Genomic DNA, 57,252 nt, shown 5'->3' with positions numbered 1-57,252 from the left:
ATCCCTGGCCGAGGGCGCCGGCAAGGCGGAGGGGCCGGAACGCTCCCGCCTGTCGGGCCTCGCCGCCGACCTGCTCGACGGGATCAGCGTCGGCGGGCTGGAGATCAGCGGCATCACCGTCGCGGCGCCGGGCGGCGGCCCCAAGCAGGGCCCGATCCAGGCGAGCCTTGCCCGCCTGACTTACGGCACCGAGGACGGCGCAGGCCAGGTGAAGGCCGAGGGCTTGGCGGTCGACGCCCCGGCCGGCCGCGTCGCCCTGAAAGGGCTGACCCTCTCCGGCTTGTCGCTCAAGCCGGTGCTGGAGGGTCTGCGCCGCGCCGCCGCCGGCCCCATCGACCAGGCCGAGCTGCGCCGCTACGCCCCGGCCCTCGGCCGCGTGACCCTGGAGAATCTCGACGTCGACCTGCCGGCGCAGGCCTCGGCCCAGGATCCGCTGACCATGTCGGGACCTCTGCGCTTCGCCGTGCGGAGCGCCGCCCTCGCCATGAGCGACCCGCGCGACGGCGTGCCGACCGCCTCGCGCCTCGCCTTCGACGGCTTCACCTGCGCGGTCCCGCCCGGTACCGCGGCGCCGGTCCTCGCCGACCTCGCCGGGCTCGGCTACACCGCCCTCGACCTCTCCGGCACCGTCGATGCCCGCTGGGACGAAGCCGCCCGGGAAGTGACGCTCCGGGACGTGACGCTCACGGGCAAGGACATGGGCACCGCCCGGATCACCGGCACGATCGGCGGGATCGGCAAGGAGGTGTTCGACCCCGAGCCGATGGTCTCCTCCCTGGCGCTGCTGGGCGCCAGCGCCAAGTCGCTCGCGCTCACGCTCGAGAACGGCGGGCTCTTCCAGCGCTTCGTCGACCAGCAGGCCAAGGCCCAGAGCCTCAAGCCCGAGGAGTTGCAGCGCGAATACGGCACCGCCGCGATGCTCGGGATCCCGGCGGTCCTCGGCAATTCACCCTCCGCCAAGGCGCTGGGCCAGGCGGTGTCCCGCTTCGTCGTCAAGCCCGGCCGGCTCTCGGTCAGCGCCGCCGCCAAGGATCCTGCCGGCCTCGGGCTGATGGATTTCAGCACCGCCCCGAGCCCCGGCAAGATCTTCGACCGCCTGACGGTGAAGGCCACGGCGGAGTAAGGCCAGAATGTCGGGAGCCTGGTTTTCCGGGCCTGCCTCGACGATGCGAGGCGGAGCGGTCGGCGGGTCGGGTGTGATCGGCTGCAACCGATGACCGTCCCGATCTCTCGCCCGTAATATGTCACGCAATCAGGCTGCAACGCCCGGCTCGTAAACGCCCTCCCATCGACGGTCCGACACGGTCGAGACGAAGGACAAACGATGCTGAGCGTCATTCGATTTCTGGCCACGGCCGTCATCCTGGCCGGCTGGGCCCCGCTGTCGCCTGCCGGATCGGCCCATATCGTCCCGATCGATCTGACGGGCGGCACCACGGGCGAGGCGCCGGCTTCGGAGAATACCTGCCCGCTGCGGGCGTGGCCGTATATCGGCTGAGCACCGATCGACGGACGGATGGGTGTCCAGGGGCAAAACAGCGCGAGCCTCTCCTCTCAAGCGTAGGAGAGGAGAGGCTCGCGGCCGATCTTCAAACGAGTGTCGTCGGACAACCCTGCGTCAGGCGGGGGAGAGAGCGGCCCCCTCCCCCACATCGTGACGTCAATACGCGTTCTCGGTCTTGAACAGCGCCAGCGGGGTCATCGCCAGGATCTGCAGGTCGAAGAACACCGACCAGTTCTCGATGTAGTACAGGTCGTGCTCGACGCGGCGCTGGATCTTCTCGTTGGTGTCGGTCTCGCCGCGCCAGCCGTTGATCTGGGCCCAGCCGGTCATCCCGGGCTTCACCTTGTGGCGGGCGAAGTAGCCGTCGACGACCTGATCGTAGAGGGTGTTGGCGGCCTTGGCCTGCAGGGCGTGCGGGCGCGGCCCGACCAGGGACAGGTCGCCCTTCACCACGTTGATGAGCTGGGGCAGCTCGTCGAGCGAGCTCTTGCGGATGAACCGGCCGACCGGGGTCACCCGGGGATCGCCCTTGGTGACGATCTTGTTCGCCGCATGGTCGCACTGGTCGGTGTACATCGAGCGGAACTTGTAGACCTCGATCACCTCGTTGTTGAAGCCGTGGCGCTTCTGCCGGAAGAAGACCGGGCCCGGTGAGGTGAGCTTCACGGCGAGCGCGACCGCCAGCATCACCGGCGAGAGCATGAGCAGCAGCACGGCGCCGACCACGCGGTCGAACACGCCCTTCACCACCACGTCCCAGTCGGCGATCGGGCGGTCGAACACGTCGAGCACCGGCACCGAGCCGAGATAGGAGTAGCTGCGCGGGCGCAACCGCAGCTTCGAGGCATGGGCCGAGAGGCGGATATCGACCGGCAGCACCCAGAGCTTGGCCAGCATCTGCAGGATGCGCGCCTCGGCCGAGATCGGCAGGGTGAACACGATCAGGTCGACCTTGGTGCGGCGGGCGAAGGTGACGAGGTCGCTGACGGTGCCGAGCTTGGGGTAGCCGGCGACCACGTCGGCCGAGCGGCCGTCGCTGCGGTCGTCGAACAGGCCCACGACCTTGAGGCCGGAATCGCCCTGCGCCTCGATCGCCCGGATCAGCGCCTCGGCCGGCTCGCCCCCGCCCACGATGGCGACGCGCCGGTCGAAGCGACCGCGGCGCATCTGCGCGCTCACCACCAGCGACAGGACCAGCCGCTCGGCCACCAGCAGCGCCAGCCCGCCGCCATAGACGGTGCCGAGCCACAGCCGCGAGTAGTTGTCGCCGAGCTTGGCGAAGAACAAAGCGGTCGCGGCGAGCAGCATCACCAGCGACCAGCCGAGCACGACCCGGGCGCCGACGCTGAAGAAGGCCCGGAACGCGCGGATGCCGTAGGCGCCGAGCGCCTGCAGCACCAGCACGTTGAGGGCGGCGAGCCCGAGGATCGCCGCGACGTAGCCGAGATGCAGCGGCACCACGCCGGCCAGCAGCCAGCGCTGGGCGCACAGGCCCGCGAGCGCCACGAGGACGAATTCGAGGGCGCGGACGCAGCCGGTGAAGACCACCGGCGAGACGACCGGATCCGGCCGCACCGGCGCCACCGTCTCGGCGGGCGGCACGGCCTCGCGCTCCAGGGTCGGGCGGCCCAGCGATCCGGCTTGGTCGGCTGCCACGGTCTTGAGGATATCGCGGACGTCGAACGCACTCATGGCACGGTTCCGGTCTCGGTCACGACGGGGAAAACCCCGCATCGGCCGGGGGTTAGGAGCGCGATCCTGCCGGGAAGCCCTGACGGAAGGCTTAAGGCGACCGCGTCGGGTTTGTTGAAAATCGGCGGGATCGGGAAGCGGGGTGCGGCGTCGGCCGGGCTCAGCGCCGGACCCGCGCGGCGGCGTAGCCGGCAAGCCCGTCCTCGGCCATCCGGTCCATCGAGAAGCGGCAGCGGACGAAGGCGCTGAGCGCCGCCGCCTCGCCGGAGCGCTGCTCGGGGTCCTGGTCGACCTTGCGCAGGATCGCCTCTCCGAGGGCGGCGACGTCGCGCGGCGGCACCAGGGCCGGCGCGGCGGGCCCGAAGATCTCCGGGATGCCGCCGACATCGGTCGAGACCAGGGGCTGAGCGGCCGCCGCCGCCTCGAGGATCACATAGGGCAGCGACTCGGCGAGCGAGGGCACCACCATCACGGTGGCGCGGCTCAGAGCCGCGCGGATCGGCTGCGGCGGCTCGAACTGCACGTCCTCGGCGAGGCCGAGGGCGGCGACGCGGTTGCGCAGGGCGACCTCGTCCGGCCCCGAGCCGACCACCAGCAGGGTCAGCCGCCGCCCGTGCTCCCGGCGCAGGCGCGCCACCGCCTCGAACAGCACCGGCACGCCCTTCGCCTCGCGCAACTCGCCGATATAGACGAGGTCGAACGGGTCCGGGCTCGCGTCGATCGGGGCGAACTCGGCGGCCGAGATGCCGTTGTGCACCACCCGCACCAGTCGATCGGTCGGGCCGACATAGGCCCGGTAACGCCCGGCGATATAGTCGCTCTCGAACAGGAAGACGTCGGTGCGGCGGGTGAGCAGGCCTTCCGCCACCATGTAGAGGCGGTGGAGCGGCGTCCCCGGGCGATAGTTGAAGCTGCCGCCATGCGGCGTGTAGGCCCGCACCGGCCCCACCCCGCTCCCGATCGGCACTAGGCGGGCGAACAGGCCGCCCTTGGAGCCGTGCCCGTGCAGCACCGTGGGTCGCGCGCGGCGCACGAGGCCGGAGAGCGCCGCCAGGGCGGCGAGATCGCGCGGATGCGGGTTGCGGTGCATGGGCAGCCGGGTGATGCCGAGAGACAGGTGCGGCGTCAGCTCGGCGAGCACCGCATCCGCCCGGGCGCCCCCGGTGCTCGCATCGCAGAACAGCCCGACCGCGTGGCCAGCCTGCGCCTGCAGCCGCGCGACGTCGAGGACGTGGCGGAACAGGCCGCCGACCGGAGCCCGAAAGACGTGCAGGATCCGCTCCCGCGGGGCGGTGGCGGGCGAGGGCTGCGGCGCGGCCTCCGGCGGCGCGGGATCGGCGGCGAGGCGGAGTTGGGAGGCGGCCACGGGCATGTCCTCGAGACGGAAGGCGGCGCCGCGGCGCGCGGCTGCCGACATCTCGCCTCAGGCCCGTCGCCGCGAGGTTAAGCGGCCGAAGCGAAGACCAGTCCGGACTGCGATGAGTGCGGGCGTGGTTAACCGCCGGTCAGCGCAAGTCGAAGACCGTGCGAGCACCGTCAGGTTTCAGAACCACCGCTCCTTGACGACGATCGTGTCGCCGGGGCGGACCGGATAGGTCATCGGCACGATGCCGGAGACGAGGCCGGTCGGTCCCTCGCGGGTGAGCACGGCGTAGTCGCGGGCGGCGCGGGGGCCGAAGCCCGCCGCGATCGCCACAGCGGTCTCGACCGTCATGCCGCTCACGTAGGGGTACTGGCCCGAGGTGGTGACCTCGCCCAGGATGAAGAACGGCCGGTAGACCTCGACCTCCACCGTGACGTGGGGCTCGCGCACGTAGCCGTCGCGCAGACGGGCCTCGATGGCGCGGGCGGCCTGGGCGGTCGAGCCGCCGGCGACCTTGATCGGGCCGATCAGCGGCATGGCGATGCGTCCGGCCCCGTCCACCGCGTAGATGTTCGAGAGGTTGTCCTGCCCGAAGACGATCACCCGGAGACGGTCGCCGGCGGCGAGCGAGTAGGCCGCCCCGATCGATCCCGTGCCCGTCTCGTCGAGGAGCGCCGTGCGGTACTCGGGCCGCAGGCAGCCGCCGAGCGCGAGCGTGGTCGCCAGACCTGTGAGAAGGGCGCGTCGGTTCATCGCTTCCGGCCAGTTCAAGTCGTCTCGGTGATCTTGTCCCCAGGCCTAGTGGACCGTGGTTAATGAACTCTCACCCGTCGCCGGACGGCGATCGTCGAGGAGGATTTGGGTCTTAACCGCGCGGCAACCTTAATCGAGTGTGCTGACGGCAGGGCCCGGTCCGGGCCAGTCCCGCCTCCTATCGACGGTCCGCAATGCCCCGCGTCTTTCCTTTCGCCGAGCGGTCGCATGCCCGCCTGCCCGACCGTCTGGCCGGCCGGGGCCGCAAGGATTCCAAGACCCCCGGCTCCACCTCCAAGAGCCCGGAGGCGACAAAGGACGCGAAGACCGCTCGTGACGACGTCCCCGATGCGATGGCCTGGGAGCGCAGGAGCGAGGACGGCCTGACCCTCGGCGATGTCGGCCGTTTGCTGCGGCGGCGCTGGCTCGTCATCCTGCTGCCGACCGTGGTTGCGTTCGGGCTCGCCGTCACCTTCGTGCAGGTCGTGACCCCGCGCTACACGGCGGAGGCCAAGCTCCTGCTCGAGAGCCGCGACAGCGCGCTCACGCGGCTGCAGCAGGACCGGGGCGAGCTGCCCCAGCCGATCGACGAGCAGGCGGTGGCGAGCCAGGTCCAGGTGGTGATGTCGCGCGACATCGCCCGCGAGGCGATCAAGAGCCTCGGCCTCGTCGGCAATGCCGAGTTCGACCCGATGGTCAACGGCGTCGGTGGTCTCCAGCAGGTGCTGGTGATGCTCGGCCTCGCCCAGAACCCCCTCGACCGTGAGCCGGTCGACCGGGTGATGGAGAAGTACTTCGAGCGGCTGCTGGTCTATCCGGCCGGCAAGTCGCGCATCCTGACGATCGAGTTCCGCTCGAAGGATCCCGAACTGGCCGCGAAGGCCGCCAACACCATCTCGGACCTCTACCTCTCCTCGCTCGCCGCCGCGAAGGTCGATACCGCCCGCTATGCCTCGACCTGGCTCGGCACGAATATCGAGACCCTGCGCAGCCGCGTCGCGGAGGCCGAGGCGAAGGTCGAGGCGTTCCGGGCCCGCAACGGGCTGATCGGCAGCGGCGGCACCACCAACCAGCCGCTCGCGGCCCAGCAGCTCGCCGAGATCTCGACCCAGCTGACCCAGGCCCGCGCCGCCCAGGCCGATGCCGGCGCCAAGGCCAAGCTGATCCGTGAGATGCTGAAGGACGGCCGCGGCTTCGAGATCCCGGACGTCGCCAACAACGAGCTGATCCGCCGCCTGGTCGAGCAGCGCATCGGCCTGAGGGCGCAGCTCGCCCTCGAGGCCCGCACCCTGCTGCCGCAGCACCCGCGGATGAAGGAGCTGCGCGCCCAGCTCGAGGGCCTGGAGACGCAGATCCGCGCCGCCGCCGACCGGGCGGTGCGGACGCTCGAGAACGATGCCCGCATCGCCGGCAGCCGGGTCGAGAGCCTGCAGGCGGCAGTGGACGCGCAGCGCTCCATCGTCGCCAAGGCGAATGGCGACGAGGTCGAGCTGCGCGCCCTGGAGCGTGAGGCGAAGGCCCAGCGCGAGCAGCTCGAATCCTATCTCGGCCGCTTCCGCGAGGCCGCGGCCCGCGACGCGGCGAGCGCCGCCCCGGCCGATGCCCGCGTGGTCTCCCGCGCGGTGGTGCCCGACCTGCCGTCCTTCCCCAAGAAGTTGCCGATCGTCATCTTCGCCACGGTGATCGCCCTCCTGTTCGCCATCGGCAGCGTCGTCGCCAAGGCGCTGCTCGCCGGCGATCCCCCCGGGCGCGGGCGCGGCCGTCCCTCCAGTCGCCCGCCTCTTCGCCGGCCGGAGACCGAGCCGGTGCCGGAGGCGCCCGTCGCGGTGGCGCCCGTCCACCCCCCGGCCACGCCCGCGGCAGCCTCCGCCACCCGTCCGCCCGAGCCGGAGGTGGCTGCAGCGCCCGTGCCGGTCTTGTCCGCCGCGCAGGTCTTGCCCACCGAGCAGGTTTTGCCCGCCGAGCGTTTCCTGGCTGCCGAGCAATTCTTGACCGCTGAGGCACGCCCGGTCGCCGAGCCGGCTCCGTCCCCGGTCGTGCCGCCTGCGGAGCCGGCCCCGCCCGTGGCGGCGGCCGCCCCCGCCGACCGCGTGGCGCCGACAGCGCCGCGTCCGTCGGTCGATCCGGTGCTACCAGCTGCGACGGTTCCGCCCGTCGAGGCGGCCTCCGTCCCACCCGCGCCCGGCGCGACGGCCCCGCTGCCCTTCGAGGCCCGCTACGACCTCGACGTGCTGGTGGCGCGGCTCGACGCGATCGAGACAGCGGGAGGCGGCCGGCGCGTGCTCCTCGTCGGCACCGGCGGCGAGACCGATCTCGGCGGCCTCGCCCGCAGCCTCGGCTGCGCCGCGTCCTTGCACGGCCGTGCACTCCTGGTGCGCCTCGATGGGTCGCAGGATGCCCGTCCGGGCCTCCTCGACCTCGTCGCCGGGCGCGCCGACTTCACCACCGTGATCCAGCCCGATGCGAGCCCGCGCCTGAACCTCATCGGCCGCGGCCGCGGCGAGGCCGAGACCCTGGTCGCCGGACGCGACGCGCTCGGGCTCACCTTCGATGCCCTCGGCGAGGCCTATGACTGGGTGATCGCCTGCCTCGGCGACGGCTTCTCCGCCGGGACCTGGCCAATGGTGAGCGCGATCTCGGCCTGGATGGATGCGGTGGTGATCGCCTCGAACGCCGAGGCCGACGACCCGCGCCTCGTCGGCCTATTCGACACCGCGGAGGCCGCCGGCGTGCCGGAGGTGATCGTGGTCCAGGACCGGGCGCCAGCGGGGGTGCCGGTGCCGTCCTACCCGCTGCGCCGGTCGGCCTGAGCGGGCGTGCGGTCCCCGGGCGGCACATGCCGGGCTGGGGCCACCCGCGGAGGAGAGGCATGGGTCCTCTCCTCCGCGGGCAGACGGGATCCCGCGCGGCCCGATCCGCGCCTCGGCAGCCGGATGCGCCGATCGGCGCCGGTGTCCTTGCCATCGGAAAAATGCATAAGGTGGAGCGACGGCCCCTTTTTCGGCTTCCCGCAACCTGAGCGGGCGGCCCCGAGACCCCGCCATGCGCCTCCTCCTCGCCACCGCCCTCCTCGCCCTCGCCGCCGGCTCCGCCGCGGCGCAGACCGAGACTCCTGCCCCGCTCGGCTCCGCGCCCGCGGGCGTCACCGCGCCGGAGGCGGTGCCCGCGCCCCCCGCGGCCGGCCGGCGCCAGCCCCGCCGGGTCGATGGCGCGGGTCCTGCCGTGGCCAAGCCGGCGGTCGCGAAGGCCGACGGGGCGGAAACCCTCCGCAAGGCCCAGGCCGCCACCGCGGCCCGCGACAAGGCCTGGGACGTGCGGATGAAGCGCACCCTCGGGTCGATCTGCCACGGCTGCTGAGCCGGTCGGGGCTCCCGACGCGGAGGCGTGCCGATGATCCGCTTCGAGGGCGCGGCCAAGACCTATCCCGGGCAGACCGAGCCCGCGCTCGACGCGTTCGATCTCGCGGTCGAGGCCGGCACGACCTGCGTGCTGATCGGCCCGTCGGGCTGCGGCAAGTCGACCGCCCTGCAGTTGGTCAACCGCCTGGTGGTGCCGAGCGCCGGCCGGGTCCTGGTCGAGGGCCGGGACGTCGCCGGACTCGACCCAATCGGGTTGCGCCGCCGCATCGGCTACGTGCTCCAGGGTGTCGGGCTGTTCCCGCACCGCACGGTCGCGCAGAACGTCGCGACCGTGCCGGGTCTCCTCGGCTGGACGCGGGCGCGGATCACGGAGCGGGTCGACGCGATGCTCGACCTCGTCGGCCTCGAACCCGGCCAGTATCGCGACCGGCGGCCGGACGCGCTCTCGGGGGGGCAGCGCCAGCGCGTGGGCGTCGCCCGGGCGCTCGCCGCCGACCCGCCGGTACTGCTGATGGACGAGCCCTTCGGCGCCGTCGACCCGGTGGCGCGCACCCGCCTGCAGGACGAGGTCCGGGGGATCCTGGGCCGGCTGCAGAAGACCGTGCTGATGGTCACCCACGACATCGACGAGGCGGTGCGGATGGGCGACACGGTCGCGCTGATGCGGGACGGACGCCTCGTCCAGGTCGCGCCGCCGGCAGCGCTGCTCGCCGCTCCGGCCGACGCCTTCGCGGCGGAGTTCGTCGGCGGAGACCGGCTGCTGCGCCGTCTCTCCCTGCTGCCGGCCCGCGACCACGCCGAGCCGGGCCCCGCGGGCGACGCACCGCGCCTGTCGCCCGACGCCTCGCTCAAGGACGCTCTGGCCTTGATGCTGGCGAGCGGGCGGGAGCGTGTCGGCCTCGCCGGGGGCTCGGTGACGCTCGCGGCCCTGCGCGCCGCCGCCGAGGGCGGTCCTTCGGCGTGAAACTTTATCTGCGGCCTCCGATGGTGTAGGCGCGGCGATCCGTTCCGCCCGTCCGCGGCGCGCGCCCTCTTCCACGGGCGCGACGCCGCCACCGAGGTCGCCCCCGATGTCCACCCGCCTCGCCGACACCTTCGCCCGCTGCCGCGCGGAAGAGCGCGCCGCCCTCGTGACCTACGTGATGGCCGGCGATCCCGATGCCGAGACCTCGCTCCAGGTGCTGCGCGCCCTGCCCGAGGCCGGGGCCGACATCGTCGAGTTCGGCCTGCCCTTCACCGACCCGATGGCGGACGGGCCGGCGATCCAGGCGGCGGGGCTGCGGGCGCTGAAAGGCGGGCAGACCCTCGCCGGCACCCTGGATCTGGTGCGCCGGTTCCGGGAGGAGAACACCGGCACGCCGGTGATCCTGATGGGCTACTACAACCCGATCTACATCTACGGCGTCGCCCGCTTCCTCGACGAGGCCAAGGCGGCGGGGATCGACGGGCTGATCGTGGTCGACCTGCCGCCGGAGGAGGACGACGAGCTCTGCCTGCCGACGATTCAAGCCGGCCTCGCCTTCATCCGCCTCGCCACCCCGACCACCGACGAGGCGCGGCTGCCGGCGGTGCTCGCGAACACCGCGGGCTTCGTCTACTACGTGTCGATCACCGGCATCACCGGCACCGCGACCCCGGATTTCGGCGTGGTGGCCGGCGCGGTCGAGCGGATCCGCCGCCACACCGACCTGCCGGTGGTGGTCGGCTTCGGCGTGAAGACCGGCGATCACGCCGCCGCCATCGCCCGCTCCGCCGACGGCGTGGTGGTGGGCTCGGCGATCGTCGCCGCGCTGGCCGGCACGCTCGACGGCGAGGGCCGGGCTCGAGCAGGCTCGGTCGAGGCGGTGACGACCCTCGTGCGCGAGCTTGCCGCCGGCGTGCGCGATGGTCGCGCGGGCTGACGCCGACACACCATATAAGCCGACACGAACCCGACGACCGAGGAGCGATCATGGTCGAGGCGATGAACTGGATCTCCGAGGTCGTGCGCCCGAAGATCAAGACGCTGTTCAAGCGCGAGACGCCGGAGAATCTCTGGGTGAAGTGCCCGGAGACCGGCCAGATGGTGTTCCACAAGGAGGTGGAAGCCAATGGCTGGGTGATTCCGGGCTCGGAGCACCATCTGCGCATCACCGCGCAGCAGCGCCTGAAGCTCATGTTCGACCAGGGCACCTGGCTCGACGTACCGCTGCCCGAGGTGGCGGCCGATCCCCTGAAGTTCCGCGACGAGAAGCGCTACGCCGACCGGCTCAAGGATGCCCGCGCCAAGACCGGGATGACCGACGCGTTCAAGGTCGGCTTCGGGCGCGTCTCGGGCCTGCCGATGACGCTGGCGGTGCAGGATTTCGGCTTCATGGGCGGCTCGCTCGGCATGGCCGCCGGCGAAGCCTTCGTGCGCGGTGCCGAGACGGCGCTCGAGAAGCGCACGCCCTACGTGCTGTTCGCCGCCTCCGGCGGGGCGCGGATGCAGGAGGGCATCCTGTCGCTGATGCAGATGCCCCGCACGACGGTGGCGGTGCGCCGGCTCAACACGGCCCGCCTGCCCTACATCGTGGTGCTGACGAACCCGACCACCGGCGGCGTCACCGCCTCCTACGCGATGCTCGGCGATGTGCACCTCGCCGAGCCGGGAGCGCTCATCGGGTTTGCCGGTCCGAGGGTGATCGAGCAGACCATCCGCGAGAAGCTGCCCGACGGCTTCCAGCGCGCCGAGTACCTGAAGGAGCACGGCATGGTCGACCAGGTCGTGCATCGGCGCGACCTGAAGGGCACGGTCGCGCGCCTGTGCGGGCTCTTGATGCAGGTGCCGGTCGAGTCCCCTGCGGCGCAGGTCGAGGCCAGGGCGGAGGCGAAGCCCGAGGCCAAGCCTGAAGCGAAGTCCGAGGGCAAGCCCGTGCCGGCGTGAGGCGCCGCGCGGGCCCGTCCCGCTTCGCCGGACTCGTCGACCTGATCCCGACGTCGTCGGGATTGCGGGCCCGCCCCGCCTCTGATCCTCTCTCGCGACCCGCCGCCGGACCGGCGGCGAGCGAGGTCTTGAGTCCCCCGCGAGACCACCGATGGAATCCTCCGACGCCCTGATGGCGCGCTTCCTCGCCCTGCATCCGCGCACCATCGACCTGTCTCTCGGCCGCATCGAACGCCTGCTCGCGGCCCTGGGCCACCCGGAGCGGCGCCTGCCGCCGGTGATCCACGTGGCGGGGACGAACGGCAAGGGCTCGACCATCGCCACCATGCGGGCGATCCTGGAGGCCGGCGGCCTCTCGGCCCATGTCTACACCTCGCCCCACCTCGTGCGCTTCCACGAGCGCATCCGCCTCGGTGCCGTCGGCGGCGGGCGCTTCGTGCCGGAGGACCGGCTGGCCGAGGCCTTCGCCCGCTGCGAGGCGGTGAATGCCGGCGCGCCGATCACGGTGTTCGAGATCACCACCGCGGCGGCCCTGCTGCTGTTCTCCGAGGCGCCCGCCGACGTGCTGCTGCTGGAAGTGGGCCTCGGGGGGCGGGTCGACGCCACCAACGTCATCGACCGGCCGGCCTGCGCCGTGGTGACGCCGATCGGCCGCGACCATGCCGAGTATCTCGGCGACACCGTCGAGGCGGTGGCCGGCGAGAAAGCCGGCATCTTCAAGCGCGGCTGCCCGGCGGTGATCGCCCCGCAGGACTACGCCCAGGCCGATGCGGTGCTCTGCGCCCGGGCCGAGGCGGTCGGCGCCGGGCCGATCCTCGTCGGCAACCAGGATTTCTCCGCTCACGAGGAGCGCGGCCGGCTGGTCTACCAGGACGAGGACGGGCTCCTCGACCTGCCGCGGCCGCGGCTCGCCGGTCGTCACCAGATCGTCAATGCCGGCACGGCGATCGCGGCCCTGCGCGCCGCGGGCTTCGGCGACATCGGCACCGAGGCTTTCGAGGCGGGCTTGTCCGCCATCGAGTGGCCGGGCCGGCTGCAGCGCCTGCGCCGCGGCCGGCTCGCCGGGCTCGTGCCGCCGGGCTCGGAGCTCTGGCTCGACGGCGGCCACAACATCGACGGCGGGCGCATCCTCGCGGCCGCGATGGCGGACCTGCAGGAGCGCGGCGACGCGCCGCTCGTCCTCGTCTCCGGCCTGCTCGGCACCAAGGACGCGGAGGGGTTCCTGGCCAATTTCACCGGCCTCGCCCGCTTCCTGGTGGCCGTGCCTCTCACGGGACAGATGGCAGCCCGGCCGGCCGAGGAGATCGCGGAGATCGCCGGGCGGGTGCGATTGAGCGCCGCGACGGCGCCGAGCCTCGAGGCGGCCCTGGTCTCCCTGGGCGACCGGGCCTGGGAGCGTCCGCCGCGGGTGCTGATCTGCGGCTCGCTCTACCTCGCCGGGGCGGCGCTCTCCGCCAACGGCACCCCGCCGACTTGACGTTCCTCACGCCCGCGGCTCGGCGGGTGCGACGAAGCGAAGCGTTGCGGTGTGGTGAATGGCGCGGGACGGCGCATCCGTTACATGAGGGGGAAACGCGGGATGGTTTGCCGGCAGACTTGACATTTCCCCCCTTCCGCAACCGGTCCGTGTCGTTGCCGCACCGATGTGGCTGAACTGCTACATCGTGGGACCGGGAAATGGTCTAGCTTGGCCTCGATCGGGGAACCTGCTGGGGACCATCATGAAGAAACTCCTGAGTGCTTTCGCTGCCTTCACCGCGCTGACCGCCGCCGCTTCGGCCGCGGACCTGCCGCGCCGCGTTGCTCCGCCGCCGGTCTTCACGCCGGTGCCGGTCTTCACCTGGACGGGCTTCTACGCCGGTTTCAACGCTGGCTACGGCTTCAACACCGCTGACACCCGCGCCCCGACCGTCGTCGGCGTGCCGGCCGGCACCACCCTCGGCAACACCGTGTTCGTGAACGCCGCCGGCGCTCCGACCTCCGGCGTGCTCGCCTTCGCCAACCGCAACAGCAACGACGGCTTCGTCGGCGGCGGCCAGATCGGCTACAACTACCAGTTCACCCCGGGCTCGGGCGTGGTCGTCGGCATCGAGGCCGACGCCCAGTACGTCGACTTCGGCCGTGACCGCAACCGCTTCGCCTTCGCCACCGCGCCGGGCGGCGGCATCGCCCCCGGCACCCTGGTGTTCAACCCGAACGGCATCTCGGGCCTGGACTTCTTCGGCACCGTGCGCGGCCGCCTCGGCTACGCCTGGGACCGCACCCTCGTCTACGCCACCGGCGGTTTCGCCTACGGCTCGGGCGGCGGCCGCGACTTCGGCCTGCCGAACAGCTCGCGCGACGAGTTCCAGACCGGCTGGACCGTTGGCGGCGGCGTCGAGTACGCTCTGCCCACCGACTCGTTCCTGAACTTCTTCCGGTCGTCGGCCGTGACCCTGAAGGTCGAAGGTCTGTACGTGAACCTGGATCAGGGCAACCGCAACAACGGCGTGTTCGCGCAGACCACCAACGGCACGCAGTACTCGGTGTTCTCGCCGGGCGTGGTGTCGGTCGGCCCGGCCAACCTGTACCGTCGCGAGACCGAGTTCGCGGTCGTCCGCGCCGGCCTGAACTACAAGTTCGGCTCCTACTAAGACCCGATCGTCCGTCCTCCCGACGGAGCGGAGCCCGGCCTCACGGCCGGGCTCTTCGCGTTTGGACACACGGATCGCGCGTCGACGACGCGGTGACGACCGCCACGGCGAGGGGGGTTCCTCCTCGTTGAAGCTTGGCCGCAGCTCCGGCACGCTGCCGAATCATGGCTCCCCACGTCTCCCGTGCCGGGGCGCCCGGCCGGAGACCAGCACCATGCGCGACACGCGCCTCAACGCCCTCGCGGAGGCAGCCCGCCGCCTTCGGGCCGGTGATCTCGGCGGAGCCTGGGCGGCCCTGCCGCAGGGTCTGCGCGACATCCCGCGGAATGTGCCACGGAGCTTGGCCCGGCAGGCCGATGACGGCCTGGCGTGGCTGCGCGACCGGCTGCTGGGCCCCCATTCCGGAGCGGCGCCCTCCCCCGGGCGCTTCCTGTCCGAGAGTTTCGCGGGTCCGCCGGGGCGGCGCGCCTACCGCCTCTACGTGCCGGGCGGCTATCGCGGCCGGCCGGTGCCGCTGGTGGTGATGCTCCACGGCTGTACCCAGTCGCCGGAGGATTTCGCCGCCGGGACCGGCATGAACGCCCTCGCGGAGGCAGAGACCTTTCTCGTCGCCTACCCGGCCCAGACGCGGAGCGCCAATCACGCCCGCTGCTGGAACTGGTTCAACCCCGCCGACCAGGGCCGCGACCGCGGCGAGACCGGCGTGATCGCCGGCATCACCCGCGCCGTCACGGCGGCCTACGCGGTCGATCCGCGGCGAGTGTACGTCGCCGGGCTCTCGGCCGGGGGCGCCGCGGCGGCCAACGTCGCGACGGCCTATCCGGACCTCTACGCGGCTCTCGGCGTGCATTCGGGTCTCTGCGCCGGGGCGGCCCGCGATCTGCCGGGCGCGCTCGCGGCGATGCGCGACGGCGCCACCGGGGACGCGGCCGCGATCCCCACCATCGTGTTCCACGGCGACCGCGACACCACCGTGAACCCGAAGAACGGCGCGGCGCTCATCGCCGCCACCGGCGGGCGCCTGATCCGGCGCGAGGGGGCACAAGCCCCGAACGGCCGCGCCTTCGAGTGGAGCGTCTACGCCGATCCCGCCGGCCGCCCGGCCTTCGAGCACTGGGTGATCCACGGCTCCGGCCACGCCTGGTCCGGCGGCAGCCAGGCCGGCAGCTACACGGATCCGCAGGGGCCCGATGCCACGCGCGAGATGTGGCGGTTCTTCCGGGCGCATCCGCGCCGGAACTGAGGACGGGGGGCATGCGGGAGGAGAGGCACCGGGCGCGCCAGCACCGGTCCGGCCTGTCGGGGCTCGAGGCGGTCTCGATCTCGTCCGACCGTGCCTTCCCGCGACACGCGCACGACCATTACGGCATCGGCGTCATCCTGCCCGGCGGGCACCGTTCGTGGAGCGGCATCGGCGCCGTCGAGGCGTTCCCCGGCGACCTCATCAGCGTCAATCCGGGAGAGATCCACGACGGCCTCCCGGTTCGGGCGCAGAGCCGGGCCTGGCAGATGCTCTCCCTCGATCCACCGCTTCTCACGACCTGATCCGGGACGCGATGCCCGGAGACGTCGAGATCACCCGTCCGGCCTTGAGCGATCCGCTCCTGGCCGGGCGGTTCGTCCGGCTCTTCACGGGTATCGCTGCGGCCCGGCCGGAGCCCATCTCGGTCGAGCAGGCGTTGGTCGCGCTCCTTGTCCCCCTCCTGTCGCGTTACGGCAGCCGCCCGGCCCGGCGGTGCGGCCCGCCGCCCTTCGTCGCCCGGGCGCTGCGGCGGCTGGAGGACGCCCCCGGCGAGGCGGTGACCCTGGCGGAGCTGGCCGGGATGTCGGGCGTCAGCCGCTTCCAGCTCCTGCGGGGCTTCTCCCGCGCCATCGGCACGACGCCGCACGCCTATCTGGTGCAGCGGCGCGTCGGCTGCTCGCCGCATGCCGCAAGCCCGCCGAGGTGGCCGCCTGCCCTTCCCCGATGCGGCCTTCGATCACGCCTTAGTCTGCTTCGTGCTGGAGCATCTGCCCGAGCCGGCGGCGGCCCTCGCGGCCCTGGCGGAGCTGGGCCGGGTGGCGCGGCCGGGCGGGAGCCTGACGGTAATCGAGGGCGATCACGGCTCGGTCCTGCTTCATCCGAACAATCCACGGGCGCGGGCCGCCATCGCCTGCCAGGTGCCTTTGCAGCGCGCGGCCGGGGGCGATCCGGAGATCGGCCGCCGCCTCGGGCCGCTCCTGCGGCAGGCGGGCCTCGCAGGAGTGCGGGTCTCGGCGCGGCTCCTTCATGCCGACGGGTCCCGGCCGGCCCTCGGGGACGGCTTCGTTCGCCGGACCTTCGCGGCGATGGTCGCGGGCATCCGGGACGAGGCGATCGGGGCGGGCTTGACGGACGAGGCCGCGCTCGATGCCGGCCTCGACGCCCTGCGGCGCCGGACAGCACCTTCTGCTACACGTTCTTCAAGGCCACCGCCGACGTGCCGGCGGGGATGACCCCTCACCGGTAGTCGTTCGGGTCGAGCCCGTGGCGGGCGATCTTGTCGTAGAGGGTCTTGCGCGGGGTGCCGAGGGCTTCGGCCGCCGCCCGCACGTCGCCGCCGGCCATGATCAGCTCGTCGCGGATCAGGCTGCGCTCGTGACGGTCCATCTGCTCGGCCAGCGTCGCCGCCTTCGCGGGCTCCGCCTGCGCGGGGCCGGCGGGAGTGAGCCCCAGGGCGCAGCGCTCGGCGAAATGGCCGAGCTCGCGCACGTTGCCGGGCCAGTCGTGCCGGCTCAGGTGCTCGCGGATCGCCGGCGTCACCGGCGGCGGCGCGCGGTTGAAGCGGGCGGCGGCCTTGCGCAGGAAATGCTCGAACAGGAGCGCCACGTCCTCGCGCCGCTCGCGCAAGGGCGGGATCGCCACCGAGACGACGTTCAGGCGGTAATAGAGATCGTCGCGGAAGGTCCCTTGCGCGGCGGCCTGGCCGAGATCGATCTTGGTGGCGGCTACCACCCGCATGTCGACGGGCTGGATCGCGTTGGTGCCGAGGGGCTCCACCACCCGCTCCTGCAGCACGCGCAGGAGCTTGACCTGGATGGTGAGGGCCATGCTCTCGATCTCGTCGAGGAACAGCGTGCCGCCATCGGCGTGGGCGATGCGCCCGACCCGCTTCTTGAGCGCCCCCGTGAAGGCGCCGGCCTCGTGGCCGAACAGCTCGCTCTCCACCACCGTGTCCGGCAGGGCGCCGCAATTCATCGCCACGAAGTTGCCCTTCGCCCGGCGGCTCCAGCGGTGGAGCGCGCTCGCCACCACCTCCTTGCCGGAGCCCGTCTCGCCAAGCACCAGGACGTCGACATCGGCCTCAGCCACCTCGCGCACGAACTGGCGCAGGCGGGTGATGCCCGGCGAGACGCCGAGGAAGGCCGGGTCCTCCGCCACCGCGGCGTCGAGGCGGGCGCGCAACGAGCGGTTCTCCTGCACCAGCGCCCGGCGCTCGAGCGCCCGGCGCACCGAGGCGACCAGGGTCTCGGCCGGATAGGGCTTGGCCAGGAAGTCGTAGGCGCCCGAGCGCATCGCCCGCACCGCCATGGTGATGTCGCCGTGGCCGGTGATCAGGATCACCGGCAGTTCGGGGTCGGCCTCCTGGATGGCGGCGAACAGGCCGAGCCCGTCGAGCCCCGGCAGGCGCACGTCGGTGACGACGACGCCGGGGGGCTCGGCCAGGATCGCCCGCAGGGCCGATTCGGCGTCGGCATGGGTCTCGACGGTGAAGCCCGCGAGGTCGAGGCTCTGGCCGTTGGCCCGGCGCACCTCCTCCTCGTCGTCGACGAAAATCACGCGTTGGGACGGCGCGCTCATGCGGCGGCTCCGGGGACTGCATCGGCTCCCTGCGCCGCTGCGGGCGCCAGCGGCAGCTCGACCCGGAACAGGGCGCCGCCCTCGGGCGAGGCGCCGGCCGAGAGTGTGCCGCCGTAATCCTCGACGATGCCGCGCGAGATCGCCAGGCCGAGGCCGAGACCGCTGGCCTTGGTGGTGAAGAACGCGTCGAACACCTGGGCGCCCCCCTCGGGCAGCCCGCCGCCATTGTCGCCCACCTCCAGCACCGCGCGCTCTCCCATGACCCGCACCGTCATGGCGATGCGTGGCTCGTTCACGCCCGCGACGGCGTCGAGGGCGTTCTGCACCAGGTTGACCACGACCTGCTCCAGCCGCGGCCCGTCCCCTAGGACATAAGGCGAGGGTTCGGGCAGTGCGAGGGCGAGGTCGATGCCGTCGAGCCGCCCCTCCACCACCTCGAGGCTCGCCCGCACCACGCCCGCGAGCGCCACGGGGTCGCGCCGCCCCGAGGCCTTGCGGGCGAAGCCCTTGAGCTGACGGGTCAGGCCGGCGATGCGCTCAGTCAGGCGGCCGACGGCAGCGAGGTTCTCGGTCGCCTCGGGGAATCGCTCGCGCTGGATCAGGATGCCGGCATTGTCGGCGTAGGAGCGGATCGCGGCGAGCGGCTGGTTGATCTCGTGCGCCATGCTGGCGGCGAACTGGCCGAGGGCCGCCAGGCGGCCGGCATGGGCGAGTTCGCGCCCGAGGCGCTGGCGCTCGGCTTCCGCCCGCTGCCGCTCGGCGATCTCGGCCTTGAGCTGGCGGTTGGCCTCGGTGAGCGCCTGCGTCCGCGCCCGCACCCGCTCCTCCAGCTCGGTGCGCCGGGCCGCCGCCTCGGCGAGGCTCGCCCGCAGGCGCCGCCGCCGCCCGACGATCTCGGCGAGGCCGAGGCAGGCGAGGCCGACCGCGAGGCCGGCGATGACCTGGGCCTGGATCCGCTCGCGCGCCACCGCCACGCCGACCCGGGTCAGGGTGTGGAGCTGCCAGGTCGTGCCCGGGATGGCGGCGTCGAGGGGGAGCGCCAGCCGCGCCGGCTCCGCCCCGTTGCCGACCCGCCGCAGGGTTCCGTCCCCTGCCGGGTGGAGCGGCAGGGGCTTGAGGGGCGCGTCACCGAATTCGAGCCGCTCGCGGATCAGCCGACGCTCCTCCTCCGGCACCGGCCGCAGGGTGCCGAAGCGCCAGGCCGGCTCGCTCGCCACGAGCACGATGCCGCGGGGATCGGTGACCATCACGGCCTCGCCGCCCTTCTCGCTGCCCTTGCGCCAGGCGGCCTCGATGCCGTCGAACTCGACCTTGACGACCACCACCCCGGTCCGTCCTCCGGGGCCAGCGACCCGGCGGCTGAGATAGAGGCCGGGCCGGCCGCTGACGGTGCCGAGCGCGAATTGCCGCCCCGCCCCCTCGTCGAGCGCCTGCTGGAAATAGGGTCGGAAGGCGTACATCGCCCCGACGAAGCTGCCCGGCTCGCCGGCATTGCTCGCCGCGACCGCGGTGCCGTCCTGGCGGATGACGTAGATGACGGCCGCCCCCGAAGCCCGGGCGATCTCGGCGAGGCGATCGTTGACCCGGGCCAGCAGCGCCGGGTCCGGCGAGGGTCCGACCACCGCGGTGATCTCCGGGTCGCTGGCCAGCGCCAGCGGCAGCGAGCCCTGCTTCTGCATCTCGGTACGGAAGGCGGCGACATGGAGCGCCAGCGTCGCCGAGGCCGAGCGCCGGAGGTCGGCGAGCGCCGCCCGCTCGGCGTAGCGGCCGGCGAGGAGGGCCGCGGCCAGAACCAGTGCGAGGCTCAGGAGCCAGGGCAGGGCCGGGGAGCGCGGCCACGCGCGCCAGCCGGTCACGGCCGCCCCGTAGGGCTGCGGGACCCGGTCCGGGCGGTTGCGGATTTCCGGAACGGATCCCGCCCCGCGTTGCGGCGCGCCGGAAGGCCCTCCGGGGCCGGCTCCTCCTGTGTCATGAAAACCCTTTTATTTTTCTACACTTAACAAAAAATTTCGATTTTCCGCCGGCTGGCACGCCGGTTGCCATTGTGTGTCCGTCCGCGGCCTGCCGGTGCGCGGCAGGCCTGCACCAGATCGAACCCCGCCGAGAGGCCAAAACCAAGAGCGTCCCGCGGTCCGCCGCGAAATGCCACCCCGCAACGAGCCATTATAGGGAGAACGTCCGATGGCTACGATCCCGCCCCCGCTGACCGCGCCGCACGCGCCGCCGGCCCCGAAGCCGATCTACAAGACCCTCTATTTCCAGGTCCTGGTCGCGGTCGCGATCGGCATCACGCTTGGCCACTTCTACCCGGCGCTCGGCGCCGACATGAAGCCGCTCGGCGACGCCTTCATCAAGCTCGTCAAGATGATCATCGCCCCGGTGATCTTCCTCACCGTGGTCTCCGGCATCGCCGGCATGACCAACCTCGAGAAGGTCGGCCGGGTCGGCGGCAAGGCGCTGATCTACTTCCTCACCTTCTCGACGCTGGCACTGATCGTCGGCCTGATCATCGCGAACCTCGTCCAGCCGGGCGCGGGGATGCACATCGATCCGAAGTCGCTCGATCCCAAGCAGATCGCGATGTACGCCGAGAAGGCGAAGACGCAGACGATCACCGACTTCCTGATGAACATCATCCCGTCGACGGCGGTGGGGGCGTTCTCGGGCGGCGAGATCCTGCAGGTTCTGTTCTTCTCGGTGCTGTTCGGCTTCGGCCTCGCCTTCCTGGGCGAGCGCGGCAAGCCGGTGCTCGACTTCATCAAGATCCTGTCCGAGGCGATCTTCGGCGTCGTCCACATCATCATGAAGGTCGCTCCGATCGGCGCCTTCGGCGCGATGGCCTTCACCATCGGCAAGTACGGCATCGCCTCGCTCGCCAACCTCGCCTACCTCGTCGGCGCGTTCTACCTGACCTCCGCGATCTTCGTCTTCGTCGTCCTCGGCGCGGTCGCCCGCTACAACGGCTTCTCGATCGTGAAGCTGATCCGCTACATCAAGGAGGAGCTGCTGCTCGTCCTCGGCACCTCGTCCTCCGAGTCGGCCCTGCCCTCGCTGCTCGAGAAGATGGAGCGTGCCGGCTGCTCGAAGCCCGTCGTCGGCCTGGTGGTCCCGACCGGCTACTCGTTCAACCTCGACGGCACCAACATCTACATGACCATGGCGGCCCTGTTCATCGCCCAGGCGACGGACACGCCCCTCACCTACGGCGAGCAGGCCCTGCTGCTCCTCGTCGCGATGCTCTCCTCCAAGGGCGCGGCGGGCGTCACCGGCTCGGGCTTCATCACCCTGGCGGCGACCCTCGCGGTGGTCCCCTCCGTGCCGGTCGTCGGCATGGCGCTGATCCTCGGCATCGACCGCTTCATGTCGGAGTGCCGGGCCCTCACCAACTTCATCGGCAACGCGGTCGCCTGCATCGTGGTCGCCCGCTGGGAGGGTGAGGTCGACATGGACCGCCTGAAGGCCGCCCTCGACGGCAACCCGCTGCCGCTCGAGGAGACCGGCCCGGTCCCGGCCCTCCAGGCCGCCGAGTAAGACAGGATCCGGGGCTGCGGCCCCGGGCTGAAGGACGGGGCGGCCCTGCGCGCGGCGCGGGGCCGCCCCTTTCGTTTTCCGGGTTATCGTCCTGCCCTGGTTTCGGGAGGATTCGCGATGGCGGGCGGCGACTGGCGCGGGATGGACCGCGCGACCCTGAGCAGGGCCTACGACAATTCCGGCGCGGTTCCGGGCAGCAGCGCCTTCATGGCGGCCTTGCGGGAGCGCAGCGCGGCGTTCCGGGAGACGCATTCCGACGAGCTGGACGTCCCCTACGGCGATGGGGCGCGGCAGCGTTTCGACCTTTTCCGCTGCGGCCGGGCGGGCGCGCCGCTGCTGGCCTTCATCCATGGCGGCTACTGGCAGCGCAACGACAAGCACGGCTTCTCCGCGCTCGCCGAGGGCCCCCTCGCCCGCGGCCTCGACGTGGCGATGATCGGCTACACCCTCTGCCCCGAGGCGACGATGACGGCGCTCGCCGCCGAGATCCCGGCGGCCCTCGCCCGCCTGCGCGCGCATGCGAGCCCACCCCGCCTCGTCGTGTCGGGCTGGTCCGCCGGCGGCCACCTCGCGGCCCTGGCGATGGCCTGCCCCGAGGTCGATGCGGGCCTGGCCGTCAGCGGCATCTTCGACCTCGCACCGGTCCGGCGCACGGCGCTCGACGACGCGCTCCACCTCACCGAGGACGAGGTGGCGGCGCTCTCGCCGATCCGGCACCTGCCGCGCCAGGCCGGGCCGCTCGCCGTGGCGTATGGCGGCAGCGAGCTGCCGGAGCTGTGCCGGCAATCGCAGGTTTACCAGGCCGCCTGGGCCGGGACCGGGCTCCCCGGTGACCTCCTGCCCCTCCCCGGCGACGACCATTTCACGGTGCTCGACCAGATGATCCGGCCGGACGGGGCGTTGACCGAGGCGGCCCTGCGTCTGGCGGCGGGCTGACCCTGCGGCCTGCGGGGCTCGCCCCCTCGCGGGCCTCGCCCTAAAGCTACGGCGCCGGATTGACCGCGCAGGCCGGGGGCCTGCGCGAGGGACAGGGAGCAGGCATGGGCCAGCACCACGACCACGCGCACGACGACGACGATCACGGGCACGATCACCATGCTCATGAGCACGGTCACCACCACCACGGCCCTGGCCACGTCCACGCCCCGGCGAATTTCGGCCGCGCCTTCGCGGTCGGCATCGCGCTGAACACCGGCTTCGTGCTGATCGAGGGCGTCTACGGCGTCCTGACCGACTCCGTGGCCCTCCTCGCCGATGCCGGCCACAACCTCTCGGACGTGCTCGGCCTCGTCGTCGCCTGGGCGGCGGCGACGCTCGGCCGGCGCCAGCCGACGGCGCGGTTCACCTACGGGCTGCGCTCGTCGTCGATCCTGGCAGCTTTGTTCAACGCGGTGTTCCTGCTGGTCGCGGTCGGCGCCATCGCCTGGGAGGCGGTGCAGCGATTCAGCGAACCGGCGCCGGTCCCGGGGCTCACCGTCACGATCGTGGCGCTCATCGGCATCGCGGTGAACGGCGTCACCGCCTGGCTGTTCGCCTCCGGCCGCAAGGGTGACCTCAACGTGCGTGGTGCCTACCTGCACATGCTGGCGGATGCCGCGGTCTCGGCGGGCGTCGTCGTGGCTGGCCTCGTCATCCTGTGGACCGGCTGGACCTGGGTCGACCCGGTGACGAGCCTCGTCATCGTGGCGGTGATCGTCGCCGGCACCTGGGGACTCCTGCGCGACAGCGTCGTGCTGTCGCTGGACGCCGTGCCCCCGGGCATCGACCCGGCCGACGTGCGCCGCTGCCTCGCCGAGCGGCCAGGCGTGGCGGAGGTGCACGACCTCCACGTCTGGCCGATGAGCACCACCGAGACCGCGCTCACCGCCCATCTGGTGATGCCGGAGGGCCATCCCGGCAACGCCTTCCTGCATGAATGCGCCGCTGCTCTGCGCCAGCGCTTCGGCATCGCCCACGTGACGCTCCAGGTGGAGCTGGCCGGTGGTCCGGCCTGCGCGCTGGCGCCGGACCACGTGGTGTAGAGCGCCCTCACCCCGCCTTGCGCACCGGCTGGCGCGCCAGCACCGCCTCGGCGGCACGTCCCGTCAGCTCCGCCCGATGGTCGAAACGGGTGGTGAAGGTGCCGACCCCGGCGGTGGCCGAGCGCAGCTCGACGATCAGGTCGGTCATTTCGGCCTCGGGGATCAGGGCCTCGACCACGTCCCAGCCGGACCAGCCGGGCCGCGCGTCGAAGCCGAGGATCTGGCCGCGTCGGGCGGTGACGAGGCCGGTGGCCCGCGCGGTGGCGCCGCTCGGCACTGCCATCGAGACCGCCAGGATCGGTTCGAGCAGCACCGGCCCGGCCTTCGCCAGGGCGTCCTCCATGGCCAGGCGCGTAGCGGCCTGGAAGGCGGCATCCGACGAATCGACCGCGTGCGCCGCCCCGTCCTTCAGGGTCACGGCGATGTCGACCACGGGAAAGCCGAGCGGGCCCTTCGTGGTGAAGGCCCGGGCGCCGGCCTCGACCGAGGCGATGTACTGGCGCGGCACCGCGCCGCCCACCACCTCGTCCTCGAACAGAAATCCCTCGCCCCGCGGCAGGGGCCGGACGGCGAGCGCGACGTCGGCGAACTGGCCGTGGCCGCCGGTCTGCTTCTTGTGCCGCGCCCGCGCCTCGGCGGGACCGCGGATCGTCTCGCGATAGGCGATCCGCGCCCGCTCGGTCTCGACCCCGATGCCGAAGCGCGAGGCGAGGCGTTCCACCGCGACCCGCAGGTGCATCTCGCCCTGGCCGGAGAGGCGCAGGTCGCCGAGCTCGGCGCGGTGCTCGACGAGCAGCGCCGGATCCTCGTCGGCGAGCTTGGTCAGCGCCGCCGAGAGGCGCACGTCGTCCTTGCGGTCGCGCACCCGGAGCGCCAGGGCGTGGACCGGCTCGGGCGGCGGCAGGTGGACCAGGGCCGCCGGCGCCTCGGCCCCGGTCGTCAGCGTCTCGGCGGTGGCGATCGGATCGAGCTTGGCGAGCCCTGCGACCTCTCCCTCCTGCGCCTCCGGCACGCGGCTGCCGGCTGCACCCGCGAGCTGGGTCAAGCCCGCCACCCGGGCGGCGCCGCCGGAACCCGTCACCGCGTCGCCCTCGCGGACCGCGCCGCGCAGCACCCGGCCGACCGAGAGCTTGCCGCCGAAGCCGGTATGCAGGGTCTTCATCACCTGGACGAGCGGCGCGCCCTCCTCCGCGACGCCGAGGCGCGCGCGGGTCTCGGACAGGCCAGGCGCCTCGTGCCGGACCGCCTTCAGCAGGCGGGTGATGCCGTGGCCGTGCTCGGCCGAGCCGAACAGCACCGAGACCACCTGGCCCTGGCGCAGCTCGCTCGCGAGATCGGCGAAGATCCGGTCCCGCTCCGGCTCGACCTCGGCGATCAGGTCCTCCATGAGCGCGTCGTCGTGATCGGCGAGGCGTTCCAGCATCGTGTAGCGCTCGGCCTTCTCCCGCGGCAGCTCGCCGTCGGGCAGGGCCACGACCTCGCTCGGCGCCTGCTCGCGCCAGATGAAGGCGCGCTCCAGTGCGAGATCGATGAAGCCGACCGCCGCCTCGCCCTCGATCAGGGGGATCTGGCGCATCAGCAGCGGCACCCGGGAGGCGGGTTGCAGCAGCGCCAGGGCGTCGCGCAGGGAGCCCGGCGCGGTCTCGGCCTTGTTGATGAACAGAAGGCGCGGGATCCCGGCGGCTTCCAGCTCGCGCAAGGTCAGCTCCAGGGCGGGCAGCTTGCGCTCGTCGGCCTCGCAGACCACGATCGCGGCGTCGCATGCCGGCAGCACCGCCCGCAGGTCGTGCGCGAACTCGATCGAGCCGGGGCAATCGATGAAGGTGAAGCCCTCATCCAGGAAGCGCGCCGTGGCGAAGGCGGGCTCGACGCTCATGCCGTGCGCCCGCGCCTCCGGCGAGGTGTCGCCGACCCGGGAGCCGGCGCGCCCGGGCCGGTCGATCGCGCCGGTGCGATGAAGGATGGCCTCGAGCAGGGCGGTCTTGCCGCTCTGGAACGGACCGACGATCGCGATGCACCTGTGCTGCGCAGCCACGTGACGTCTCCACCCTGTCTTTGTTGACAGGGAGTTAAGCACCCGGCCGCGATGCGGTCCAGGCCGCAGGTGTGCAGGCGCGAAGACGGGCCGATATAGAGCGGAACGGCCCGGCATGACGCGGCCGGAGGACAGGAAACGCTGATGCCCGAGATCGACATCGACCACCTGCGCGGCTGGATCGGCCGCACCCGGGAGGTCGAGGACTTCGTGACGCCGCGCCTCGTGGCCGAGTACCGGGCCACGCTGGCCCCCAATCTCGCGCCGGTGGCGGAGGGCGAAGCGCCCCTCGCCCTGCACTGGTGCCTCGGCCCCGAGACCCCGGCTGCCGACGCGCTCGGGCCCGACGGCCACGCCGCGAAGGGCGGGTTCCTGCCGCCGGTGCCGTTGCCGCGGCGGATGTGGGCCGGCGGCGAGGTCGAGACTCTGGCGCCCCTGCGGATCGGCGATCGGGTGGTGCGGCGCGAGACCGTGGCGGACGTGGCGGTGAAGACCGGGCGAACCGGCACGCTGTGCTTCGTCACCGTGCGTCACGAGTACGAGACGGAGCGCGGCCCGGCGATCCGCGACCGGCAGGACATCGTCTACCGCGAGGCGAGCCGGCCGGGGGATGCCGCGCCGCCTCCCAAGCCCGTTCCCGCCGAGGACGAGGCCGCCTGGTCGGTCGAAGCCAATTCCGTGCTGCTGTTTCGCTACTCGGCGATGACCTTCAACGGTCACCGCTTCCACTACGATCACCCCTACGCCACGCAGGTCGAGGGCTATGCCGGCCTGGTGGTCCACGGGCCGATGCAGGCGAGCCTGCTCCTCAACCTGGCCGCCGCCCGCCTCGGCCGGGTGCCGGCGCGGTTCCGCTACCGCGGCGTCGCGCCGATGATCGCCGGATCGCGCTTCGCGGTGGCGGGACGGCGCGAGGGCGAGGGGTTCCGGGCCTGGACGGCGGTGGACGGCGCGGTCCACATGGAGGGCGAAGCAATCTTGGAGGCCGAGGCAATCTTGGAGTCCGACGCGGCCGCGGGTTAGGCGATCGGCGCATTGCGGGGGCCGGGCCGAACTGTCAGGTTCGCTCCCAACGAACCGACAACGACGAGGAAACGCCATGACGCAGTCGTCCCGCCCCGCTCGGGGGCTCACCCGCCGCGTCCTCGCGGCCGGCACCGCCCTGCTTCTCCTGTCGGGTGCCGCGCTCGCCCAGGCGCCGATCCTGATCAAGTTCAGCCACGTCGTCGCGCCCGACACGCCGAAGGGCCGCGGCGCCGACAAGTTCAAGGAGCTGGCGGAGAAGTACACGAACGGCAAGGTGAAGGTCGAGGTCTACCCGAACTCGCAGCTGTTCAAGGACAAGGAGGAGGTCGAGGCGCTGCAGCTCGGCGCCGTGCAGATGCTGGCGCCGTCGCTGGCGAAGTTCGGGCCGCTCGGCGCCAAGGAGTTCGAGGTCTTCGATCTGCCTTACATCCTGCCCGACAAGGCGGCCCTGCGCCGGGTCACCGACGGGGCGCTCGGCAAGCGCCTGTTCGACAAGCTGCAATCGAAGGGCATCACCGGGCTGGCCTACTGGGACAACGGCTTCAAGGTGATGAGCGCCAACAAGCCGCTGCGGATGCCGGCCGACTTTCGCGGGCTGAAGATGCGGATCCAGTCCTCGAAGGTGCTGGAGGCGGAGTTCCGCGCGCTCGGCGCGATCCCGCAGGTGATGGCCTTCTCGGAGGTCTATCAGGGCATGCAGACCGGCGTGGTCGACGGTTCGGAGAACACGCCCTCGAATATGTTCACCCAGAAGCACCACGAGGTGCAGAAGTATATTACCCTCTCGGATCACGGCTACATCGGCTACGCGGTGATCACCAACAAGAAGTTCTGGGACGGCCTGCCGGCCGACGTCCGGACCGAGCTCGACAAGGCAATGAAGGAGGCGACGGCCTACGCCAACGAGGTCGCCGACAAGGACAATGCCGACGCCCTCGAGGAGATGAAGAAGTCGGGCAAGACCACCTTCATCACGCTCACCTCCGAGGAGAAGGCGGCCTGGAAGGCGGCCTTGGAGCCGGTCACCGCCGACATGGCGAAGCGGGTCGGCAAGGACGTCATCGAGGAATTCCAGAAGGAAGCCAAGGGCGGGACGCAGTAGAGGCAGTCTCACACCCACCTCACGCGATTTCCGTTTGATTGCTTCGCCATGCGGAAATCGGCTTCGCTCAGGCACCGCGCGGGCTGCTGAGACGAGGTCCGGAAGGAATCGTCCGGACCTCGTCTCACAGGTCTGCTCGGCAATCGCGCCCCGCCGTCGAGAGAGCGACGGCGGGGCTTTTTCGCGTCGCGATCCCGTCGTGACGGATCAAGTCCCAGGGCGATACGTCGCCGGGAAACAAGTCGACCGTCCCAGCCGCGACGGCGAGAGACGAGGCTGCCCACTCCCACAGCAACCTTCACAGGACTGTCGCAGAACACCCATACAGAGCGAACACAGTCCGAAACGTGCCGTAACAAGGTAGACTCGCCGACCGGTTCGACATGGCGAACGATCGCGGGCGAGCCTGATGCCGCTGCGCGCCTCCCCGACTTTTTAAGCCCTAACAGCTTCGCGCTGAAAGTGGTGCGCATCTTCGTGCCGCCGCCTTCCGTGCGTGCCCGGAGACACTGGAACCCATGGCCACGACGCCTGCCGCCGGCGATGCCGGCACCCGGATCAACGGCACCGCGATCTTCGACGCCGCGCCCTCGCTCCAGGGCCTGTCGGGCGCGACCGGCACGACGCCGCCGACGGCCACCAACGCGCTCCAGCTCGTCAGGCTCGGCGCCTATGCCACAACCAACGACGCCGCGACGCAGATCGCGCCGAACGCCGAGGTCGTGGCCTACGATGCCTCGACCGGCCGGCTCTACGTCCAGAACACCAACGAGAACCGGATCGAGATCGTCGCCCTCGACGCCGCCGGGTCTTTGCGCAAGTCCGGCGAGATCCTGCTATCCGGCCTCGAGCAGTACGGCTCGGTGAACTCGGTCGCGGTCGTCAACGGCCTCGTGGCGGTGGCTTACGCCAACGTGACCGGGGATGCGGCGGGCCGCGTCGCGCTGTTCAACGCCGACGGCACGCTCCTGCGCTCGCTCGCCGTCGGGGTCGGTCCGGACCAACTCGTCTTCACCCGCGACGGCAGCCGTCTCCTCGTCGCCAACGAGGGCGAGCAGGCAAGCCAGAACAGCAACCCGGTCGGCGGCGTCTCGATCATCGACGTCTCGGGCGGGGCGGCGAGCGCCTCGGTCGTCACGACCGTCGGGTTCGAGGGGCTGAACGGGTCCGAGGCGGCGCTGCGCGCCCGTGGCTTGGCGATCACGCCCGGCACCAGTGCCGCCGCCGACATCGAGCCCGAATACATCGCGATCTCGCCCGACAACCGCTTCGCCTACGTCACCCTGCAGGAGGTGAACGGTGTCGCAGTGATCGACCTCGCCAACCCGGGCACGGCGCCGATCGCGATCCAGCCCCTCGGCGCCGTCAACCACGCGCTTTCCGGCAACGAGTTCGACGCCTCCGACCGCGACGGGGCGAACGGCGCTGCCTCGATCCGGATCGCCGCGACGCCGGCCGGCACCCCGATCTACGGCCTGCTCCAGCCCGACAGCATCGCCTCGTTCACGACCGGAGGCGCCACCTACTTCGTGACCGCCAACGAGGGCGACCAGCGGGTCATCGGCGGTGCCGACGATACCGGCGACGTCGCCCGCTTGAGCGCGGTGCCGAACAGCCGCCTGACGCCGGCGCTGCAGGCGCTCAAGTCCGATCCGGCCTATGCCCGCCTGAACGTGCTGCTGCGCACCGGCGACACCGATGGCGACGGGGTGATCGACCAGCTCAATACGCTCGGCGGCCGCGGCATCTCGATCTTCCGCCAGAACGCCGACGGTACGCTCATCAAGGTGCGCGAGACCGGCGGAGAATTCGAGAAAATCTTCGCCCGGATCGCGCCTCAGCGCTTCAACAACGACCAGACCGTCGCCGATGCGCCCGACGACCGCTCCGACAACAAGGGGCCGGAGCCCGAGGGCATCACCGTCGGCACGGTCAATGGCCGGATTTACGCCTTCGTCGGCCTGGAACGCCAGAGCGGCATCCTGGTCTACGACGTGACCGATCCGGCGACCGCGAATTACGTCTCCTACGTGCCGCCGCTCGCCGGCTCGCCCGCCGATCTCGGCCCGGAGGTGCTGACCTTCATCGCCGCCGACCGCAACCCGACCGGCACCAACCTGGTGGTCTCGGCGAACGAGGTGGCGAATGGCGGCGCGACGCTCTACGCCGCGCTGCCGCAGGGCGTGACGCAGGAGATCTCCTTCGCGGCCGACTCGCTCGGCATCAGCCGGGCGGAAGGCAACGGCGGCGCCACCACGTTCAGCGTCACGGTGCAGCGCACGAACGGCACGCTCGGCGCGATCACCTTTACCGCCGAACTCACCGGCACCGGCGCGAACCCCGCGAACGCCGCCGACTTCGCCGGCAATCCCAGCCTGCCGCTGACCGTCACGGGCACGATCCCGGCAGGCGCCGCCTCGACAGCCGTCACCGTCACCGTGCAGGGCGACGCGATCCCTGAGCCGAACGAGACCTTCTCGCTGGCCCTGCGCAGCGCCACGTCGAGCCAGGCCGGCATCGTCGCCGCGGTGAGCGCCAGCAACGCCACCGCGACCGGCACCCTCGTCAACGACGACGTCACCCTGATCTCGGCTCTGCAGGGCACCGGCAGCGCCAGCCCGCTCGCCGGCCAGACCGTCACGGTCGAGGCGATCGTCGTCGGCGACTTCCAGAACGGGGATGCCGACGCCAAACGCAGCATCGGCGGCTTCTATCTGCAGGAGGAGAAGGCCGACCAGGACGCGAACCCGCTGACCTCGGAGGGCGTGCTCGTCTACGAGGGTACCGGCAACCGCCTGGTCGACGTCGCCGAGGGCGACCGGGTCCGGGTCACCGGCACGGTCACCGAGTTCAACGGCGAGACGCAGCTCACCGTCAACGCCGCCTCCGGCATCCAGGTCGTGCAGGCCGGCGCCCTCTCGGCGGCCGAGGTGAAGGCCCAGGCGGTCGATGTCGGCCTGCCGGCGGCGGGCACCGTCGGCACCGGCGCGACGGCGCAGCCCGACCTGGAGCGCTACGAGGGCATGCTGGTCCGGTTCCCGCAGGCCCTGTCGATCTCCGAGCAGTTCAACCTCGACCGCTTCAACGAGATCCGCCTCGCCGCGGGCGGCCGGCCCGAGACCTTCACCAACGCGTTCGAGCCGAACGCGGCCGACTACGCCGCGTACCTCGCCCAGACCGCCGCACGCTCGATCACCTACGACGACGGGCTGAACGCGCAGAACTTGCCGATCGAGACCCTCGACGGCTTCGGCCCGGCCTACTCGACCGCCACCGCGCCGCGGATGGGCGACATCGTGACCGGCCTCACCGGCACGCTCGGCTACGGCCCGACCAACGCCTTCCGGGTGCGCTCGATCGACGACGGCGACAACAGCTTCATCAAGGCCAACCCGCGCCCGAGCGCGCCGGATCCGGTCGGCGGCACGCTCACCGTCGGCAGCCTCAACGTCCTCAACTACTTCACCACCCTCAATGCCTCGCCGAACGCGCAGACCGCGATCGGCCAGGCACCGCGGGGCGCCAACACGGGCGAGGAACTGGCGCGCCAGACCGAGAAGCTCGTCACGACGCTCATCGGCAGCGGCGCCGACGTCCTCGGCCTTACCGAGCTGGAGAACCAGTTCCAGCCCGGCAATCCGGGCAACGCGCTCGAGTACCTCGTCGGCCAGCTCAACGCCCGGGCCGGTGCTGGCACCTACGCCTACGTGAATCCCGGCAATCGACTCGATCAGGGCCAGTTCCTCGGCGGCGACGCCATCGCGGTCGGCTTCATCTACAAGCCGAGCAAGGTCAGCGTCGCGCTCAACACCACGATCGAGACGCTCGACGACGCCGACGTCGCGCGCGTCGATCCCGCTCTCCTGCGGCAGAGCACGATCGGTCACCTCTTCAACGGCGTGAACACCAGTCGTGCCTCCCTGGCGGTGACGTTCCGGGAGAATGCGACCGGGGAAGACTTCACCGCGGTCATCAACCACCTGAAGTCGAAGAGCGGCAGCGGCACCGGGGCCGATTCCGACCAGGGCGACGGCCAGGGCGCCTGGCAGCAGCAGCGCGAGCTCGCCGCCAAGGCGCTCACCGAGTGGGTGGCGACGAAGCCGACCGGCACGCAGGATCCCGACGTGATCCTGCTCGGCGACTTCAACGCCTACCTCAAGGAAGACGCGCTCGATCTCATCAAGGTCGAGGGCTTCACCAACCTCGCCGAGGACCGCCTCGCCGATCCGTATTCCTACGTCTTCGACGGGGCCTACGGCGCTCTCGACCACGCCTTCGCCAGTCGCAATCTGAATCGGCAGGTCACCGGCGTGACCGAGTGGCACGTCAATGCCGACGAGGCGGACGCGATCGACTACAACCTCGATTTCGGACGATCCCCCTCGTACTTCGACGGCCGGGTCGCCGCGCGCGAATCCGACCACGACCCGATCCTCGTCGGCCTCAAGCTCGATACGATCGCCCCGACGCTCGTCTCCGCCACCCCGGCCGACAATGCCACCGGGGTCGCGATCGACGCGACCATCACCTTACGCTTCAGCGAGGCAGTGAAGGCCGGCGAGGGGACCGGCGCCCTCGTCATCACCGACGGGGCGGGCGACACCCGAACCATCGCGGTCGCCGACACCTCCCAGGTCACCATCAGCGGCGACACCGTGACGATCAATCCGGGCGCCGACCTCAAGGCGGGAACGGCCTACGACGTCATCGTGGCCCCCCGCGCCTTCGCCGACATGGCCGGCAACGGCTTCGCGGGACTCGCGCCGGACCAGCTCGACTTCACCACCCAGCAGGCTGCCCCGATGACCTACACGCTCCAGATCCTGCACGCCTCGGACTGGGAGGCCGGCCTCCTGGCGACCCAGCGGGCGCCGAACTTCGCGGCGATCGTCGACAAGCTCGAGGACGCGACCCCGAACTCGATCACCCTCTCGACCGGCGACGGCTGGATCCCGAGCCCGTTCTTCATCGCCGGCGCCGACCCGCAGCTGAACGCGACCTATAACGGCATCTACAACCAGTCTTATGGGCTGTCGGGCGCCAACGCCTACAGCCGCCTCACTGCATCGCCGGGCCGGGCCGACATCACGATCCAGAACATCATCGGCGTCCAGGCCGCGGTGTTCGGCAACCACGAATTCGATTCCGGCCCGAACGAGGTCGCCAACATCATCGGGGCCAATCTCGGCACGGCGCCGGGCGCGGCGGACGACACCTGGGTCGGGGCGCAGTTCCCCTACCTCTCGACGAACCTGAACTTCTCGCGGGAATCGTCCCTCTCGGGCCTCGTCCACGCCGACGGCGACGCCGCCACCTTCGCCCAGACCGGCCCGACCTCGACCCAGACCGGCACCGGCGCCGACAAGATCGCCAGGTCGACCATCATCATCGAGAACGGCGAGAAGATCGCCTTCATCGGCGCCACCACCCAGCTCGAGCCCCTGCTGACCACCCTCGGCAACGTCACCCTCGACGGCTTCACCGGCCGTGACGAGATCGCGCTGCTCGCCCAGCAGATCAACGCCGAGGTCGACCGCGTGCTCGCGGCCAATCCCGGCCTCAACAAGGTCATCGTCGGCACCCACCTGCAGCAACTCGCCAACGAGCAGGCGCTGGCCCCGCTCCTGCGCAACGTCGACGTGCTGATCGGCGGCGGCTCGCACACCCTGCTGTCGGATTCCAACGACCGCCTGCTCACGGGCGACACCTCGGGCGGCGCCTACCCGCAATTCTTCACCAACGCCTCGGGCCAGACCCTGGCGCTGGTCAATACCGCCTCCGAGTACTCCTATGTCGGCCGCCTGACCGTCACCTTCGACGACCAGGGCAACGTCATCCGCAACTCGATCACGCCGCAGAACTCGGGCGTGGTCGCGGTCGACGACGCCTCGGTGGCGCAGCTCTGGGGCTCGAACCAGGCGGCCTTCGCGCCCGGCACCAAGGGCTACCTCGTCAAGGAATTGATCGAGGGCCTCGACGTCGACAACGACGGCATCCAGGAGACCGCCGGCGTCGCGGACATCATCCGCCAGCAGGACGGCACCATTCTCGGCCGCACCAGCGTCTATCTCGAGGGACGCCGCGGCGAGGTTCGCACCGAGGAGACCAACCTCGGCGACCTCTCCGCCGACGCCAACCTGTGGTACGCCAAGCAGTACGATTCGACGGTCGCGGTCTCGATCAAGAACGGCGGCGGCATCCGCGACTCGATCGGCTCGTTCTCGACCGCCGGCGGCGGCACCGCCGAGCTGCCTCCGGCTGCCAACCCGTCCGCGGGCAAGCAATCGGGCGACGTCTCGCAGCTCGACGTGACCAACTCGCTGCGCTTCAACAACGCCCTCGCCGTTACCACGGTCTCGGCGCTGGAGATGAAGCGGCTCCTCGAGCACGCGGTCTCGGCCACCGCCGCCGGTGCGACCCCGGGCCAGTTCCCGCAGATCGGGGGCCTCAGCTTCTCGTTCGATGCCACCAGGACGTCGCAGACCCTCGACGCCAATGGCAACGTCACCCGCGAGGGCCAGCGCATCCTCAACGCGGCGATCGTCGACGAGAGCGGCCGGATCACCGACACGCTGGTGCAGAACGGCCAGCTCGTCGGCGACCCGAACCGCGGCATACGCACCGTCACCCTCGACTTCCTGACGACCGGAACGTCGAGCGCACCGGGCCTGGGCGGCGACAACTACCCGTTCCCGGCCTACGGCGAGAACAAGGTGGCGCTCGCCTCCGCCACTCCGGGCGCCTCGCTGCCGAACTCGGCGACCTTCGCGGCGCAGGGCACCGAGCAGGACGCGATGGCCGAGTACCTGCGCGCCTTCTACGCCACGACGCCCTACGGCACCGCCGACACCCCCCCCGCCGGCGACATCCGGATCCAGAACCTCGCCGCGCGTAGCGACACGGTGCTCGACCGCGGCGTCGTGCGGAACGGCACGAGCGGCAACGACACGCTGACCGGTACCGCCTTCGACGACATCATCACCGGCGGCGCCGGAAACGACACGATCACCAACTCGCCCGGCAACGACGTCCTGCTCGGAGGCCGCAACGCCGATGGCTCGACCGGCACTGACACCCTGGTGTTCAACTCGCGGCTGGCCGACACCACCGTCACCCGCGACGGCGCCGCCACGCTGATCATCGGGCCGGAAGGCCAGGACCGCGTCACCGGCTTCGAGCGCTACCAGTTCACCGACGCCACGGTGGTCACCGGCGATGGCACCCCGCTCGTCGACGACCTGTTCTACCTCGCCGCCAACAAGGACGTGCTCGCGGCCGGCCAGGACGCCGACGCGCACTACGCCCAGTACGGCTGGCGCGAGGGCCGCGACCCCAACGCGCTCTTCTCGACCACCGGCTATCTCGCCGCCAACCCGAGCGTGCGGGCCTCGGGCCAGAACCCGATCGAGCACTACGACCAGACCGGCTGGCGCGAGGGCCGCGATCCCTCCGCCGCCTTCGACAACGAGCAGTACCTCGCCCGCAACCCCGACGTGACGGCCGCCGGCATCGACCCGCTCAAGCACTATATCGAGTACGGCCAGGGCGAGGGCCGGCCGATCTACGACGCGATCGGCAGGACCGCCGATCTCGCGGCGCATCCGGGCTTCGACGCCGAGTACTACCTGCTGTCGAACATCGACGTGGCCCAAGCTGCGGTCAGGGCGGGCGGGGACGCCTTCGCTTACGCCTACCAGCATTACCAGACCTATGGCTGGCGCGAGGGCCGCAACCCGAACGCGGTGTTCGACACCAACGGCTACCTCGACGCCTACCGTGACGTGCGGGCGGCGGGCATCGACCCGCTGATGCACTACGACCTTTACGGCTGGAAGGAGGGCCGCGACCCGTCGAAGGGCTTCGACACGACGGCCTATCTCGGGACTTACGGCGACGTGGCGCAGGCGAGGATCGACCCGATGCAGCACTACCTGCAATACGGCGCGGCCGAAGGGCGCTCGACCTTCGCTGACACCACCTTCGGCGCCGGCACGACCGGTTAGGTCCCCGGCATGGCGGCAGGCTGCCCGGAGCCTCCCGGGTCGCGACCTCGCGAGAACGGCCCGTGCGGCGTCTGCCGCACGGACCGTTCTTCATTCATGGATCTTGATTCATGGATCTTGGAAGCGATCGCCTCGGTCACGCCGCCGCGCGGTCGTGGCGGCCTTCCTGGATCTCCTCGATGATCTTGGCCGAGAACGCGTCGAGGTCGCCCGGGTTGCGGCTCGTCACGATGCCCTTGTCGGCGACCACGGCTGAGTCGTACCACTCGGCGCCGGCATTGATCACGTCGGTCTTGATCGAGGCGAACGACGTCATCTTGCGGCCCTTGGCGGCGCCGACCTCGACCAGCAGCCAGGGCGCGTGGCAGATCGCGGCGACGACCTTGCCGCTGCCCAGGAAGCTGCGCAGGATCTCCAGCGCCTTCGGCTCCAGGCGCAGCTTGTCCGGGTTGATCTGGCCGCCGGGAAGCACCAGGGCGTCGTAAGACCCGGGATCGATGCTCTCGATGTCGGCATCGACCTTGACCGGGCGACCCCAATCGGTCTCGTCCCAGCCGCGGATGCTGTCCGGCTTCTGGCGCGACCGGGGTGCGGCCACGGTCACCTGGGCGCCGGCCTCCGCGAGCTTGGCCTTCGGGACCTCGAGCTCGGCCTGCTCGAAGCCGTCGGTCGCCATGATGAGGATCTTCGCCTGGGTGATGCTGGGCATCGGGCATTCTCCGAGGGGGTATGAGATGCCCTGGCAACGACCTTACGGCAGGCATGTTCCGACGACCTGCCGCGACGGAACTGCACCGCGCCGGGCGGTTTAACTCACCAGACCCCCACCCGAGAGGAGGCACGACATGGCCACTCAAGCCATGGCCAATCCAGGCCTACCCGGCCACGAGCCGACCCCAGGCGGCGGCATCCCGGGCGACATCCCGCCCCCCGTCGCTCCCGACGAGCTGCCCGATACCGGACCGACCGGCCCGCGCTCGCCCTACCCGGTCAACGATCCGGGCATCACCGACCCCACGGGGCCGGGCTCCGAGCCGGATTACCTGCCGGGCGGCCCCACCAACCCGGGAACGCGCTTCTGAACGACGAAGGGCGCCTCGATGAGGCGCCCTTTTTTCGTATCAATGCCGTATCAATGCCCGCCATGCGAGCTGCGCACGTCGCGCGGGGCGTTCAGGATCTCGTTGAGGCTGGTGGCGACGTGCCGCGCCTCCTCGTCGGTGAGGCGGAGCTGGAACGGCGGGAGGCCGCCGGCCTGAAGCGCCACCACCGCCTGGCCCTGCTCGTCGGTGCCGACCTCGATCGCCGGCGAGGTCACGTCCAGCATCGCCGCCTCGTCGTCACCGAGATCGTCCGCCTCGCCCTCGTCCGGCTCGTGCATGACCGTGAGGAGCTGGCCCACCGCGCGCACGAGGGCGCGGGCCGCGCTGGCATCCATGATGACCGCGGTGGCCTGATCGTCCTTCTGGAACGAGAGCTGGATGTTGGAACCTTCGAGGGAAACCGAGATACCCGCCATGGAGCGTCCGACACTGCACGATGTCGTCCGTATATGGGAGCAATCTGCCGGAGGCGACAGGGAATTCCACGCAAGGCCGGCCTGCGCGGCCCGAAACGCCCCGGCATCGGCGACGTTGACTCCGCATGGAACGGGTGCCGGAGCGCCCGCGAATGATCGGATGACGCCATGGCGACCCACAAGACCACGGACGCGCAGAAGGGCACGATCGCCCGGGTGATGCACGAGTTCAAGCAAGGGGAGCTGGAGCGCCGCGACGGCGAGCCGGTGACCGACCGCCGGCAGGCCATCGCCATCGCGCTGCGCGAGGCTGGCGCCTCGAACCAGGAGAGCCCGGCCGACAACCGGGCGCACTTCCGCCGCACCCGGGCCAAGGAGCGCGACACGCGGTCCCATGCGTCCCGCGCCGCCCTCTACGACGAGGCCAAGCGCCGCGACATCAAGGGACGCTCCCGCATGAGCCGCGACGAACTGGAGAAGGCCCTCAACCGTTGAGCGGGCTTCCACGCAGGAGTCAGCGCATGAGCTCGAAGCAGCCGAAGACCACCACGCCCACCGACGCCGACCTGAAGGGGAATCCCGGCATCGGCACCTCGAAGGGCATGACGATGTCCGGCGGCGATCCCGAGGACCTCGCCGGGGCCAATACCGACGAGGGCGACGTGGCGAACGACACAACGCCGCAAGGCGGGATCGACCCCAACCAGCGCGGGCGCACCAACCCCTGACACGCGTTCCACGCGCCGATCTGAGCCCCCTGCCTTGTTCCGGACAGACTGGGTTCCTACATGGGGTTCAGCGGCAACGGGCGGGCGGCCCTGGGCGATCAAGCCCCGCACGGGCTTTCATGGCCCAGCGACCACGAGCCTCCCTCCCGACACACTTGGCGCCGTCGCGCCGCGCTGCTCTCGCCCTTGAGGGCGGCCCGCTGCGACTTCTAACGAGACGAGGACGACCGCGTGAATACTGGTACTGTCAAGTGGTTCAACGACCAGAAGGGCTTCGGCTTCATCCAGCCGGATAACGGGGGCAAGGACGTGTTCGTCCATATCTCCGCGGTGGAGCGGGCTGGCCTGCGCGGCCTCGTCGAGGGCCAGAAGGTCTCCTACGAGCTGCAGGCCGACCGGCGCGACAGCACGAAGATGTCGGCCGTGAACCTGCAGGTCGCCTGAGGGCGGCCCTCGGCCCGGGTTTACGCGACCTTAACGATGATTCCGTTAAGGTTACGAAACCTTGGCCGCACTGGAGCGTTCTGAGCCCGCGGGCTCATCGCATGCTCCGCCGGCGGCCGCTCGGCCGCCTGCCACGCACAGTCGCTCCGACGAGGAGCGCCGCAACGATAGAAGAAAAGACATCCATGTTATTCGAGTTCACCCGGCGCGACGGCGCGCCGACCGTCTTCAATGACGGTGCTACCTTTCATGTCGACCAGATCAGCCGGTTCGGCGAGGGCAAAGGCCCGATCGACGTCAGCCACCTGATCGACAAGAGCTACGGCTATCACTCCTCCCGCGAGCTGCGCTGGCACCTCGCCGAGCGCTTCGGTCTGACGCCGAATGCCGTGGCTGTGCGCGAAGCCCATTAAGGTTTCGCGGGTTTTCTAGACCGCCGTCACCGTACGAGGCGGGCCGCGCGCGAGCGCGGACCCGCCTTTGTCGTGTCTGGAGAATGTTCCGACCCTCGCCCTTTCCTGGACGATTGCAGCGTCAGCGGCAGGAGATCGGGAAAGGGACGCGGGTCGACACTAGGACAGTGACATTCACCCGACCCGCAACAATCCCGCCAGCGCCGCCACCTCCCCCGGATTGTCCGACAACAGCGCGTCGATCTCGCCGTTCGCCAGCGCACGGACGTGCCGGCAATCGGGCCGGAACCGCGCCCCCGCACAGGAGCAGCGCAGGCGCGGCCCGTCGCGGCCCTCGACCAGGCGCACGTCGTAGGGCGTGCCGGTGCTGCCGCGCACGACGAAGTGCAGGAGCGGCGGGCGGGTGCGGCTCGGCGCGACGCCGCGCAGGGCCCGGGCAGCGATGCCGTCGGGTGATCGCGCCCCCTCCCCGGCCCGCTCGCGGATCAGGCCCAGGCGCCGGGCCAGCGTGGCGACGTCCGGCGCCCCGGCTTCCCGCATCACCGCCAGCGCGATCTCCGCGCAGGCATAGGCGTCCTCGCCGGCATCATGGTGGCGGAACGTCACGCCGACCCGGGCGGCGAGCGCCGAGAGGCGGTAGGTCCCCTGGCCCTGCCCGCCCTCCCCCGGCCAGTGCCGGCGGGCGAGCTGCACCGTGCAGAGCGAGGCATAGGCTGGCTGGGCCAAGCCGTAGGCCTGGAGCGTCGCGGCCAGCACCCCGACATCGAAGCTGGCATTGTGGGCGAGCACCAGGCTGCCGGCGATCTCCGGCAGGAACGGCGCCATCGCCTCGGGGAAGGACGGCGCCCCCGCGACGTCCCGCGGGCGAATCCCGTGAACCCGGATATTGCCGGGGGAGAAGCGCATCTCGGCCGGGCGGATCAGCCGCGATTCCCGCCGCACAACCCGTCCGCCCTCGATCCAGGCGAGGCCGACGGCGCAGGGACTGTCGCGGCGCTCGTTGGCGGTCTCGAAGTCGATCGCGAGGGTGCGGGGGCTGGTCATGCCCGCGCTCTTCCCCGCGAAGACGCCGTTTTTCAGGCGGTGGCCACCATTGCCAGCCACTCCTCCTCCGAGATCACCTTCACGCCGTGCTTCTCGGCATCCTTGAGCTTGCTGCCGGCGCCCGGCCCGGCCACCACGAGGTCGGTCTTGGCCGACACCGAGCCCGAGACCTTGGCGCCCAGCCGCTCGGCCGTCGCCTTGGCCTCGCTGCGGGTCATCCGCTCGAGGGTTCCGGTGAACACCACGGTCTTGCCGCTGAAGGCCGCGGCCTGCGCGGGTGCCGCCGCCCGCTCGGTCTCGACCTCGGCGAGCAGCGCCTCCACCGCCGCGACGTTGTGGGCTTCCGAGAAGAACTGGATCAGCGAGGCGGTGGTGACCGCGCCGATCTCGCCGTCATCGGCGAGCGCCCGGTAAGCGTCGCCGGGGACCTGGGCGGATGCCCGCTCCACGGCCGCCCGCACGCCGGCGGAATCGCCATAGGCCTCGATCAGGGATTCGCGCTGCGGCGCGGAGAGCCGCGCCACCGCGCCGCCGGCGAGGAGGTCGGCATCCGGCGCCTCGGCGGCCGCCGCGAGCAACCGGTCGCGGGTGGTGGCGCCGACGCGGTCGAGGCTCGCGAGCGCGATCCAGTCCGGCCCGGGCTGGCAGGCCGCCGCCGCCGCGACGCCCGCCATCAGGGCCGGCATGTCGGGAAAGTGCTTGGCCAGGGCCTTGGCGGTTGCCTCGCCGACCTGCTCGATGCCGAGCGCGAAGATGAACCGGTTGAGCGGGATTTTTCGGCGCGCCTCGACCCCGGCGAGGAGGTTCTTGATCGCCTTGTCCTCGTCGTCCTTCTTCTTGGCCGCCTTCTTGACCTCCTTGCCGGCGGCGAGCGCCCGCTCGGCCGACAAAGCCTGGCGCCGGGCGACCACTGCGGCCTTCAGGGGCTCGAACTCGAGGCGGAAGAGGTCGGCGGGCTGGCGCACCAAGCCGGCCTCGAACAGGGTCTCGATGTAGGTCTCGCCGAAGCCCTCGATGTCGAAGGCGTTGCGCGACACGAAGTGCTTCAGGCGCTCCTGCCCTTGCGCCGGGCAGATCAGGCCACCGGTGCAGCGGCGCACCGCGTCGAGCTTGCCCGTGCGCGGGTTGAGGCCGCGCACCGCGTGGCTCCCACAGGCCGGGCAGGTCTCGGGGAAGCGGTAGGGCACGGCGTCCTTCGGCCGGCGCTCCAGCACCACGTCGGCGACCTTCGGGATCACGTCGCCGGCGCGAAGCACCACCACCGTGTCGCCGACGCGCACGTCCGATCCCTGCGCCAGGTCGACGTCGTCGTGCAGGGACTGGCCGCGCCACACGGCCACGCCGCTGCGGATCGGCTCGCCGTCGGCATCGACGCCGTGGACGTAATCCTCGTTGTGGAGCGTGGCGTTCGACACCACCACGCCGCCCACCGTCACCGGCTTCAAGCGCGCCAGCGGGTTGAGCGAGCCGGTGCGCCCGACATTGATGTCGATCGCCTCGACGATCGTGGTGGCGCGCTGGGCCGGGAACTTGTGGGCGAGCGCCCAGCGCGGCGCCCGGGCGACGAAGCCGAGGCGGCGCTGCAGGGCGAACGAATCGACCTTGTAGACGACCCCGTCGATGTCGTAGCCGAGCTCGGCGCGCCTCGCCTCGATCATCCGGTAATGCGCCAGCATCGCGGACGCGTCCGCGCACAGGACCGTCAGCGGGTTCACCGGCAGGCCCCAGTCCCGGAAGGCCTCGATCATCTCGAACTGGGACTCCGCCGGCTGGTCCGACATCTCGCCGGCCGCGTAGGCGAAGAAGCGCAGGGGCCGCGAGGCGGTGATGCTCGCATCCAACTGGCGCAGCGAGCCGGCGGCGGCGTTGCGCGGGTTGGCGAAGAGCGGCTTGCCGGCCTCCTCCTGGCGCGCGTTGATGCCGGCGAAATCGGCGTGCGACAGGTAGACCTCGCCGCGTATCTCGCACACCGCCGGCCAGTCCTCGCCGGCCAGCACCTCCGGAATCTCCCGGATGGTGCGCACGTTGGCCGTCACGTCCTCGCCGACCTCGCCGTCGCCCCGGGTCGCCGCGGTGACGAGGCGCCCGTCCTCGTAGCGCAGGGACAGGGACAGCCCGTCGATCTTCGGCTCCGCCGTGAAGGGGACCGGCTCACCCGCCGGGAGGCCGAGGAAGCGGCGCACCCGCTCGACGAACTCGCCGATCTCCTCGTCCGAGAAGGCGTTGCCGAGCGAGAGCATCGGCACCGCGTGCCGCACCTTGGCGAACTTGTCCGACGCCTTGGCGCCGACACTGGCCGAGGCCTCGCCGGTGCCGGCGAGATCGGGGAAGCGCGCCTCGATCGCCTCGAGCCGGCGGCGCAGGGCATCGTACTCGGCATCCGAGATCGTCGGCGCATCCTCGCCGTGATAGCGCCGGTCGTGCTCCGCGATCTCCGCCGAGAGGGCGGCGTGGAGGCTCTGCGCGCTCTTCTGGTCGAGGTCGTCGAGGGCGGGGTCGCGGGTGGTGGGCATGGACGCTCTGAACGCGAATTTATGATTGCGGCGAGTGATACAGGATACGGGTTATGCAGATCCTGACGCCGGCCGGGTCAGCGAAGCGGCCTCACGGCGCATCCGCTCCATCCTCCCGGTCGCGGTCTGCCAGAAGGGCTTCGGAGATGATTTCGATGCCGCGTTGCACGCCGTGCTTCAGCAGCCAGTCCCCGGTGTAATCTGCGAGGTCCTTGCCTGCCGTCGCGCGCTGGATGCCGTCGATAGCCGCGAGAATGTCGTCGAGAGCATGTCGAAACTCACGCGGCGCCATCAGAAGACCTTGGCTGCCGACTGCTCGATGCGCGCGCGGAGCCGAGGATGCAGGCTGTCACGGGTGGTCACGTCGACATCCGTTCCAAGTTGCTCCTCAAGGAAGAGCTCAATGCCGACGAGATCGAGGCCGTTGAAGCGGCTCTCGGGATCGTAGTCGATGAACAGGTCGAGGTCGCTGGTGGGCCGGGCGTCGTCCCGGGCGGTCGATCCGAACAGGTAGAGCGACGTCGCACCCATGTCCCGCACGCTGTCGGCATGCGCCTTGAGCTGGATGAGTGCTTCGCCGCGAGTCATGATGCCATGATACCGCGCCGCTCGACGCGAGGCCACAGGCCGTGACCGGGAGCGCTCAGGCTATCACCTCGCGCCGACCCATCAGCCGCGCCTTCCATCCCAGCGCCGGCCGCTCGACGAGGCGCCAGGACAGGGCCGCCACCGCCAGGGTGAGGACGAGCGACGGTCCCAGCAGCTGCCAGGCCGAGGCCATCGGGAACAGGGCGTGCAGGCTCTGCTGCACCGGCCAGCCATAGAGATAGGTGCCGTAGGACAGGTCCGCCCGCGGATCGAGCACGGAGTGGCGGACCGGCGGGACGAGTCCGAGGCAGAGCACGGCGTAGGCCTCGGCGAGGAACAGCACCGGCGGGTAGAGGGCGGTGCCGTGGGCGAGGCCCGCGAGAACGAGGAGGGCGAGCGCCAGCGGCCAGCTCAAGGGTCCGCGGTCGGCGTAGAGGAAGAGCGCAGCGCCCGCCGAGAAGATCAGAGGCAGGCGCAAGGACGTCTCCAGGGCCTTGGGCATCTCGCCGTCGCGCAGGCCGGCGAGCGCGAGACCCAGCGCCAGGCCGGCGACGAGCAGGGGGGCGAGCCAGCGCCAGCGCAGGGTGCCGAGGAGCCCGGCCGCCAGCAGGCCGAGATAGCACAGGACCTCGTACTTGAGCGTCCAGACCGTCCCCATCGGGAAGCGGAACGGGTTGTCCGAAAAGACACCCGGCAGGGCGGCGTTGCTCTTGAAGGTGGTCAGCGTGCCCTGGATGAACCGCCACAGCCCCGGATCGCTCCAATAAGCGGGAAGGCTCAAGGTGGTCATCAGGCTGCCGAGGCCGAGGGAAACGGCGAAGCTCGCCGCGACGAGCCCGGGGACGATGCGCAGCGCCCGCGCGACGACGTAGTCGCGCGGGCCGCGCCGCATCAGGCTCATCGTGACCAGGAACCCCGAGACGGCGAAGAAGCCGTTCACCGCGTGCTCGCCGAGCGTGTAGCCGGTGGCCTGCGCCAGCGGCTCGTCGAGGATGTGGCCGGTGGTGACGCTGAAGGCGTGCGAGACCACGACGAGGAGCGCCAGCGCCAGCCGGACCGCCCCGAAGGCGTTGTGCGGCCGGGCGAGGCCGGTGGCGACCGTCACCATGCGCCGGCCTCCGGCTCTGTTGCCAAGCCCTCCTGCACGAGCGCGCTGCGGCCCCGTCGGGCCGCCCAGGCGCCGGCGACCGAGCCGCCGTAGCGCTCGATGCCCGAGCGGCGGAAGGACAAGGCGGCGAGCAGCGCCTTCACGCCGTTCTTCGCCAGCATCGCGCCCGTCGGGTCCGGCAGCCCGTACTTGCGCGACACGTAAGAGCGCGACCAGGCCTGGTGCCAGCGTGAGCGGCGCACCCGGCCCCGCTCCGGCGCGCTCGAGGCGCCGCGCCCGTGCAGCGCCACCGCGCCGTGGACATGGACGAGCGCCTTGCCCGCATCGGCGATCCGGCGGCAGAGGTCGTCATCCTCGTAGAACAGGAAGATCTCGGGGTCGAAGCCGCCGAGGGACAGGAACAGGTCGCGCCGCACCATCAGGCAGGCGCCGGACAGGAACGGCGCGCAGGCATCCCCCTCCGGCGGGTGGAGGCGCCCGCGTGGGTTGGTGAGGTAGGGCGCGAGCAGCGAGCGCGGCTGGAAGAAGAACCGCCCGTCCGGCTCGACGATGCGGGGCGCGAACAGCCCCGCATCCGGATAGGCTTCGGCTGCCGCCAGCAGCGCATCGACGCTGCCGGGCTGGAGCTCGACGTCCGGATTGACGATCAGCGCGTACTCGGCCCGGCCCGCCGCCCAGATCCCGGCATTGTTGGCCCGCCCGTAGCCCTCGTTGCGGGGCAGCCGCAGCACCCGCGCGCCGAGACGGGCGGCGAGATCCGCCGATCCGTCGCGGCTCGCATTGTCGACGACCAGTGCCGGCACGTGCTCGCGGGCGAGCGCGGCCAGGCAGGCCGGCAGCACGCCGGCACTGTCATGCGCGACGACGACCGCGACGAGGCCGGGCACCGGCGCCGATCAGCCCTGCTTCTGCGGCAGGTTGAGGCGGATGTGCAGCTCGCGCAGCTGCTTGGGGGTCACCTCCGAGGGCGCTCCCATCATCAGGTCCTCGGCGCGCTGGTTCATCGGGAACAGCACCACCTCGCGGATGTTCGGCTCGTTGCAGAGCAGCATCACGATGCGGTCGACGCCCGGCGCGATGCCGCCGTGCGGGGGAGCGCCCATCTTCAGCGCGTTCAGCATGCCGCCGAACTTCGCCTCGAGAACCTCCTTCGGGTAGCCGGCGAGGCCGAAGGCCTTCTCCATCACCTCGGGGCGGTGGTTGCGGATCGCGCCCGACGACAGCTCGATGCCGTTGCAGACGATGTCGTACTGGAATGCCTTGATGCCGAGGATCGTCGCGTGGTCCTCCGGGTCGAGGGCCATGAAGGCGTCGTGGTCGAAGTTCGGCATCGAGAACGGGTTGTGCGAGAAATCGACCCGCTTCTCGTCCTCGTTCCACTCGTACATCGGGAAGTCGGTGATCCAGCAGAAGGCGAACTGGTCCTTGTCGGACAGGGCCAGCTCGTCGCCGACGCGGATGCGCGCCTTGCCGGCGAGCCCCGCCGCCTTGGCCTCGGGCCCGGCGGAGAAGAACACCGCGTCGCCGGCCTTGACGCCGGCCTTCGCGGCGATCGCGGCTTGCGCCTCGGCCGGCACGAACTTGGCGATGGGCCCTCGGCCGGTGAGCGCGCCGTTCTCCTCCTCGAACACGATGTAGCCGAGGCCGGGCGCGCCCTCGGAGCGGGCCCAGTCGTTGAGCTTGTCGAAGAACGAGCGCGGCTGGGACGCGGCACCCGGGGCGGGCACCGCCCGCACCACGCCGCCGGCCTTGATGGCGTTCTTGAACGCGTTGAAGGTCACGTCGTCGCGCAGGAATTCCTGCGTCACGTCCGCGATGACGAGCGGGTTGCGCAGGTCCGGCTTGTCGACGCCGTACTTCAGCATCGCCTTGGCGTAGGGGATGCGCACGAAGCTCGGCGAGACGCGCTTTCCTTCCGCGAATTCCTCGAAGACCGAGCGCAGCACCGGCTCGACCGCCTGGAACACGTCCTCCTGCGTGACGAAGCTCATCTCGATGTCGAGCTGGTAGAACTCGCCCGGCGAGCGGTCGGCCCGGGCGTCCTCGTCGCGGAAGCAGGGCGCGATCTGGAAGTACCGGTCGAAGCCGGCGATCATCGTCAGCTGCTTGAACTGCTGCGGGGCCTGCGGCAGGGCGTAGAACTTGCCCGGATGCAACCGCGACGGCACCAGGAAGTCGCGCGCGCCCTCCGGCGAGGAGGCGGTGAGGATCGGGGTCTGGAACTCGAAGAACCCGCCCTCGCGCATCCGCCTGCGCAGCGAATCGATGATCGCGCCGCGGCGCATGATGTTGGCGTGCAGCTTCTCGCGGCGCAGGTCGAGGAAGCGGTACTTGAGCCGCGTCTCCTCCGGATAATCCTGGTCGCCGAAGACCGGCATCGGCAGCTCGGCGGCGGCGCCCAGCACCTCGAGGTCGGTGATGTAGACCTCGACCGCGCCGGTCGGCAGCTCGGCATTCTCGGTGCCGGCCGGCCGCTGGCGCACCCGCCCGTCGATGCGGATCACCCACTCGGAGCGCACGGCTTCCGCCGCCTTGAAGGCCGCGGAATCGGGATCGATCACGCATTGCGTGATCCCGTAATGGTCGCGCAGGTCGATGAACAGCACGCCGCCATGGTCGCGGACGCGGTGGCACCAGCCGGAGAGACGGACGGTCGCGCCGACGTCGGACGGGCGGAGCGCCCCGCAGGTATGGGAACGATAGCGGTGCATGGGCGTGTCTTGCAGCTGTCTCGATCGGGCCCGCAGGCCGGGCGCGCGGGCAGGCGGCCCGCACGTTGAAGCGTGTCGGCACCCATTCGCGAAGGGGGGAGCGAAGTCAAGCGCGGGGCCTCGGCGCGGGCCCGTTCGCGCTTGTGGAACAAACAACGAACAACTATATTATCTTCATGGATCAGAACAGCTTTTTCGGCTCCTTCGAGCCCCACCCGGACACCCTGCCGGATCCGCCCCGGAACGCGCCCGCGGCGGCCCGGGCGGCGCGACCGGAGGCCCGCGCCACGCCCACCGAGAGCCAGGGCGCGTTCCTGGAACGCCAGGACGGCGCCTGGCGGGTCCTGCCGATCGAAGGTCGGTTCGAGCTCGTCTACGAGGATGGCAACGGCGCCTGGAGCGTGCGCCGGCTGCAGGCGCACGAGCTCAAGATCGGTCCGGGCCGGGTACTCGTCGGTGGCACCGACCGCGACCGGGACGGCTACCGGGGGTTTCGCGCCGACCGCATCCACCGCCTGACCGACCGGGACACCGGCGAGCGGGTGGAGCGCAACATCCTCGACTGGCTCACCCACCGGGCCGAAGGCACGCGGCGGGCCCGGGCGGCGGCCCTGCGCAAGGCGGCCAAAGCCGGGCCAAGGCCGGGCGACGGATCGCGCGCCGCGTGATTTTCGGTTACCACGCCGCCCAATCCCCACAACCCACGCCGCCGGTCTCTCGCCCTCGGCGGCCGGCTCCGTTATAGCCGGGCGTATGAAGCTGATTACTTCGACGGAAGAACTCGCCTCCGCCTGCGCGCGCTTCGCCACGCAACCCTTCGTGACCGTCGACACGGAGTTCATGCGCGAGACGACCTACTATCCGAAGCTGTGCCTGATCCAGATCGCGGCACCGGACGGGTCGACCGCGCTCGTCGATCCGCTGGCCCCCGGGATCGACCTCGCGCCGTTCTTCGCGCTGATGGGCGACGAGCGGGTGCTGAAGGTCTTCCACTCGGCCCGGCAGGACCTCGAGATCATCTGGCTGCTCGGCGGATTGCTGCCCCAGCCGTTCTTCGACACGCAGGTCGCCGCGATGGTCTGCGGCTACGGCGATTCCGTCTCCTACGAGCAGCTCGTCAACGACGTCGCCAAGGCGAAGATCGACAAGTCGTCGCGCTTCACCGACTGGTCGCGCCGCCCGCTCTCGGACGCGCAGCTGAGCTACGCCCTGTCGGACGTCACCCACCTGATCAAGGTCTACGAGGCGCTGGCGCGGGAACTGCTTTCCACCGACCGCGGCGCCTGGCTCGACGAGGAGATGGCGGTCCTCACCTCTCCCGACACCTACCGGGCCGATCCGGAGCAGGCCTGGCGGCGCCTGAGCAGCCGGATGCGCAAGGCCCGCGAGATCGCGGTGCTGATGGAGGTGGCGGCCTGGCGCGAGCGCGAGGCGCAGACCCGCAACGTGCCGCGCGGGCGCATCCTGAAGGACGAGGCGGTGATCGACATCGCCACCTCGGCGCCGCGCAGCGTCGAGGCGCTCGGCCGTCTGCGCACCATCCCGGCCGGGTTCGAGCGCTCGCGCACCGGCGCCGACATCCTGGCCGCCGTGGAGCGCGGCCTGTCGCGCGATCCCGCGGGCGTGCCGACCCCCGAGCGCGGCCGCGCCCGCAGCGGCGGCAACGGCGCGCTGGTCGAACTCCTCAAGGTGCTGCTGAAGGCCGTCTGCGAGGACGAGCGCGTGGCGCCCAAGATCATCGCCACCGTCGACGACCTGGAGGCCATTGCCGAGGACGACGCGGCCGACGTGCCGGTGCTGCATGGCTGGCGCCGCGGCCTGTTCGGCGAGAAGGCGCTGGCGCTGAAGGCCGGGCGCCTGGCGCTGTCGGCGGAGGGCGGGCGCGTGGTGGTGCGGGAGCTGCCGTAGGAGCGGCCGGTTTTCGGGACTGAAGCGGGACCGTCTCTCCCGTCACGTTCATCCTGTTCGCGACCTCTTCCTGGGGTCGCGAACAGGATGAACGGATCTTTGCCGGACCTGACCCACAGATCAGATAGCCTCCGATCGTCCGTGTTCTCTGCCCCGCGTCGAGCGCGCGAGGCGGACATCCATAGGCACGCTCATACCGCAGCTCCTTCGAACCGGTTCGATAAGCGCGAAGGCAAGCCCGAACAGGTCTGGGCCGCTGGCGCCGGACGCTGATGCGCCGAACCCGTCGCCGATGACGTGTCGACGGCGACGGGCTGGCACGAGAGCCGCCGATTTGCGTCGAAGGGAGGCGTGACGCCTCCCCCGATGCTGTCTTCCTATCGGGTATTCGGCTTCGGACGCCCCTCACGCCGCCCGCACACCGGCCAGGAAGCGCTGCACCTGCGCGCCGAGGTGCTCGGATTGGCGCGACAACTCGGAGGCCGAGGTGAGCACCTGGCTCGCGGCCGCCCCCGTTTCCCCGGCCGCCCCGGCCGCCCCGGCGACGCTCGCTGTGACCTCGCTCGTGCCGGCCGCCGCGTGGGCGACGTTTCGGACGATCTCCTGGGTCGCTGCACCCTGCTGCTCCACCGTCGCGGCGACGGCGGCGGCGACGCTCGCGATCTCGCGGATGCGGGTGCCGATCCCCCCGATGGCCTGGACCGCCTGATCCGTCGAACCCTGGATCTGGCCGATCTGCCGGCCGATCTCCTCCGTGGCCTTGGCGGTCTGACCCGCCAGCTCCTTGACCTCGGCCGCCACCACCGCGAAGCCGCGACCGGCGGCCCCGGCGCGGGCCGCCTCGATGGTGGCGTTCAGCGCCAGCAGGTTGGTCTGAGCGGCGATCGACGAGATCAGCGCCACCACGTCGCCGATGCGGCTCGCGGCCTGCGACAGGTCCTGCACCAGCCCGGCGGTCGCATTCGCTTCGGTGACCGCGGCCTGCGCGAGGCTGGAGGACTCGGTGACCTGCCGGGCGATCTCGGCGACCGACGCGCCGAGCTCCTCGGCCGCGACCGCCACCGTGCCGACATCGGCGGCGGCCTTGTCGGCGGCGGTGGCCGCGCTGGCCGACTGGGACGCGGTCGCGCCAGCGGTCGCGCTCATGCTCTCGGCGGTTGCCTGCAGCTCGCTCGCCGCAGCGGAGACCATGCCGACGATGCCGCCGATTGCCTGCTCGAAACCATCCGCCATCTGGCGCATGCCGGCTTGGCGCTGTTCCTCGGCCGAGGCGCGGGCGAGCGCCGTCTCCTCCTCCAGCCGCCGGGTCCTGATCATGCCTTCGCGAAACACCTCCAGAGCGCCCGCCATGGCGCCGATCTCGTCGCGCCGCGCCCCGTAGGGGATCGGCGACGCGGTGTCCCCGCCCGCAAGCCGGCGCATGGCGGCAGTCATGGTGGCGAGAGGGCCGGTGACGCCGAGTGCCACCCATGCCATTCCGCCGAGGCCGAGCGCCAGGACGAGCAGGAGGAGGCCCGACCGGACGAGGAACTCGGTCCGCGCCTCGTCGGCCATCGCGAACGCGACCACGTCGAGACGGGCGACCGCCGCGAGCGCGACGGCGGCGATCGCATCGAGGGCGGGCGACGACTCGGCGCGCGATTCGGACAAGGTCGGGCGCGGGAGGGCCGGATCGCTCAGGGCCGGCATCAGGGCGCGGGTCCGCGCCGCGAAGGGGCCGTCGAAATACGCGACCCAGGCCCGGTTCGTGGCCGCCTTCAGCTCCGAGGCGTCGGGCAGGGCGGCGGCGATCTCGCGGGCGAGGGTGAAAGCGAAACGCGCCTCGCGTTCGAAGACGGCGAAGTCGAACTGCTCGTTGGGCGTCATCGCCCGGCTCTTCGCCAGGACGTCATTGATCATCAGATGGGCGTTGCCGGCGAGCGAGCGGGCCGTCCAGCTCATCTCGCGAATCCGCAGCAGGTTGGACAGGCGCGCATCCTTGAGGCGCAACCGCGTCTCGGTCGTGCGGATCAGGCCGTCGACGGCCGTGTTGAGCGCCGCATATCCGTCGTTGACGCGCTTCACGAGCTCCGGCTCGCGGGTGGCCACCGGCTTGCTCAAGGCGGCATCGACGTCTGACCGGACGCGCTTCCAGGCGGCGTAGCCCTCCGCGACCGGGCGGGCGTCGAGGTTCTCCTGCTCCATGCCGGAGGCCAGGATGGCGAGCGCGCCGGACAGCCCCTCGTCCGACGATCCGCGGCGCCGGGCGAGATCCGCCAGGTTGGCATCCAGCTTGGCGGGTTCGAGGGCGAGCCCCGAGACCGCGCTGCCGCGCTCGAAGCGCAGTTGCGACAGCGCCTGGGTCAGGAGGCGATCCACGCCCGCCAAGCGTTGGGCCTGCGCAGAGCGGGTCCATTGCTGGTGCGCATCATGAAGATCACGCCCAGTCGTCAGCGTGAACATGATGATGATTGCTGATAATATAATGACCAAACGTATTTTGATCGACATTGCCCTGACCAGCCCCGGTTCATTTATTATAAAATAATCGAAGATTTGTTATAGCAAAAAATCTTTAAAATATCCCTATGGGGCCGACAAAACGAATATGATGGAGAACACATTCCTCTCGCCTGCGTCGGCACTGCGGAAGGCCGGCGGCCTCGCGACGAGGGGCTGACGATGTCCGGTCACCGTTGCGTCGGTACGGTGCCGCAGGACCGGAGACCCCGCGCGGCCGGGTCGCGCTCAGCGCCATCCGGAACCGGATTCGACGGAGCGGAGACCTCGTCGACCGGCCCGATGTCAGTACACATCGCCCTCCGCCGGAGCGGCGGGCGTCGGCCGGCTGGCCGGCGCCTGGGGGGCTTGTTGGATCCGTGCCGGGGCTTGGATCCGTGCTGCGGCGGCCGGCCCTGCCGGTCCCCTGGGGCCGGGTGGGCCTGCCGGGCCCGTCGGCCCGCGCGGACCTGGCCTGCCGGGGGCGCCGGCCGGACCCGGTGGGCCGGTCTCGCCCCGCGCTCCCGGCGCTCCCGGCAGGCCGGTCTCGCCGGGCGGTCCCGCCACGCCCGCGGCACCGGTCTCGCCGCGCAAGCCCGGTTCGCCTTGCGGGCCCGCCTCGCCTCTCGCTCCCGGCTCTCCGCGTCCCCCGGCCGGTCCGGCCTCGCCACGCGGACCGGCGGGACCGGGCGTACCTGGGGGCCCGGCCTCGCCTCTCGGACCGGCCTCGCCGCGCGGACCCGGAGGGCCGACCTCGCCGCGCGGACCCGGTGGCCCGGGCGGCCCCGTCAGGGTCGTGATGTCGGCCCGGCCCTCGGGACCTGCGGCGCCCTTCGGGCCTTCCGGGCCGATGGGCCCCTGCTGGCCGCACTCGCCCACCACCGCGCCGCGCTCCTGACGGCCGGCGCGCAGGGTCACGATGCAGGTCGCCGGATGATAGACGAGGCGGAACTCGAACTTCCCCCGGGAATCGGCCCTGGCGGTGAAGCGGGCGTCGAGGCTGACCTCGGCCTCCGGCTCGTCGGCGGTACCGAGCACCCAGAGCTCGCCCGCGGTGATCCGCGCCGCCAGGACCTGGATCTCGGCCCGGGCCGGCGCCGCGGCCATCAGGCCGATGGCGAGGGCCGCACCCGATCGTAACGCGGAGCGTCCGGTTCCGCCGCGCACCATCGCCCGCCCCCGCATTGTCGATCCCATTGCGCAAGTGTTTTTCCGCGGCTCGGAAAGTCAAGCACGGCCGAACTTTCAGCACAGGCGCGATGGTCGATGGTCTTCCCCCATGGTGGCGCTTGACCATGCCGCGTCACGGCTCGGGCCCGACATAGACCGACCGCGGGCGGATCAGCCCGCCGGCCTGGCGCTGCTCGAGTCCTTGCGCGATCCAGCCGACCGAGCGGCCGAGGGCGAACAGCCCGAAGGCGCTGCCCCGTGGCAGGGCGAGCCGTCGGCGCAGGGCCACGAGGGCGAAATCGAGGGCGGGCCTCGCCCCGGTCAGTTCCTGGGCCGCCGCCGCGACCGCCCGCAGGCGCGGATCCTCCGCGAGGAGCGGCGCCAGCAGGGCGGCGGCCCGCGGGTCGCCGGCGGGATAGAGCGGATGGCCGAAGCCCGGCAGGTCCTCGCGGCCGGCGAGCTGGCGTCGCAGGGACGAGGCGGGGTCGGGCCCGTCGAGGGCGTCCCACAGGGCCTCCACCCGCGCCGTCATGCCGCCGTGACGGCTGCCGCTCAGCGCCGCGAGGCCGCCGATCACCGCCGCGCGCAGACTCGCCCCCGCCGAGGCGACGCAGCGCGCGGTGAAGCCGGAGGCGTTCAGCTCGTGATCGGCGCACAGGACCAGGGCCCGGCGCACCCCCTCCGCCCCGGCCGGATCGAGGCTCCAGGCCTCGGCACAGGACAGGTGGAGCGGCGCGGCGTCCGGTGCGCGACCGGTGATGCAGGCGCCGAGAAGGCGGACGAGAGCGCCGCTCCCCGCGGCGAGGCGGGCCGGATCCTGCTGCCAGGGCGCCGTCGGGTCGTCCTCGGTCGCGACCGCGAAGGCGCCGAGCAGATCGCCGCCGCGCGGCTCGGCCCCGCGCCCGTCGATTTCGGGAGCGGCCGATCCGAAGGCCGCGGATTGCGGCAGGGCCCAGAGGAGTGCCGCCACCTCCTCCAGCGTCGCGGTCTCGGAGAGCACCAGGGCATCGGTGCCGCGGTAGTACAGCCGCCCGTCGCGGATCAGGGTCACGGCGGTCTCCATGACCGGCAGGCCCCAGTCGAGGGCGGCGCGGGCGACCTCTCGCGGACGCCGGCCGCGATGACGGGACGCGGCGAGGCGGGCGACCGCCTCCGCCGCGTAGGCCCGCACCCGCGGATCAGCGGTCGGATGCGCCTCGATCAACCCGCGGCTGACATAGGCGTAGAGGGTCTGGCGGCTCACGCCGAGGCGGGCGGCCGCCTCGGCGGCGGTGAGAAAGGCGGTCACGGCGGGTGCTCGCGAAAGCGATGTTGATTCGGGTAATCAAGATTGACGATGTGACCCTTTGGGCGCGCTCCTGCCACCGCAACCGCAGGAGCAGGCGATGACGTTCGAGGCAGGCAGTCCAGCCTTCGCGGCGATCCTGGACACGATCCGGGGCGCCCTCGGCGCCGAGGCCACGCCGCCGGTGAGGGTGACCGGAGCGGGCGCCCTCCCCTCCCGCTACCCGGTCAGCGACCTCGCGGCGGCCTCGGTCGCCGCAGCGGGGCTGGCGCTGGCCGAACTCGTCGAGGCCCGATTCCGCCGCCGGCCGGGCGTGACGGTCGACCGGCGCCTCGCCGCGTTCTGGTTCGCCCGTTCCCTTCACCCCCAGGGATGGGACCTGCCGCCGCTCTGGGATCCGGTGGCTGGCGACTACCGCGCGGCCGATGGCTGGATCCGGCTCCACACCAACGCGCCACACCACCGCGACGCGGCCCTCTCCGTGCTCGGGGCCCCACCCGAGCGGGACGCGGTGGCGCAGGCCGTGGCGCGCTGGCGGGCGGACGACCTCGAGAATGCCGTGGTCGCGGCCGGCGGCTGCGCCGCCGCGATGCGCTCGGCCGGGGCCTGGGCCGCCCATCCGCAGGGAGAGGCGGTGGCGCGGGAGCCGCTGATCGCGTGGGAGGCGGGCGGGGCCGGCGAGCCCGGCCTGTCGGGGGCGCGGCCCGACCGCCCCCTGGCGGGCTTGCGCGTCCTCGACCTGACGCGGGTGCTCGCCGGCCCGGTGGCGACCCGCGTCCTCGCCGGGTTCGGCGCCACGGTGCTGCGCCTCGATCCGCCGGGCTGGGAGGAGCCCGGCGTGGTGCCGGAGATGACCCTCGGCAAGACCTGCGCCCGCCTCGACCTGAAGGAGCCGGCCGGACGGGCGCGGTTCGAGGCGCTGCTGGCGGGGGCGGACGTGCTGGTCCACGGCTACCGATCGGACGCGCTGGCGCATCTCGGGCTCGACGCCGAGGTCCGCGCCCGCCTGCGGCCGGGCCTGATCGACATCAGCCTCGACGCCTATGGCTGGACCGGACCGTGGCGGGCGCGGCGCGGCTTCGACAGCCTGGTCCAGATGAGCAGCGGCCTCGCCGAGGCCGGGATGGCCAGCGCCGGCGCCGGCCGGCCGGTGCCCCTGCCGGTCCAGGCCCTCGACCACGCCACCGGCTACCTGATGGCGGCGGCGAGCCTGCACGGCCTGACCCAACGCCTCGCGACTGGGCGGGGCGGCACGGCGCGCCTGTCCCTCGCCCGCACCGCCGTCCTCCTGGCCGCCGCGCCGGCGCCCCTCCCCGAGGAGGCGCCCGCCGCCTTGGGCCGGAGCGATTTCGCCGAAGGACCGGAGCCGACCGGCTGGGGGCCCGCCTTGCGCCTGCGCCCGCCCCTCACCCTCGACGGCGTGCCGATGCGGTGGGACCGGGCCGCCGGGCCCCTCGGCGCCGCCGCGCCGGCCTGGTGAGGAACAGGGCCAGTCAGCCGGAGTTGCCCCGGCTCATCCGCGACAGGAGGAGCCCATGGCCGGCGAGAAGCCCCACGGCGACAAGACCCACGCGCAGAACATCCGGCTGATCGAGGGCAAGGACGGCCCCAACGTCCCGGCCGGCGGCGGCGCCCGCATCCGCACCAGCGCCGACCCGACCCGGCCGCCCTCCACCCACCAGGAGAGCCGCGACCACAACAAGCACAACAATCCCGGGCAGGACGGGCACAAGCCGCAGAAGCACAGCCCGGCGGAGGAGAAGCCGTAGGATTCCATCAAGAATCCGCTTCGATCCTCTCAGCCGGGTCGAAGTCCAGGAAGATTCTCACCGCCGCCCCGTCGACCCCCGGGCGATCAGCCGCCCGCTCAGCACCACCTTGCGCACCGGCTGGCCCGGGGTCTTCAAGCGGTCGAACAGAAGCCCCATCGCCTGGGTGCCGATCTCGGCGACGGGCTGCTCGATCACCGTCAGGCCGGGCTCGATCAGCTCGGTCCAGGGCTCGTTGTCGAAGCCCGCGAGCGCGATCCCGCCGGGCCAGGCGACACCCGCCGCGCGGGCCGCCCGCACCGCCCCCATCAGGATGAGGCCGTTCGAGACGATCAGGGCCTCGGGCCTCCCCGGCTCGGCGAGCCAGCGCGCCACCTCGGCTTGCGCCGGTTCGGCGTCCGGCGGCACGTTGCGCATCCGCGGCTCCAGCCCGTGCCGGCGCATCGCCGAGAGATAGCCGTCGCGGCGCTCCTCGGCGGTCGAGCTGGTGGAGCCGAACAGGCCGGCGATGCGGGAATAGCCCTGCTCCACCAGGTGGTCGACCAGGGCGCTCCCCGCCGCGACGTTGTCGAGCACCACCCCGTCATGCCCGCCGGGCGGCCCGGTCCGGTCGATCAGCACCAGCGGGAACGGGAAATCCTCCGGCCGCAGCCGCTCGGCGGTGCGGCGGGTCGGCGCGAAGACGACGCCGGTGACCCGCTCCTCCTGCATCAGGCGCAGGTACAGGGCCTCGCGCTCGGCATCCTCGCCGGTGTTGCACAGGATCAGCCGCATCCCGGCCTGGTAGGCCGCGTCCTCGACCGCCCGGCTGACCGCGGTGAAGAACGGGTTGCGGATGTCGGCGACGATGAGCCCGATGGTCTGGGCGGATTGCGAGCGCAGGCGGCGGGCCGAGAGGTTCGGCCGGTAGCCGGTCGCCCGGACCGCCGCCTCGACCTGCTCGCGCAACGCGTCACTGACCGGGCCCTTGCCCAGAGCCCGCGACACGGTCGCGGTGGAAACGCCCGCCGCGCGGGCGACGTCACGGATGCCGACGGTCATCGCCTCGAAAACGTTTTCATGTTCGACACACCGTTGTGACAGTCTGAAGCGAGGGGTGCAAGTCCTGACAGGTCCGGATCGCACATCGTCGATTGACATGCGTTGTGAAAACGTTTTCATGAGCGACAAGGAAAACCCGATCGCTTTCCGGGAGGAAGCTCGCCATGCTCGCGCCGACACCGCCGCTGACGCCGCGCGTCCTGATCCGCACCGCCGCCGCCCCGACGACCAAGGAGGCCGCGATCCGCGAGGCGGCCCAGCTCCTCGTCGCCGCCGGCTGCATCGACCCGGCCTACGAGGCCAGCATGCTGCGCCGCGAGGCGGTGGCGAACACCTATCTGGGCCACGGCGTGGTGATCCCGCACGGCATGGTCGACGACCGCGCCCTGGTGCGCGAGAGCGGTCTCGCCGTGCTGCAGGTGCCCGGCGGGGTCGCCTGGCATGACGGGCAGGACGCCCACCTGGTCGTGGCGATCGCCGCCCAGTCCGACACCCACATCACGGTCCTGCGCCGCCTCACCCGCCTGATCCAGGACGAGGCCCGGCTGGAGCGCCTGCGCACCACGAACGATCCCGCCGAGATCGCCGCGGCGCTCGCCGAGGATGCCGCCGCCCCGGGCAGCGCCGGCCCGGCGGCGGATTTAGGCCAGAGCTTCGCCTGGACCGTCGATTATCCGACCGGCCTGCACGCCCGTCCGGCCTCGGCCTGGGTCGAGGCGGCCCGCGGCAGCCCCGCCCGGATCCAGGTCCGCCACGGCGCCGAGGTGGCGGATGCCAAGAACCTCA

47 protein-coding genes (2 of these 47 only partly in view) are annotated in these 57,252 nt (G+C 71.6%); 28 read left to right on the top strand and 19 right to left on the bottom strand.

The features are described 5' to 3' along the window. Together MFF64_RS14625 and MFF64_RS14620 are read left to right on the top strand one after the other, a co-directional pair. Positions 1-1,123, top strand: the 3' portion of a protein-coding gene (locus MFF64_RS14625) for an aq_1923 C-terminal domain (RefSeq protein WP_133123705.1). It extends 713 nt beyond the left edge of the window; 1,123 of the gene's 1,836 nt are visible here — the last part of the coding sequence; the start codon falls outside the window, past its left edge; it ends in the stop codon at positions 1,121-1,123. A gap of 201 nt (positions 1,124-1,324) precedes the next feature. After that, positions 1,325-1,498 carry a hypothetical protein gene (locus MFF64_RS14620; RefSeq protein WP_165795858.1) on the top strand — a complete coding sequence of 58 codons (174 nt, stop codon included), beginning with the start codon at positions 1,325-1,327 and terminating at the stop codon, positions 1,496-1,498. 162 nt (positions 1,499-1,660) lie between these two features. Here the strand turns inward: MFF64_RS14620 and MFF64_RS14615 are convergent, their stop codons facing one another. The 3 genes from MFF64_RS14615 to MFF64_RS14605 form a co-directional block, all read right to left on the bottom strand. Next, complete coding sequence (locus tag MFF64_RS14615) at positions 1,661-3,196, bottom strand: undecaprenyl-phosphate glucose phosphotransferase (protein WP_099907606.1); 1,536 nt, start codon at positions 3,194-3,196, stop codon at positions 1,661-1,663. A 160-nt stretch (positions 3,197-3,356) separates the two neighbouring features. After that, positions 3,357-4,613, bottom strand: coding sequence for a glycosyltransferase family 4 protein (locus tag MFF64_RS14610; RefSeq protein ID WP_238191315.1), 1,257 nt, complete (start codon positions 4,611-4,613; stop codon positions 3,357-3,359). Between the two features lie 126 nt (positions 4,614-4,739). Next, positions 4,740-5,312 (bottom strand): polysaccharide biosynthesis/export family protein, encoded by a 573-nt coding sequence (locus MFF64_RS14605; protein WP_099907610.1) that lies wholly within the window; start codon positions 5,310-5,312, stop codon positions 4,740-4,742. A 353-nt stretch (positions 5,313-5,665) separates the two neighbouring features. On the opposite strand from MFF64_RS14605, the gene MFF64_RS14600 reads away from it, so the two are divergent. The 10 genes from MFF64_RS14600 to MFF64_RS14555 all read left to right on the top strand — a co-directional run bounded on the left by MFF64_RS14600 (position 5,666) and on the right by MFF64_RS14555 (position 16,684). Next, positions 5,666-8,122 carry a GumC family protein gene (locus MFF64_RS14600; RefSeq protein ID WP_207768242.1) on the top strand — a complete coding sequence of 819 codons (2,457 nt, stop codon included), beginning with the start codon at positions 5,666-5,668 and terminating at the stop codon, positions 8,120-8,122. Between the two features lie 232 nt (positions 8,123-8,354). Continuing rightward, a complete protein-coding gene (locus tag MFF64_RS14595) occupies positions 8,355-8,669 on the top strand; it encodes a hypothetical protein (protein ID WP_099907605.1) in 315 nt (104 codons plus the stop codon). 33 nt (positions 8,670-8,702) lie between these two features. Then, positions 8,703-9,635 carry an ABC transporter ATP-binding protein gene (locus MFF64_RS14590; protein ID WP_238191313.1) on the top strand — a complete coding sequence of 311 codons (933 nt, stop codon included), beginning with the start codon at positions 8,703-8,705 and terminating at the stop codon, positions 9,633-9,635. 106 nt (positions 9,636-9,741) lie between these two features. Next, positions 9,742-10,572, top strand: a complete 831-nt coding sequence (gene trpA, locus MFF64_RS14585; protein WP_099904257.1) for a tryptophan synthase subunit alpha — start codon at positions 9,742-9,744, stop codon at positions 10,570-10,572. A 50-nt stretch (positions 10,573-10,622) separates the two neighbouring features. Next, a complete protein-coding gene (accD, locus tag MFF64_RS14580; protein ID WP_238191311.1) occupies positions 10,623-11,576 on the top strand; it encodes an acetyl-CoA carboxylase, carboxyltransferase subunit beta in 954 nt (317 codons plus the stop codon). Positions 11,577-11,727: 151 nt separating this feature from the next. Further along, positions 11,728-13,053 carry a bifunctional folylpolyglutamate synthase/dihydrofolate synthase gene (locus MFF64_RS14575; protein WP_099904255.1) on the top strand — a complete coding sequence of 442 codons (1,326 nt, stop codon included), beginning with the start codon at positions 11,728-11,730 and terminating at the stop codon, positions 13,051-13,053. 244 nt (positions 13,054-13,297) lie between these two features. Then, on the top strand, positions 13,298-14,209 hold the full coding sequence (locus MFF64_RS14570) for an outer membrane protein (RefSeq protein ID WP_238191309.1): 912 nt from the start codon (positions 13,298-13,300) through the stop codon (positions 14,207-14,209). Positions 14,210-14,423: 214 nt separating this feature from the next. Then, on the top strand, positions 14,424-15,452 hold the full coding sequence (locus MFF64_RS14565; protein ID WP_099900930.1) for an extracellular catalytic domain type 1 short-chain-length polyhydroxyalkanoate depolymerase: 1,029 nt from the start codon (positions 14,424-14,426) through the stop codon (positions 15,450-15,452). A gap of 11 nt (positions 15,453-15,463) precedes the next feature. Next, a complete protein-coding gene (locus MFF64_RS14560) occupies positions 15,464-15,754 on the top strand; it encodes an AraC family ligand binding domain-containing protein (RefSeq protein WP_238191306.1) in 291 nt (96 codons plus the stop codon). Positions 15,755-16,135: 381 nt separating this feature from the next. Further along, entirely contained in the window at positions 16,136-16,684 is a 549-nt protein-coding gene (locus MFF64_RS14555; protein WP_207768266.1) for a methyltransferase domain-containing protein, read from the top strand. A gap of 4 nt (positions 16,685-16,688) precedes the next feature. Here the strand turns inward: MFF64_RS14555 and MFF64_RS14550 are convergent, their stop codons facing one another. Then, positions 16,689-18,029: a sigma-54-dependent transcriptional regulator gene (locus tag MFF64_RS14550; protein ID WP_099908713.1), complete on the bottom strand. Its 1,341-nt coding sequence runs from the start codon at positions 18,027-18,029 to the stop codon at positions 16,689-16,691. Then, a complete protein-coding gene (locus MFF64_RS14545) occupies positions 18,026-19,885 on the bottom strand; it encodes a sensor histidine kinase (RefSeq protein WP_099908712.1) in 1,860 nt (619 codons plus the stop codon). Before MFF64_RS14545 ends, MFF64_RS14550 begins: the two co-directional genes overlap by 4 nt. A gap of 325 nt (positions 19,886-20,210) precedes the next feature. Here MFF64_RS14545 and MFF64_RS14540 point away from each other — a divergent pair, with 325 nt between their 5' ends. The 3 genes from MFF64_RS14540 (at position 20,211) to MFF64_RS14530 (ending at position 23,581) form a co-directional block, all read left to right on the top strand. Next, complete coding sequence (locus MFF64_RS14540) at positions 20,211-21,560, top strand: dicarboxylate/amino acid:cation symporter (protein ID WP_099908711.1); 1,350 nt, start codon at positions 20,211-20,213, stop codon at positions 21,558-21,560. Between the two features lie 117 nt (positions 21,561-21,677). Continuing rightward, positions 21,678-22,496 (top strand): alpha/beta hydrolase, encoded by an 819-nt coding sequence (locus tag MFF64_RS14535; protein ID WP_099908709.1) that lies wholly within the window; start codon positions 21,678-21,680, stop codon positions 22,494-22,496. A gap of 104 nt (positions 22,497-22,600) precedes the next feature. Next, the gene (locus tag MFF64_RS14530; RefSeq protein WP_099908707.1) at positions 22,601-23,581 is read left to right on the top strand and encodes a cation diffusion facilitator family transporter; all 981 of its coding nucleotides are present in this window, start codon (positions 22,601-22,603) and stop codon (positions 23,579-23,581) included. A 7-nt stretch (positions 23,582-23,588) separates the two neighbouring features. Here the strand turns inward: MFF64_RS14530 and MFF64_RS14525 are convergent, their stop codons facing one another. Beyond that, on the bottom strand, positions 23,589-25,616 hold the full coding sequence (locus MFF64_RS14525; RefSeq protein WP_099908706.1) for an elongation factor G: 2,028 nt from the start codon (positions 25,614-25,616) through the stop codon (positions 23,589-23,591). A gap of 144 nt (positions 25,617-25,760) precedes the next feature. Between MFF64_RS14525 and MFF64_RS14520 the strand changes: the two genes are divergently transcribed. From MFF64_RS14520 to MFF64_RS14510, 3 genes are all read left to right on the top strand, one after another. Next, positions 25,761-26,639 (top strand): HTD2 family dehydratase, encoded by an 879-nt coding sequence (locus tag MFF64_RS14520; protein ID WP_099908705.1) that lies wholly within the window; start codon positions 25,761-25,763, stop codon positions 26,637-26,639. Positions 26,640-26,715: 76 nt separating this feature from the next. Beyond that, complete coding sequence (locus MFF64_RS14515) at positions 26,716-27,744, top strand: TRAP transporter substrate-binding protein (RefSeq protein WP_099908704.1); 1,029 nt, start codon at positions 26,716-26,718, stop codon at positions 27,742-27,744. Positions 27,745-28,301: 557 nt separating this feature from the next. After that, entirely contained in the window at positions 28,302-35,747 is a 7,446-nt protein-coding gene (locus MFF64_RS14510) for an ExeM/NucH family extracellular endonuclease (protein WP_425324427.1), read from the top strand. Between the two features lie 136 nt (positions 35,748-35,883). Here MFF64_RS14510 and MFF64_RS14505 read toward each other — a convergent pair whose 3' ends face one another. After that, the gene (locus MFF64_RS14505; RefSeq protein ID WP_238191304.1) at positions 35,884-36,456 is read right to left on the bottom strand and encodes a type 1 glutamine amidotransferase domain-containing protein; all 573 of its coding nucleotides are present in this window, start codon (positions 36,454-36,456) and stop codon (positions 35,884-35,886) included. Positions 36,457-36,607: 151 nt separating this feature from the next. Here MFF64_RS14505 and MFF64_RS14500 point away from each other — a divergent pair, with 151 nt between their 5' ends. Then, on the top strand, positions 36,608-36,829 hold the full coding sequence (locus MFF64_RS14500; RefSeq protein ID WP_048453142.1) for a hypothetical protein: 222 nt from the start codon (positions 36,608-36,610) through the stop codon (positions 36,827-36,829). A 50-nt stretch (positions 36,830-36,879) separates the two neighbouring features. Here the strand turns inward: MFF64_RS14500 and MFF64_RS14495 are convergent, their stop codons facing one another. Beyond that, positions 36,880-37,266 carry a hypothetical protein gene (locus MFF64_RS14495; RefSeq protein WP_099901984.1) on the bottom strand — a complete coding sequence of 129 codons (387 nt, stop codon included), beginning with the start codon at positions 37,264-37,266 and terminating at the stop codon, positions 36,880-36,882. Positions 37,267-37,434: 168 nt separating this feature from the next. On the opposite strand from MFF64_RS14495, the gene MFF64_RS14490 reads away from it, so the two are divergent. The 4 genes from MFF64_RS14490 (at position 37,435) to MFF64_RS14475 (ending at position 38,851) form a co-directional block, all read left to right on the top strand. Next, positions 37,435-37,761 (top strand): DUF6496 domain-containing protein, encoded by a 327-nt coding sequence (locus MFF64_RS14490; protein WP_099901982.1) that lies wholly within the window; start codon positions 37,435-37,437, stop codon positions 37,759-37,761. A 26-nt stretch (positions 37,762-37,787) separates the two neighbouring features. Then, positions 37,788-37,994: a hypothetical protein gene (locus MFF64_RS14485; RefSeq protein WP_099901980.1), complete on the top strand. Its 207-nt coding sequence runs from the start codon at positions 37,788-37,790 to the stop codon at positions 37,992-37,994. Between the two features lie 231 nt (positions 37,995-38,225). Continuing rightward, a complete protein-coding gene (locus tag MFF64_RS14480) occupies positions 38,226-38,438 on the top strand; it encodes a cold-shock protein (protein WP_048429112.1) in 213 nt (70 codons plus the stop codon). A gap of 185 nt (positions 38,439-38,623) precedes the next feature. After that, entirely contained in the window at positions 38,624-38,851 is a 228-nt protein-coding gene (locus MFF64_RS14475) for an AsnC family transcriptional regulator (RefSeq protein WP_099905635.1), read from the top strand. Between the two features lie 174 nt (positions 38,852-39,025). Here the strand turns inward: MFF64_RS14475 and MFF64_RS14470 are convergent, their stop codons facing one another. The 7 genes from MFF64_RS14470 to aspS all read right to left on the bottom strand — a co-directional run bounded on the left by MFF64_RS14470 (position 39,026) and on the right by aspS (position 46,815). Next, the gene (locus MFF64_RS14470; RefSeq protein WP_099905633.1) at positions 39,026-39,895 is read right to left on the bottom strand and encodes a 3'-5' exonuclease; all 870 of its coding nucleotides are present in this window, start codon (positions 39,893-39,895) and stop codon (positions 39,026-39,028) included. Between the two features lie 32 nt (positions 39,896-39,927). Further along, on the bottom strand, positions 39,928-42,408 hold the full coding sequence (ligA, locus tag MFF64_RS14465; RefSeq protein ID WP_099905631.1) for an NAD-dependent DNA ligase LigA: 2,481 nt from the start codon (positions 42,406-42,408) through the stop codon (positions 39,928-39,930). A gap of 91 nt (positions 42,409-42,499) precedes the next feature. Next, positions 42,500-42,700 carry a ribonuclease HepT family protein gene (locus MFF64_RS14460; RefSeq protein ID WP_099905629.1) on the bottom strand — a complete coding sequence of 67 codons (201 nt, stop codon included), beginning with the start codon at positions 42,698-42,700 and terminating at the stop codon, positions 42,500-42,502. Then, positions 42,700-42,996 (bottom strand): nucleotidyltransferase family protein, encoded by a 297-nt coding sequence (locus MFF64_RS14455; protein WP_099905627.1) that lies wholly within the window; start codon positions 42,994-42,996, stop codon positions 42,700-42,702. Before MFF64_RS14455 ends, MFF64_RS14460 begins: the two co-directional genes overlap by 1 nt. Positions 42,997-43,051: 55 nt before the next feature. Further along, on the bottom strand, positions 43,052-44,104 hold the full coding sequence (locus tag MFF64_RS14450) for an acyltransferase family protein (RefSeq protein WP_099905625.1): 1,053 nt from the start codon (positions 44,102-44,104) through the stop codon (positions 43,052-43,054). Further along, complete coding sequence (locus MFF64_RS14445) at positions 44,098-44,991, bottom strand: glycosyltransferase family 2 protein (protein ID WP_238191302.1); 894 nt, start codon at positions 44,989-44,991, stop codon at positions 44,098-44,100. The genes MFF64_RS14450 and MFF64_RS14445 overlap by 7 nt, the downstream gene beginning before the upstream one ends. A gap of 9 nt (positions 44,992-45,000) precedes the next feature. Next, the gene (gene aspS, locus MFF64_RS14440; RefSeq protein ID WP_099903108.1) at positions 45,001-46,815 is read right to left on the bottom strand and encodes an aspartate--tRNA ligase; all 1,815 of its coding nucleotides are present in this window, start codon (positions 46,813-46,815) and stop codon (positions 45,001-45,003) included. A 176-nt stretch (positions 46,816-46,991) separates the two neighbouring features. Here aspS and MFF64_RS14435 point away from each other — a divergent pair, with 176 nt between their 5' ends. Further along, complete coding sequence (locus MFF64_RS14435) at positions 46,992-47,483, top strand: hypothetical protein (protein WP_238191300.1); 492 nt, start codon at positions 46,992-46,994, stop codon at positions 47,481-47,483. Between the two features lie 85 nt (positions 47,484-47,568). Beyond that, positions 47,569-48,723 carry a ribonuclease D gene (gene rnd / locus MFF64_RS14430; protein WP_238191298.1) on the top strand — a complete coding sequence of 385 codons (1,155 nt, stop codon included), beginning with the start codon at positions 47,569-47,571 and terminating at the stop codon, positions 48,721-48,723. A 405-nt stretch (positions 48,724-49,128) separates the two neighbouring features. Here rnd and MFF64_RS14425 read toward each other — a convergent pair whose 3' ends face one another. The 3 genes from MFF64_RS14425 to MFF64_RS14415 form a co-directional block, all read right to left on the bottom strand. Then, entirely contained in the window at positions 49,129-51,081 is a 1,953-nt protein-coding gene (locus MFF64_RS14425) for a methyl-accepting chemotaxis protein (protein WP_438823075.1), read from the bottom strand. Positions 51,082-51,507: 426 nt separating this feature from the next. Then, positions 51,508-52,386, bottom strand: coding sequence for a collagen-like domain-containing protein (locus MFF64_RS14420; protein ID WP_238191294.1), 879 nt, complete (start codon positions 52,384-52,386; stop codon positions 51,508-51,510). A gap of 118 nt (positions 52,387-52,504) precedes the next feature. Beyond that, complete coding sequence (locus MFF64_RS14415) at positions 52,505-53,659, bottom strand: citrate synthase (protein ID WP_099900288.1); 1,155 nt, start codon at positions 53,657-53,659, stop codon at positions 52,505-52,507. Positions 53,660-53,756: 97 nt separating this feature from the next. Between MFF64_RS14415 and MFF64_RS14410 the strand changes: the two genes are divergently transcribed. Both MFF64_RS14410 and MFF64_RS14405 read left to right on the top strand, forming a co-directional pair. Continuing rightward, on the top strand, positions 53,757-55,136 hold the full coding sequence (locus MFF64_RS14410; RefSeq protein WP_099900286.1) for a CoA transferase: 1,380 nt from the start codon (positions 53,757-53,759) through the stop codon (positions 55,134-55,136). Positions 55,137-55,191: 55 nt separating this feature from the next. Then, positions 55,192-55,425 (top strand): hypothetical protein, encoded by a 234-nt coding sequence (locus MFF64_RS14405; RefSeq protein WP_048448241.1) that lies wholly within the window; start codon positions 55,192-55,194, stop codon positions 55,423-55,425. A gap of 57 nt (positions 55,426-55,482) precedes the next feature. Here MFF64_RS14405 and MFF64_RS14400 read toward each other — a convergent pair whose 3' ends face one another. After that, positions 55,483-56,466, bottom strand: a complete 984-nt coding sequence (locus MFF64_RS14400) for a LacI family DNA-binding transcriptional regulator (RefSeq protein WP_238191292.1) — start codon at positions 56,464-56,466, stop codon at positions 55,483-55,485. Between the two features lie 164 nt (positions 56,467-56,630). Here MFF64_RS14400 and ptsP point away from each other — a divergent pair, with 164 nt between their 5' ends. Continuing rightward, on the top strand, positions 56,631-57,252 hold the 5' portion of the coding sequence (gene ptsP, locus MFF64_RS14395) for a phosphoenolpyruvate--protein phosphotransferase (RefSeq protein ID WP_099903063.1). It continues 1,925 nt past the right edge of the window; 622 of the gene's 2,547 nt are visible here — the first part of the coding sequence; it begins with the start codon at positions 56,631-56,633; the stop codon falls past the right edge of the window.

The organism is Methylobacterium frigidaeris, assembly GCF_022179185.1.
GTDB classification, from domain to species: Bacteria; Pseudomonadota; Alphaproteobacteria; order Rhizobiales; family Beijerinckiaceae; genus Methylobacterium; species Methylobacterium frigidaeris.
The sequence above is the reverse complement of the archived record's forward strand: the minus strand, read 5'-3'. Positions and strand labels throughout refer to the sequence as shown.

Excerpts from the sequence above, each read along its gene's own strand:
- MFF64_RS14620 (WP_165795858.1), top strand. The coding sequence starts at position 1,325 with ATGCTGAGCGTCATTCGATTTCTGGCCACGGCCGTCATCCTGGCCGGC.
- MFF64_RS14615 (WP_099907606.1), bottom strand. The coding sequence starts at position 3,196 with ATGAGTGCGTTCGACGTCCGCGATATCCTCAAGACCGTGGCAGCCGAC.
- MFF64_RS14610 (WP_238191315.1), bottom strand. The coding sequence starts at position 4,613 with ATGTCGGCAGCCGCGCGCCGCGGCGCCGCCTTCCGTCTCGAGGACATG.
- MFF64_RS14605 (WP_099907610.1), bottom strand. The coding sequence starts at position 5,312 with ATGAACCGACGCGCCCTTCTCACAGGTCTGGCGACCACGCTCGCGCTC.
- MFF64_RS14600 (WP_207768242.1), top strand. The coding sequence starts at position 5,666 with ATGGCCTGGGAGCGCAGGAGCGAGGACGGCCTGACCCTCGGCGATGTC.
- MFF64_RS14595 (WP_099907605.1), top strand. The coding sequence starts at position 8,355 with ATGCGCCTCCTCCTCGCCACCGCCCTCCTCGCCCTCGCCGCCGGCTCC.
- MFF64_RS14590 (WP_238191313.1), top strand. The coding sequence starts at position 8,703 with ATGATCCGCTTCGAGGGCGCGGCCAAGACCTATCCCGGGCAGACCGAG.
- trpA (WP_099904257.1), top strand. The coding sequence starts at position 9,742 with ATGTCCACCCGCCTCGCCGACACCTTCGCCCGCTGCCGCGCGGAAGAG.
- accD (WP_238191311.1), top strand. The coding sequence starts at position 10,623 with ATGGTCGAGGCGATGAACTGGATCTCCGAGGTCGTGCGCCCGAAGATC.
- MFF64_RS14575 (WP_099904255.1), top strand. The coding sequence starts at position 11,728 with ATGGAATCCTCCGACGCCCTGATGGCGCGCTTCCTCGCCCTGCATCCG.
- MFF64_RS14570 (WP_238191309.1), top strand. The coding sequence starts at position 13,298 with ATGAAGAAACTCCTGAGTGCTTTCGCTGCCTTCACCGCGCTGACCGCC.
- MFF64_RS14565 (WP_099900930.1), top strand. The coding sequence starts at position 14,424 with ATGCGCGACACGCGCCTCAACGCCCTCGCGGAGGCAGCCCGCCGCCTT.
- MFF64_RS14560 (WP_238191306.1), top strand. The coding sequence starts at position 15,464 with ATGCGGGAGGAGAGGCACCGGGCGCGCCAGCACCGGTCCGGCCTGTCG.
- MFF64_RS14555 (WP_207768266.1), top strand. The coding sequence starts at position 16,136 with ATGCCGCAAGCCCGCCGAGGTGGCCGCCTGCCCTTCCCCGATGCGGCC.
- MFF64_RS14550 (WP_099908713.1), bottom strand. The coding sequence starts at position 18,029 with ATGAGCGCGCCGTCCCAACGCGTGATTTTCGTCGACGACGAGGAGGAG.
- MFF64_RS14540 (WP_099908711.1), top strand. The coding sequence starts at position 20,211 with ATGGCTACGATCCCGCCCCCGCTGACCGCGCCGCACGCGCCGCCGGCC.
- MFF64_RS14535 (WP_099908709.1), top strand. The coding sequence starts at position 21,678 with ATGGCGGGCGGCGACTGGCGCGGGATGGACCGCGCGACCCTGAGCAGG.
- MFF64_RS14530 (WP_099908707.1), top strand. The coding sequence starts at position 22,601 with ATGGGCCAGCACCACGACCACGCGCACGACGACGACGATCACGGGCAC.
- MFF64_RS14520 (WP_099908705.1), top strand. The coding sequence starts at position 25,761 with ATGCCCGAGATCGACATCGACCACCTGCGCGGCTGGATCGGCCGCACC.
- MFF64_RS14515 (WP_099908704.1), top strand. The coding sequence starts at position 26,716 with ATGACGCAGTCGTCCCGCCCCGCTCGGGGGCTCACCCGCCGCGTCCTC.
- MFF64_RS14505 (WP_238191304.1), bottom strand. The coding sequence starts at position 36,456 with ATGCCCAGCATCACCCAGGCGAAGATCCTCATCATGGCGACCGACGGC.
- MFF64_RS14500 (WP_048453142.1), top strand. The coding sequence starts at position 36,608 with ATGGCCAATCCAGGCCTACCCGGCCACGAGCCGACCCCAGGCGGCGGC.
- MFF64_RS14495 (WP_099901984.1), bottom strand. The coding sequence starts at position 37,266 with ATGGCGGGTATCTCGGTTTCCCTCGAAGGTTCCAACATCCAGCTCTCG.
- MFF64_RS14490 (WP_099901982.1), top strand. The coding sequence starts at position 37,435 with ATGGCGACCCACAAGACCACGGACGCGCAGAAGGGCACGATCGCCCGG.
- MFF64_RS14485 (WP_099901980.1), top strand. The coding sequence starts at position 37,788 with ATGAGCTCGAAGCAGCCGAAGACCACCACGCCCACCGACGCCGACCTG.
- MFF64_RS14475 (WP_099905635.1), top strand. The coding sequence starts at position 38,624 with ATGTTATTCGAGTTCACCCGGCGCGACGGCGCGCCGACCGTCTTCAAT.
- MFF64_RS14470 (WP_099905633.1), bottom strand. The coding sequence starts at position 39,895 with ATGACCAGCCCCCGCACCCTCGCGATCGACTTCGAGACCGCCAACGAG.
- ligA (WP_099905631.1), bottom strand. The coding sequence starts at position 42,408 with ATGCCCACCACCCGCGACCCCGCCCTCGACGACCTCGACCAGAAGAGC.
- MFF64_RS14460 (WP_099905629.1), bottom strand. The coding sequence starts at position 42,700 with ATGGCGCCGCGTGAGTTTCGACATGCTCTCGACGACATTCTCGCGGCT.
- MFF64_RS14455 (WP_099905627.1), bottom strand. The coding sequence starts at position 42,996 with ATGACTCGCGGCGAAGCACTCATCCAGCTCAAGGCGCATGCCGACAGC.
- MFF64_RS14450 (WP_099905625.1), bottom strand. The coding sequence starts at position 44,104 with ATGGTGACGGTCGCCACCGGCCTCGCCCGGCCGCACAACGCCTTCGGG.
- aspS (WP_099903108.1), bottom strand. The coding sequence starts at position 46,815 with ATGCACCGCTATCGTTCCCATACCTGCGGGGCGCTCCGCCCGTCCGAC.
- MFF64_RS14435 (WP_238191300.1), top strand. The coding sequence starts at position 46,992 with ATGGATCAGAACAGCTTTTTCGGCTCCTTCGAGCCCCACCCGGACACC.
- rnd (WP_238191298.1), top strand. The coding sequence starts at position 47,569 with ATGAAGCTGATTACTTCGACGGAAGAACTCGCCTCCGCCTGCGCGCGC.
- MFF64_RS14420 (WP_238191294.1), bottom strand. The coding sequence starts at position 52,386 with ATGCGGGGGCGGGCGATGGTGCGCGGCGGAACCGGACGCTCCGCGTTA.
- MFF64_RS14410 (WP_099900286.1), top strand. The coding sequence starts at position 53,757 with ATGACGTTCGAGGCAGGCAGTCCAGCCTTCGCGGCGATCCTGGACACG.
- MFF64_RS14405 (WP_048448241.1), top strand. The coding sequence starts at position 55,192 with ATGGCCGGCGAGAAGCCCCACGGCGACAAGACCCACGCGCAGAACATC.
- MFF64_RS14400 (WP_238191292.1), bottom strand. The coding sequence starts at position 56,466 with ATGACCGTCGGCATCCGTGACGTCGCCCGCGCGGCGGGCGTTTCCACC.